This is a genomic window from Dietzia aurantiaca (genome assembly GCF_021033825.1).
Lineage (GTDB): Bacteria > Actinomycetota > Actinomycetes > Mycobacteriales > Mycobacteriaceae > Dietzia > Dietzia aurantiaca.
The window spans coordinates 1-57,671 of sequence record NZ_JAIFXZ010000017.1 but is presented as its reverse complement, the minus strand read 5'-3'; the positions used below and the strand labels follow the sequence as shown (position 1 = coordinate 57,671).

41 protein-coding genes (1 of these 41 running past the window's edge) are annotated in these 57,671 nt (G+C 71.3%); 17 read left to right on the top strand and 24 right to left on the bottom strand.

Going from position 1 to position 57,671, the window contains the following annotated elements; genetic code table 11:
• From glfT1 to K3888_RS15475, 3 genes are all read left to right on the top strand, one after another.
• A protein-coding gene (gene glfT1, locus K3888_RS15485; RefSeq protein ID WP_372459583.1) for a galactofuranosyltransferase GlfT1 crosses the window boundary here: on the top strand, positions 1-175 show its 3' portion. 758 nt of this gene lie to the left of the window's left edge; 175 of the gene's 933 nt are visible here — the last part of the coding sequence; its start codon lies off the left edge, out of view; it ends in the stop codon at positions 173-175.
• A gap of 44 nt (positions 176-219) precedes the next feature.
• Positions 220-819, top strand: coding sequence for a TIGR03086 family metal-binding protein (locus tag K3888_RS15480; RefSeq protein ID WP_230931177.1), 600 nt, complete (start codon positions 220-222; stop codon positions 817-819).
• A gap of 96 nt (positions 820-915) precedes the next feature.
• Positions 916-1,389 carry a PaaI family thioesterase gene (locus K3888_RS15475; RefSeq protein WP_230931176.1) on the top strand — a complete coding sequence of 158 codons (474 nt, stop codon included), beginning with the start codon at positions 916-918 and terminating at the stop codon, positions 1,387-1,389.
• A 31-nt stretch (positions 1,390-1,420) separates the two neighbouring features.
• On the opposite strand, the gene K3888_RS15470 is transcribed toward K3888_RS15475, so the two are convergent.
• From K3888_RS15470 to K3888_RS15455, 4 genes are all read right to left on the bottom strand, one after another.
• The gene (locus tag K3888_RS15470; protein WP_230931175.1) at positions 1,421-2,512 is read right to left on the bottom strand and encodes a hypothetical protein; all 1,092 of its coding nucleotides are present in this window, start codon (positions 2,510-2,512) and stop codon (positions 1,421-1,423) included.
• Between the two features lie 133 nt (positions 2,513-2,645).
• Positions 2,646-4,517, bottom strand: a complete 1,872-nt coding sequence (locus K3888_RS15465) for a glycosyltransferase (protein WP_230931174.1) — start codon at positions 4,515-4,517, stop codon at positions 2,646-2,648.
• 26 nt (positions 4,518-4,543) lie between these two features.
• Complete coding sequence (locus K3888_RS15460) at positions 4,544-6,643, bottom strand: DUF6541 family protein (protein ID WP_230931173.1); 2,100 nt, start codon at positions 6,641-6,643, stop codon at positions 4,544-4,546.
• Positions 6,644-6,648: 5 nt separating this feature from the next.
• A complete protein-coding gene (locus tag K3888_RS15455; RefSeq protein WP_230931172.1) occupies positions 6,649-7,170 on the bottom strand; it encodes a GtrA family protein in 522 nt (173 codons plus the stop codon).
• A 95-nt stretch (positions 7,171-7,265) separates the two neighbouring features.
• Between K3888_RS15455 and K3888_RS15450 the strand changes: the two genes are divergently transcribed.
• The 6 genes from K3888_RS15450 to K3888_RS15425 all read left to right on the top strand — a co-directional run bounded on the left by K3888_RS15450 (position 7,266) and on the right by K3888_RS15425 (position 20,046).
• Positions 7,266-8,720 carry a lipase family protein gene (locus tag K3888_RS15450; RefSeq protein ID WP_230931171.1) on the top strand — a complete coding sequence of 485 codons (1,455 nt, stop codon included), beginning with the start codon at positions 7,266-7,268 and terminating at the stop codon, positions 8,718-8,720.
• A 90-nt stretch (positions 8,721-8,810) separates the two neighbouring features.
• Positions 8,811-10,259, top strand: coding sequence for a decaprenylphosphoryl-beta-D-ribose oxidase (dprE1, locus tag K3888_RS15445; protein ID WP_308282008.1), 1,449 nt, complete (start codon positions 8,811-8,813; stop codon positions 10,257-10,259).
• Between the two features lie 259 nt (positions 10,260-10,518).
• On the top strand, positions 10,519-11,280 hold the full coding sequence (gene dprE2 / locus K3888_RS15440; protein WP_230931170.1) for a decaprenylphospho-beta-D-erythro-pentofuranosid-2-ulose 2-reductase: 762 nt from the start codon (positions 10,519-10,521) through the stop codon (positions 11,278-11,280).
• Positions 11,281-11,282: 2 nt separating this feature from the next.
• Positions 11,283-13,250, top strand: coding sequence for an arabinofuranosyltransferase (locus K3888_RS15435; protein ID WP_230931169.1), 1,968 nt, complete (start codon positions 11,283-11,285; stop codon positions 13,248-13,250).
• A gap of 6 nt (positions 13,251-13,256) precedes the next feature.
• Positions 13,257-16,625 (top strand): arabinosyltransferase domain-containing protein, encoded by a 3,369-nt coding sequence (locus K3888_RS15430; protein ID WP_230931168.1) that lies wholly within the window; start codon positions 13,257-13,259, stop codon positions 16,623-16,625.
• A 22-nt stretch (positions 16,626-16,647) separates the two neighbouring features.
• Complete coding sequence (locus K3888_RS15425) at positions 16,648-20,046, top strand: arabinosyltransferase domain-containing protein (RefSeq protein ID WP_230931167.1); 3,399 nt, start codon at positions 16,648-16,650, stop codon at positions 20,044-20,046.
• A 261-nt stretch (positions 20,047-20,307) separates the two neighbouring features.
• Here the strand turns inward: K3888_RS15425 and K3888_RS15420 are convergent, their stop codons facing one another.
• From K3888_RS15420 to K3888_RS15370, 11 genes are all read right to left on the bottom strand, one after another.
• Entirely contained in the window at positions 20,308-21,861 is a 1,554-nt protein-coding gene (locus K3888_RS15420; protein WP_230931166.1) for an acyl-CoA carboxylase subunit beta, read from the bottom strand.
• Entirely contained in the window at positions 21,858-26,873 is a 5,016-nt protein-coding gene (gene pks13 / locus K3888_RS15415) for a polyketide synthase Pks13 (RefSeq protein WP_230931165.1), read from the bottom strand. The genes K3888_RS15420 and pks13 overlap by 4 nt, the downstream gene beginning before the upstream one ends.
• Positions 26,874-26,963: 90 nt before the next feature.
• A complete protein-coding gene (fadD32, locus tag K3888_RS15410; protein ID WP_230931164.1) occupies positions 26,964-28,919 on the bottom strand; it encodes a long-chain-fatty-acid--AMP ligase FadD32 in 1,956 nt (651 codons plus the stop codon).
• 164 nt (positions 28,920-29,083) lie between these two features.
• Complete coding sequence (locus K3888_RS15405) at positions 29,084-30,049, bottom strand: cutinase family protein (protein ID WP_230931163.1); 966 nt, start codon at positions 30,047-30,049, stop codon at positions 29,084-29,086.
• A 139-nt stretch (positions 30,050-30,188) separates the two neighbouring features.
• Positions 30,189-30,680: a DUF732 domain-containing protein gene (locus K3888_RS15400; RefSeq protein WP_230931162.1), complete on the bottom strand. Its 492-nt coding sequence runs from the start codon at positions 30,678-30,680 to the stop codon at positions 30,189-30,191.
• Positions 30,677-32,620, bottom strand: a complete 1,944-nt coding sequence (locus tag K3888_RS15395) for an alpha/beta hydrolase-fold protein (protein ID WP_230931161.1) — start codon at positions 32,618-32,620, stop codon at positions 30,677-30,679. The genes K3888_RS15400 and K3888_RS15395 overlap by 4 nt, the downstream gene beginning before the upstream one ends.
• A gap of 270 nt (positions 32,621-32,890) precedes the next feature.
• Entirely contained in the window at positions 32,891-34,033 is a 1,143-nt protein-coding gene (locus K3888_RS15390) for an alpha/beta hydrolase (RefSeq protein WP_230931160.1), read from the bottom strand.
• A gap of 185 nt (positions 34,034-34,218) precedes the next feature.
• Positions 34,219-36,246 (bottom strand): arabinofuranosyltransferase AftB family protein, encoded by a 2,028-nt coding sequence (locus K3888_RS15385; RefSeq protein ID WP_230931159.1) that lies wholly within the window; start codon positions 36,244-36,246, stop codon positions 34,219-34,221.
• Between the two features lie 14 nt (positions 36,247-36,260).
• Positions 36,261-37,295, bottom strand: a complete 1,035-nt coding sequence (locus K3888_RS15380; protein ID WP_230931158.1) for a decaprenyl-phosphate phosphoribosyltransferase — start codon at positions 37,293-37,295, stop codon at positions 36,261-36,263.
• Positions 37,295-37,918, bottom strand: a complete 624-nt coding sequence (locus K3888_RS15375) for a phosphatase PAP2 family protein (protein ID WP_230931206.1) — start codon at positions 37,916-37,918, stop codon at positions 37,295-37,297. Before K3888_RS15375 ends, K3888_RS15380 begins: the two co-directional genes overlap by 1 nt.
• Before the next feature lie 25 nt (positions 37,919-37,943).
• Positions 37,944-39,944, bottom strand: coding sequence for a glycosyltransferase (locus K3888_RS15370; RefSeq protein WP_230931157.1), 2,001 nt, complete (start codon positions 39,942-39,944; stop codon positions 37,944-37,946).
• 171 nt (positions 39,945-40,115) lie between these two features.
• Between K3888_RS15370 and K3888_RS17930 the strand changes: the two genes are divergently transcribed.
• The gene (locus K3888_RS17930; RefSeq protein WP_295650703.1) at positions 40,116-40,838 is read left to right on the top strand and encodes a peptidylprolyl isomerase; all 723 of its coding nucleotides are present in this window, start codon (positions 40,116-40,118) and stop codon (positions 40,836-40,838) included.
• A gap of 118 nt (positions 40,839-40,956) precedes the next feature.
• On the opposite strand, the gene K3888_RS15360 is transcribed toward K3888_RS17930, so the two are convergent.
• Positions 40,957-42,429 carry a DUF5129 domain-containing protein gene (locus K3888_RS15360; protein ID WP_230931156.1) on the bottom strand — a complete coding sequence of 491 codons (1,473 nt, stop codon included), beginning with the start codon at positions 42,427-42,429 and terminating at the stop codon, positions 40,957-40,959.
• A gap of 79 nt (positions 42,430-42,508) precedes the next feature.
• Here K3888_RS15360 and K3888_RS15355 point away from each other — a divergent pair, with 79 nt between their 5' ends.
• Positions 42,509-43,783: a hypothetical protein gene (locus tag K3888_RS15355; protein WP_230931155.1), complete on the top strand. Its 1,275-nt coding sequence runs from the start codon at positions 42,509-42,511 to the stop codon at positions 43,781-43,783.
• A 167-nt stretch (positions 43,784-43,950) separates the two neighbouring features.
• Here K3888_RS15355 and glf read toward each other — a convergent pair whose 3' ends face one another.
• A complete protein-coding gene (gene glf, locus K3888_RS15350) occupies positions 43,951-45,150 on the bottom strand; it encodes a UDP-galactopyranose mutase (RefSeq protein WP_230931154.1) in 1,200 nt (399 codons plus the stop codon).
• A 550-nt stretch (positions 45,151-45,700) separates the two neighbouring features.
• Here glf and K3888_RS15345 point away from each other — a divergent pair.
• Positions 45,701-47,725 carry an N-acetylmuramoyl-L-alanine amidase gene (locus K3888_RS15345; RefSeq protein WP_230931153.1) on the top strand — a complete coding sequence of 675 codons (2,025 nt, stop codon included), beginning with the start codon at positions 45,701-45,703 and terminating at the stop codon, positions 47,723-47,725.
• Between the two features lie 280 nt (positions 47,726-48,005).
• Here the strand turns inward: K3888_RS15345 and K3888_RS15340 are convergent, their stop codons facing one another.
• Positions 48,006-48,896, bottom strand: a complete 891-nt coding sequence (locus K3888_RS15340) for an HAD family hydrolase (RefSeq protein ID WP_230931152.1) — start codon at positions 48,894-48,896, stop codon at positions 48,006-48,008.
• Positions 48,893-49,759, bottom strand: a complete 867-nt coding sequence (locus tag K3888_RS15335) for a lysophospholipid acyltransferase family protein (protein WP_230931151.1) — start codon at positions 49,757-49,759, stop codon at positions 48,893-48,895. Before K3888_RS15335 ends, K3888_RS15340 begins: the two co-directional genes overlap by 4 nt.
• Positions 49,760-49,826: 67 nt before the next feature.
• Between K3888_RS15335 and K3888_RS15330 the strand changes: the two genes are divergently transcribed.
• A complete protein-coding gene (locus K3888_RS15330; protein ID WP_230931150.1) occupies positions 49,827-50,342 on the top strand; it encodes a PaaI family thioesterase in 516 nt (171 codons plus the stop codon).
• 55 nt (positions 50,343-50,397) lie between these two features.
• On the opposite strand, the gene serS is transcribed toward K3888_RS15330, so the two are convergent.
• Together serS and K3888_RS15320 are read right to left on the bottom strand one after the other, a co-directional pair.
• The gene (gene serS / locus K3888_RS15325; RefSeq protein ID WP_230931149.1) at positions 50,398-51,660 is read right to left on the bottom strand and encodes a serine--tRNA ligase; all 1,263 of its coding nucleotides are present in this window, start codon (positions 51,658-51,660) and stop codon (positions 50,398-50,400) included.
• Between the two features lie 88 nt (positions 51,661-51,748).
• Positions 51,749-52,096, bottom strand: a complete 348-nt coding sequence (locus K3888_RS15320) for an ankyrin repeat domain-containing protein (RefSeq protein WP_230931205.1) — start codon at positions 52,094-52,096, stop codon at positions 51,749-51,751.
• A gap of 142 nt (positions 52,097-52,238) precedes the next feature.
• Here K3888_RS15320 and K3888_RS15315 point away from each other — a divergent pair, with 142 nt between their 5' ends.
• Positions 52,239-53,357: a septum formation family protein gene (locus tag K3888_RS15315; RefSeq protein ID WP_230931148.1), complete on the top strand. Its 1,119-nt coding sequence runs from the start codon at positions 52,239-52,241 to the stop codon at positions 53,355-53,357.
• Between the two features lie 22 nt (positions 53,358-53,379).
• Positions 53,380-53,730: a metallopeptidase family protein gene (locus K3888_RS15310; protein ID WP_230931147.1), complete on the top strand. Its 351-nt coding sequence runs from the start codon at positions 53,380-53,382 to the stop codon at positions 53,728-53,730.
• 40 nt (positions 53,731-53,770) lie between these two features.
• Here the strand turns inward: K3888_RS15310 and K3888_RS15305 are convergent, their stop codons facing one another.
• From K3888_RS15305 to K3888_RS15295, 3 genes are read right to left on the bottom strand one after another with little or no spacing between them, the layout of a single operon-like run.
• Positions 53,771-54,403 carry a histidine phosphatase family protein gene (locus tag K3888_RS15305; protein WP_230931146.1) on the bottom strand — a complete coding sequence of 211 codons (633 nt, stop codon included), beginning with the start codon at positions 54,401-54,403 and terminating at the stop codon, positions 53,771-53,773.
• Complete coding sequence (pheA, locus tag K3888_RS15300) at positions 54,400-55,332, bottom strand: prephenate dehydratase (RefSeq protein ID WP_230931145.1); 933 nt, start codon at positions 55,330-55,332, stop codon at positions 54,400-54,402. Before pheA ends, K3888_RS15305 begins: the two co-directional genes overlap by 4 nt.
• A gap of 20 nt (positions 55,333-55,352) precedes the next feature.
• Positions 55,353-55,946 (bottom strand): hypothetical protein, encoded by a 594-nt coding sequence (locus K3888_RS15295; protein WP_230931144.1) that lies wholly within the window; start codon positions 55,944-55,946, stop codon positions 55,353-55,355.
• Between the two features lie 82 nt (positions 55,947-56,028).
• Here K3888_RS15295 and K3888_RS15290 point away from each other — a divergent pair, with 82 nt between their 5' ends.
• Both K3888_RS15290 and K3888_RS15285 read left to right on the top strand, forming a co-directional pair.
• The gene (locus tag K3888_RS15290; protein WP_230931143.1) at positions 56,029-56,721 is read left to right on the top strand and encodes an APA family fibronectin-binding glycoprotein; all 693 of its coding nucleotides are present in this window, start codon (positions 56,029-56,031) and stop codon (positions 56,719-56,721) included.
• Between the two features lie 82 nt (positions 56,722-56,803).
• On the top strand, positions 56,804-57,604 hold the full coding sequence (locus tag K3888_RS15285) for a CPBP family intramembrane glutamic endopeptidase (RefSeq protein WP_230931204.1): 801 nt from the start codon (positions 56,804-56,806) through the stop codon (positions 57,602-57,604).
• Positions 57,605-57,671 lie beyond the last annotated feature (67 nt).

Sequence of the window (57,671 nt, the reverse complement as noted above, 5' to 3'; positions counted from 1 at the left end):
CACCTACCGTAACCGCGGCTACCTGCTGTCCCAGCCGGGCATGCGCAAGCTGATCCCGCAGGAGATCGTGCGATTCGGCTGGTACTTCCTCGTCTCCCGCCGCGACCCGGCCGGCTTCCGCGAGTGGTTGCGACTGCAACGCATGGGCGCGGGCGAGCACTTCGACAAGCCCTGAGCCGGCGGGATGCGGCGAGGTGGCCGGGAGCGCATGATGGGAGTATGACCGACTGGATCGCCCTGCAAGCCCGCGCCGCCGACGTCTTCGAGGAGGCCCTGGCGGGAGCCACCGACTGGGATGCCGCCACGCCGTGCAGTTCGTGGACCGCGCGCGAGGTGCTCTCCCACGTGGTGGACGAGCAACTCTGGGTTCCGGGCCTGCTCGCGGGCGGGACGGTCGACGAGGTGGCCGAGGACCTCGAGGGCCCGCTGCGCCGCCTGCGTGAGATGTCCGGCCCCGACCTCGTAGACCAGTGGCGTGGGGTGCGGGCGCCGGTGTCCGCCGCGTGGCGGGGGACGGGCGCGGACACAGAGGTCAACCTCTCCTACGGCAGCGCGCCGGCCGGGCACTATCTGGCCCAGCAGACCTTCGATCTGGCGGTCCACGCCTGGGACATCGCCGCCTCCCAGGGCCGCGACCTGCCGTGGGGCGACGATCTCGAGCAGGCGGTGCTGGAGTTCGTCCGGACCGATCTCGCCGAGAATCCCGCGCCGGACCTGTTCGACCCCCCGATTCCGGGTTTCGACGGCCCCGACGTCCCCGCGCGCCACACGGCCCTCGCGCTGACCGGTCGCGACCCCGGGCGGTGGCCGCGCGGCTGACCCCGGGCGGTGGCCGCGCGGCTGACCCCGGGCGGTGGTCCCGCGGCCGACCCCGGCCGGGCGCGAACTGACCGGTGAGTAAGTTACGATCATGGCGTGCCCAAGACGATGCTGCACCGCTACTCCGCCAGCCCCACGGCGTTCCCCGTGCTGGCGTCGCTCTACCCGCCTCTGCTCGGGTCGGGGATCCGCATCCGACACATCGCCCCGGACTGGACCAGCGGAGAGCTGACCATGCGGGTGGCCCCGTGGACCGCCAACACGAACGGCACGGCGTTCGGGGGCGCGCTCTTCGCCGCCACCGACGTGCTCTACGGCGCGCTGCTGTCCGGTCAGCTCGGTGGTGGCTATCAGGTGTGGACGAAGAGCGCGACGATCGACTTCCACCGGCCGGGCCGCGGCCGGCTGACGTGCAGGGTCGAGGTCCCGGCCACCGAGGCCGACATGATCCGCGACCAACTCTCCGTACAGCGCAGCACCAGCGTGGTGCACACCGCCCTCATCGTCGACTCCCGCGAGAAGGCCGTGGTCGAGGCCCGACACACGATGTCCGTCCGGCGCCGGGACTGATCTCCCGCGGGAAGCGCCCCGCACCCGGCGGTCACCACGGTGAGCCCCAGAGCCCGTGCGGGTCACTGGCGGCTTCCCCGTGAGCGGGCAGGCGGAGCTCGGTCGTCGGCCACCGCGCGGCCAACAAGCCTGCGGCCCTCCGGGGAACGCCCGCCGGTCCGGTTTCCGGAACCGTGCCCGGCCGCGGCAGCAGAGTCGTGACCCCTCGCGCCCGTTCACGGACGATGATCACCGTCCAGCCGGCGCCCTGGAGCCGGGACTGATGACGAGCGGAGGCCCTGTCCCTGCGCGCCCGGAGGGACTCCGCGTCCCCCGCCTGCGACGACGTGCCCCACCGCACCGATGCCGGTGCCGATACCGGCGCTGGTGAGGTGTACACAGCGCATCTCGCGACGGGATCGGCCAGCGGCAGTTCGACCAAGTTTCTGCCCAGCCGCACCTGGTGACCGTGTCCGAAGTCCCCACAATCCGCATCCGCGAGGACCATCCGCGCCCGGGATGACATGGCCGAGATCGACCGTGGATCGCAGGCCCGCACGACCTGCTCGAAGTCGCGTGCCCCTCGCCCGATCGGATGCTCGGCCGCTGCCCGCAGTTGGGCGGGCAACTCCGCCACCATCGCGCACAGTCGCTCGACTGAGACCACCGCGTCCTCGAACTCGAGGTCCACGGCAAGGTCGCGGCAGGTCCGTAGCGGCGTCGTCACCCGAACGCCGTCGACCTCGGTGATCGCGTGCCCGGGCATCGCCCCGTACCGGTACACCCGCCCCTGACGGGTCCGGCGGGTGGCCGGGAGCCAGATCTCCGGTGGCGCGTCCTCCGGCGCCGAGTCGTCGCCCCACATCAGCGCCGCGCTGCGCCCGCGCAGGACACCGTCCGGAAAGGTCTTTGCCAGCGCGCGGCTGCGGATCTCGAGACCGTCGGCCTGGTCCTCGCGCCGATACATACCATGCCAGATCCGGCGGTAATGCCTCCTGACCAGCGAGGGCGACACCTGCTGCGCCAGTTCGGCCGACGTCAACGGTCCCGGCGGCAGCATCTGCAGCTCGAGCGGCCAGGGCTCACCGACGGGATCGGACAGTGCGGGAAACGTCGACGGGGTGATCGGAGCAGACGGATTCATGCCGTCCACTGTGTACTACGCGGTGACTGCCGCCCCGCCGAAAACGGGCGTCGAGCCGGTCACCTGTGGACAGGGGACGGCCTGTGGAGAAAGTCCCGCGCACGGCCCGGCGTGACTCGTCCCGCACCTGGGCTCACAGTCCGTAGAGTCTCGCCCAGTTCTCCCGCGTGGTCAGCTCGGCCTGTGCCCGCCGCCAGCGCTCCTGCGCGACCGGGGTCTCGCGGACGAAGCGCGCGAGCAGCGAGGCCAGCCGCTTCTGGAGCTCGGAGGCACGGGCCGGATCCACCTTGCGGTGGTGCACCCCGGTCTGGGAGGCGTCGGTCACGTACACCTCGTCGAACAGCGCCACATGCCACCAGGCGGCGTCCTCGTACGGGATCGCCACGACCCCCCGACGCTGCCGGCCGAGCTTCTGCACGAGCAGCCGCTTGGCCAGCACCTGGTCCTCGCGGTCCTCGCGCGGGATACCGACCTTACGCTCCACCGTGATACCGGCCGGCAGCGCCTCTACGCCCAGCTTGGCGGTTTCCGGGTACCCCGCGCGCTCCTCGCGAATCGCCGCCAACGCACGCTGTCCACCGTCCCCGACACCGAACGCGCCGTCGGGACCATCGAGGAACGCCTCGATGCCCCGCAGCCGCGTGGCCGCCAGCCCGTACTGCATGGCCGCGATAGCGCGGAGAACGGTGCGCGCCAGGTTCTTGGCCATGTCCTTCGGGTCGATGCCCTGCCGGATCGAGGCCGTGACCAGTGAATTCCGCTGCGAGAAGAACTGGCCGAAGTCATCGCCGTCCTTCCAGTAGAAGTCGGCGTGCCATACGGCCGCGCCCTGCAGCGTGCACGTGGGCATCCCGGCCTGGCGGCATCGCAACCCGTACTCGATGTCGTCCCACTGGAAGAAGTACGGCATCGGCAGGCCGACGTTCTCCACGGCCTCACCGGGGATGAGGCAGGACCACCAGGCGTTGTACTCGGCGTCGATCCGCCGCTCCTGCAGGTTCTCCACCACCGACTCGTCGCGCAGCGCGAACTCGTCCGCGTCGAGGCCGCCCCTGAGCTCGGCCAGTTGCGTGCGTTCGGCGGAGACCAGCAGATAGTCCGGGTTGAACAGGTACATCATCTGCGCGCCTACGAGCATCGGCTCACGTGTCACCGCCGCGAAGGCGAACAGGCGCAGCACGGTCTCCGGCTCGACCCGCACGTCGTCGTCCATGAGCAACACGTCCACGGGCCCCGGGGCCTCCGGTGCGGTGGCCTCGAACATGCCGCGACTGAATCCGCCGGCCCCGCCGAGGTTCGGCTGGCGGAGGTAGTGCAGGCGGTCGCCGAATTCCTCGACCGCGTGCGCGAAGGCATCGCGGGTCTCCACCAGGTCGGTGCCCTGGTCCGTGACGTAGAGGTCGTCGATGAGGTCCGCCACGAGCGGGTCGGACGCCAGCGAGTCCACGGTGGCCGCGCAGTCGTCAGCGCGGTTGAAGGTGCAGATCGCCACCGCCGCGCGACGGACCGGCCTCGTCGTCGTCGTACTCCAGGCCACCTCCGAGACCGTCGCCTCGGCGTCGACCGCGTGGAATTCCAACCACATCGCGCCGCCGTCGGTGAACGTGTCCACCGGGACGTGCAGCACCGCCATCCCGTCGCCGTCGTGGTGGACCATGTCCACCGTGCGCACGTGGGAGCCGATGTCGGAGGCGCGCACCAGTACGTCCACCCGGCCGGTCGACTCGATCGACACCCGCACCGTCAGCTCGGTGAGATACGTCCACCGCTGCCAGTAGGAGGCCTCGAACCGGCCGAAGTAGGTGTTGGTGTCGACGACCGCGCCGGGCTCGAGCCGGAGCTCCGTGCGGGTGCGGCGCACGACGCCGCGGGTGACGCGCGAGTAGAGGTCGTCGTTGACCCATTTGCGGGGGCCCGAGAACAGGGTCCGCTGGAGGAGCAGGTCGCGGTCGGCGCTGTCGGCGCCGGTGTCGGCACCTGCGGCGGTCACGGTGGTGGCGTCCATGGGGGCGATGCGCTCCTGAAGATCGGTTATCCGGTGCCGCCCAGGTTAGTCCCCGGCCCCGCAGGGATCGCGTCGACGACCGGTGAGTCGGTGTTCGGCGGCTGTTCGGGAGGCGTCGCCGGGGGAATGCCCGGTGGTGGGAGCGACGGAGGATGATTCGCGGGCACCGGCAGCACCTCGTAGAGACGGGCGCCCTCGTTCTCCGCCGCCAGTCGCAGGTGGGGGTTGAGGTGGAGACCGATGAAGCCGCCGGGGCGGCCCGGACCGCCCACCACTCCGGTGCCCACCACCACCCACCGCACGTCCTGCCGCTGCACCTCGTAGGTGATCGACGGGTCGAAGCCGTACCGGTTGATCGAGGTGTAGAGGGTCATGCGATCGCCGCCGACCTGGGCCACCGGGTCGTCGGCCAGTGGCGCGCCGAACACCACCGGCACCCCGTGCAGGGCGTACACCCACGCGGTGCCGTCGAACGGGTCGCCCAGCACCACGCCGCCGTCATACAGGTCGCCCAGCCGGTCCAGGACGACGCGCTCCGAAGCGGTGACTGCCGGCCCGTCCCCGTAACCCCAGATCCGCACCTCTCGCACCAGAAGCGCTTGTCCGGACAGCGCGGCCAGCAGGCACACCGTCGCGATGACGACTCCGACACGCGCGGCGGTCCTGCGTGCGGGGTCCCGGGGGATCAGCGCCCGTACCCCGGCGCCGGCCAGCACCGCCGAGGGCACGGCGAGCAACGCCGCGAACCGGTACATGTCATCCCACCAGAATCCGGTCAACGCCCGCACCCAGTCGCCCTCGACCCCTGCGGCGAGCACATACAACACCCCGTAGACGACCAATGCCGTCACCACAGCTGCGAGCGATCGGCGCCATCGCGGGTGGACCACTGCTCCGACCAGACCGATGAGCACCAGTAACGTCGCCCCGGCGGACGCCGCCACGGAGGGACCGAGATCGAACACCCCGGCGACGGCGCGGGCGACCCCCATCTGCCGTGGCCACGAGAATCCCGACGCGCCGCCCGCGGCATCCGCCGACAACACGCTCAAGGTCCACGCCGCGTACGCGCCCACCGGCAGCGTCGCCAGCGCGAATCCGCCGACCACTGTCAGCCGGGACCGCACCCCGGGCGCGGCCACGACCCCGGCCACGGCCTGCGCACCCACCGGGATCGCCGCCGCCAGCGCCACCGAGGGATGCACTGACCACGCCCCCGTCATCCCGGCACCGAGCAGCAACGCGGCAACCACCGCACCGATCCCCGTCGTGCCGGGCCGCACTACCGAGAGCCTCTCTCCCAACACCAGCAGCCCCGGGATCACTGCCACACCCAGTGCGAACGGCAGCAACGGCCCCCACCCGACGACCTGGAAGGGGAATGTCCAGCACGATGCCGCGACGACTGCGGCGCCCACCGCCGCCAGCCGGGACCCACCGCACAGCCGCCCGGCCAGGAGCGCCACGCCCAGCACGAACACCACGCCCGTCACCGCCGACATCGCGTTCAGGGCGCCCGGCATCCCGTTCAGCGCCCCGGGCGTGCCGTCTCCGGGAAGATGAAGCAGGAGCGACGTGAGCGCGTGATAGGTGTCCGGATAGTAGAAATGCGGGTTGGCGGGCTGGCTCACCGGCGCGAGATCGGTCAGGCCGGCCCGCCCGGTCTCAGCGATGTACCGTGTGGCACCGCCGTGGAAGAGGGCGTCCCAGTACTGGGGGATCGCCGTGAGGCCGCGCGTCGCGATCCCGAACTGCACCGCGGGCAGGGCGGCGAGTACGACGACGACGAGATCGCCCACCCACCGCCTCGGGGAGCGGGTGACGACGTTGTCGTCGTCGTACTCGTTCCCGCCCCGCGATCGCGCCCGGCCCGCCGCCACCCGGGCGGCGATACCCACCATCCCGGCGCACAGAAGCGCCACGAGCGCCGTCGCCCCCGCCGAGGCCGGGGCCCAGGCCACGTCCGTGGCGGCCGTGACCGTGCAGCCCACCGCGACGACCGCGAGCGTCAGGGCGGGGCCCACCGCCACCGCGTCGCGCCAGGGCAGGCCGGTGGCCAGGCAGATCGCCGCGCCCGGCACCACCAACAGCGCCAGCGCGGCGACCAGCAGGATCACGGCGGTCACGCCGCTCAGCGCACCCGGAAGATCACCGTGCGCTGAACGATGAAGTTGGTCACCGTCGCCACGCCCTGCGCGATCACGTAGCCGATCGTGCTGGCCCAGAACTCGGTCCACCCCATGCTCTGGAACCAGGGCATCAGCACCATGAACAGGCCCCACTGGACGCCGAACATCACGCCGTACAGGCACATCGTCGCCACGAACCGGGCCCGCGACGGCTCTGCCTGGAACGTCCACCGCCGATTGAGCGCGTAGGCGGTGAGCGTGCCGGCGACGAACGAGAGCGCCTTGGCCCAGCCCGGACTGACGCCTACCAGCATCAACAGCTGCAGCAGGCCGTAGTCGACGATCGCCGACAGCACGCCGGTCAGGAAGAACCGGATGATCTGCGTCTTGAGGTCTGTCGGAGCGGCCGGGTCGGACTCGTGCCGCGACTCGAGCGGGTCGACGGCGCCGCGCAGCGAATCCAGGACCGAATCGCCCGTCAGGTCCGCGCCGCCCGTGCCCGTGCTGTCTGGGGAGGAACTCACCCGACCAGCGTAGGTCGGCGCGCCGGGAAGTGAACATCGACACCTCCGACGCAGGTCCGGCTCACACGCCCATGTGGTGTCGCTACCGTAGACGCATGACCCCTCGGCCCCGCCCTCTCCCCGGCCGCCTCGTCTCGACATTGGCCCTGGCCGTGGCCTGCGTGATAACCGGCTCCCCCGTCGCGGTGGCCGACACGCCCGGCACTGCGCCGACCTTCCCGCCCGGCGCCGCACCGGCCCTCTCGCCCGGCGCCACACCGACCCTCTCGCCCGGCTCGGTCGAACTCCCCGACCCACTGGCCGACTTCCGCCCCGCGCCCGAACACGAGCGCACCCCGGAGCGGTACCTGCCCAGCCCGTCGCCGGACCCCTGGTACTCGGATCCGCCCGCGGTCGACCCGGCCACCGCGCACGGCACCATCGTCGCCACCCGGCCGGTGACCGTCCCGCCGATCAACATGCGCAACTTCGGTCGGGGATGGCAGGTCCTGGTGCAGAGCGCCGACTCCCACGACCAGCCGCAGCAGATCGTCTCCACGATCCTCGAGCCGGCCACCCCCTGGGACGGGCCCGGGCCGCGGCCGCTCGTGTCGTTCAATGTCACGATCGACTCGCTCGGGCTGGAATGCATGCCCTCGCACGTGCTGCCCAACAAGTTCAACATCGAGCTGCCGCCGTTCCTGCAGATCCTCGCCGACCGCGGATACGGGCTGGTGGTGACCGACTTCCAGGGCCCCAAGGCCGCGTACGCCGCGGGGCGCGCGAACGGGCGGGCCGTCCTCGACGGGATGCGGGCCGCGCGCGCGTTCGTCCCGCCGGGTGACACCGGTCCCCTGTTCGCCGACTCGCGCATCGTGCAGGTCGGCTACTCGGGCGGCGGGATCGCCACCGGGTGGGCGGCACAGCTGCAGCCGGTGTACGCGCCCGAACTGACCGGGGTACTGGTCGGCTCCTCCGTCGGCGGGGTCCCGGCCGACTATTCCGACCTGTTCGACAGCATGGACGGCACCGTCGCCTCCGGGCTCTACCGGGCCGCCGTGCTCGGACTCGCCCGCGAGTACCCGGAGCTCTACCCGCTACTCAACGACACCGGCGACGTGGCCGCCTACCACCTCCGCGACTCGTGCGCCGCCGCCAACACCGCGATCGGGATCCTCCGCGCGCCCCTGTCGATGCTCACCGACGTCGACCCGCGCACCGACCCGACCGTGCGGCGCGTCATGGCCCGCAACCGGCTGGGCGCCGCCGACCCCGCCGACGGCGCCGATCCGCGCGAGGTCCCGACCGGCCCGGTGCAGGTGTGGCACGGCGACGCCACCGTCCCGATAGGACCCGGCCCCGGCTCCTCGACGGGCCCCGGCGACTTCTTCGTCCCCGAGTGGACCGCCCGCCGGCTCACCGACGAATGGTGCGAGGCGGGCGCCGACGTCGAGTACACGCCCGTGGCCGGCGAACACATCACCGCCGCCTACACCGCGGTGGGGCCGGCCCTCGACTGGGTGGACGCCCGCGCCCGGGGCGTGCCCTTCACCACCGGGTGCCAGGCGTAGCGGATCCGGCATCCGCGCTCGCGCCTGCGCCGTCTGCTCAGTGTCCACGTGTAGACGAGCCCGGGCCGCTGTAGCGGTAGCCTCGACTGCGTGAGCACTGCACAGAACACGACCCCGGCCCGGTCCTCCCTGGACACCGAGCTCAAGCGCCTGACCGGCTGGGGGCGCACCGCGCCCGCGATGAGCCACGTGCTCACTCCCCGGTCGGTCGACGAGATCTCGGCGGCGGTCGCGACGGTCAACGACGCCAACGCCTCGTCTCCGGGCCACCTGCGCCGAGGCGTGATCGCCCGCGGCCTCGGCCGCTCCTACGGCGACAGCGCCCAGAACTCCGGTGGCCTGGTGCTGGACATGAGCAGGTTCAACCGCATCCACGAGCTCAACGCGGAGAAGGCGATCGCGGTGGTCGACGCCGGCGTGAACCTCGACCAGCTCATGCGCGCGGCCCTGCCGTTCGGTCTGTGGGTCCCGGTGCTGCCGGGCACCCGCCAGGTGACGGTCGGTGGCGCGATCGGCCACGACATCCACGGCAAGAACCACCACTCCGCCGGGTCGTTCGGCAACCACGTCACGCGGATGGAGCTGCTCGTCGCGGACGGGCGGGTGTTGACGTTGGAGCCGGGCGGGACCGACGACGACGAGGACGGCAGTCTCTTCTGGGCGACGGTCGGCGGCAACGGCCTCACCGGCATCGTGCTCAAGGTGTGGATCGCCATGACGCGCACGGAGACGGCGTTCTTCCTCGCCGACGACGACCAGACGGGTTCGCTCGAGGAGACGATCGCGCTGCACACCGACGGTTCCGAGGACAGGTACACCTACTCCTCCGCCTGGTTCGACGCGATCAGCGCGCCCCCGAAGCTCGGCCGGGCCGCGATCTCGCGGGGCAGCCTCGCGACGCTCGCGCAGCTCGAGGAGTACGCACCCGAGCTCGCGAAGAACCCGCTGACGATGGACGCCAAACCGCTGCTGACGTTCCCGGACATCTTCCCCAACGGGCTGGCCAACAAGTGGTCCTTCAGCCTGGTGGGCGAGGCGTACTACCGCATGGGCGGGACGCGCCGGAACAAGATCAAGACGTTGCCGCAGTTCTACCACATGCTCGACCTGTTCGGAGAGTGGAACCGGGCCATGGGACCTGCGGGTTTCCTGCAGTACCAGTTCATCGTCCCGCCCGGCGCGGTCGACGGGTTCAAGGAGATCATCGGGGACATCCAGCGCTCCGGCCAGTACTCCTTCCTCAACGTGTTCAAGCTGTTCGGGCCCGGCAACCAGGCGCCGCTGTCCTTCCCGATGGAGGGCTGGAACGTGTGCGTGGACTTCCCTATCAACGACCGGCTGAACGCGTTCGTCAACCACCTCGACGCGAAGGTCATGTCGATGGGCGGGCGCCTGTACACGGCCAAGGACTCCCGCGTGCCGGCCGAGCGCTTCCACGCCATGTACCCGCAGATCGACTCGTGGATCGCGACGCGCCGGCGGATCGACCCCAACGGCGTGTTCGTCTCCGACATGGGCCGGCGCCTCGAGCTGCTCTGAACCGCCGCCCGCGCCGCCAGCCCCCAGCCCGCGCCGCCAGCCCCCAGCCCGCGCCGCATCATCGAGCAGAGAGTTCCGCACAACGCCACTCGACCGATGCGGTCCGAACCCACTTCTCGACGAGAGGATGAGGGGAAGAGGGGATGGATATGGGGATGAGGGGATGAGGGGCGCCGGGCGGTGGCCCGTGGGCAGGGGTCTTCGCGACGCCCGACACACGGGCGGGGCGGTGTCAGGGTCCGCCGGTAGACTGCCGTCCATGATCAATGCCGTCGGCGTCCCCCAGACACTGCTCCTGCTCGGGGGCACCTCCGAGATCGGCCTGGCCATCTGCGCCGAGTACCTCACCCAGGGGCCGATGCGTGTGATCCTGGCGTGCCTGCCGGGTGACCCCGGGATCGAGGACGCCAGGGCCGAGATGACGGCCGCCGGCGCGACCGCGGTCGAGGTCGTGGACTTCGACGCCGCGGCCACCGACACCCATCCGGCCGCGTTCGAGCGGATCTTCGCCGGGGGCGACGTGGATGTGGCGATCGTCGCGTTCGGCCTGCTGGGGGAGAACGAGGAACTCTGGTCGGACCAGCGCAAGGCGGTCCAGATCGCGCAGATCAACTACACCGGTGCCGTGTCGGTGGGCGTGCTGCTGGCCGAGAGGATGAAGGCGCAGGGCTACGGCCGGATCATCGCCATGAGCTCGGCCGCCGGTCTGCGCGCCCGCCGCTCGAACTTCGTCTACGGCTCCACCAAGGCCGGTCTCGACTCCTTCTACACCGGCCTCGGGTACGCGCTGGCCGAGCACGGGGTCGACGTGCTGGTCATCCGGCCCGGCCAGGTGCGCACCCGCATGTCGGCGCACGTCGACGAGGCCCCGCTGACCATCAACAAGGACGAGGTGGCCCGGATCGCGGTCAAGAACTCCGGTCGCGACAAGGGCGCGGTGTTCGCCCCGGCCGCGTTCGGCGGGGTCATGGCCGTGCTCACCCACGTGCCGCGGCCGATCTTCCGCAAGCTCCCCTTCTGAGCATGCGCCCAGCGCTCCGGGGACTCGGTCTGGCGGGGGCGGCGACCCTCCTCGCCGCCGTCGTCACCGCCGTCGTCCTCGTCGGGTTCTCGCTCGTGACGTTCCCCGCGTACGGCAACTCCAACGTTCTGCGCGCGCTGACCGTCGTGGGGCAGACCGCCGCGCTCGTGCTGGTGGTGCTGGGGATCCTCGCCGCGCGTGCGGGTGAGCGGCCGGGCGGTCGGGCCGGGCTGGTGCGTCTGGGCAAGCTCGCCGCGCCCACCGGGTCCGCGCTGCTGGTGGCCGCCACCCTCGGCATCCCGCTGGCGGCGTCGCGCCTCTACCTGCACGGCGTGAGCGTCGACCAGGAGTTCCGCACCCAGTTCCTCAGCCGGTCCACCACGTCGCTCGGCCTGCCGGACATGGCCTACGCCGACCTGCCCTCGTTCTACCCGTCCGGCTGGTTCTGGCTGGGCGGGCGCTTCGCCAACCTCGCCGGGCTCGAGGGCTGGGCGGCGTTCAAACCGTGGTCGATCCTCTCGCTGGCCGTGGCCGCCGCCCTGGTCACCGTCCTGTGGACGCGCCTGCTGCGCACCGACCTCGGCGCCGTGGTGGGACTGGTCTCCACGGCCATGATGCTCACCTACGGCAGCCCCGAGCCCTACGGCGCCGTGGTGGCACTGTTCATCCCGCCGGTGCTGATCCTGGCCTGGCACGCCGTCCACCCCACCGCGGCCCGGCCGGCCGGCGACGCCCCCGGCCCCGTCCCGCAGTCCTCCGGCATCGCGGCCACGGTCGCCACCATGGTGTTTCTCGGCGCCTCCGCCAGCATGTACACCCTGTACACGGCGCTCGCCGCCGGCACCGTCGTGCTGATGGCCGTGATCGCCACCGTGCTGGCGCTGCGCGGCCGCACCGACTACCCGGCCTGGCTGCCCGCGGCCCGGCTCGCCGTGATCGGCGTCGGCTCCCTCGCGATCGCCCTCGTCGTGTGGGCCCCCTACCTCCTGGCCTCGCTCGGCGGGGCGCCGGCCGACTCCGGCACCGCCCTGCACTACCTGCCTGATTCCGGCGCGCGGTTGCCGCTGCCCATGACCGCCGGCGGGCTGACCGGTCTCGTCTGCCTGGCCGGCCTGATCTGGATCGTCGTCCGGGCCCGGTCCTCGCGCCGCGCGCAGGCACTCGGGCTCGGCGTGGCCGCCGTCTACCTGTGGTGCCTGGCGTCGATGGCCGTCACCGTTCTCGGCACCACCATGCTCGGCTTCCGCCTCGAGCCCGTGCTCATCGGTCTGCTGATGGTGGCCGGGGTGTTCGCGATCGCCGACGTCGCCGCGCTGCTGGTGCGGGCCGCCGGACGCCAGAACGGCTCGGATCGCCCCGCCGCCGAGGCCACCGGATACCGACGGCGGGCGAGCGCCGCCGTGGGCGTGGTGTCCGCCCTGGCCGTGCTCGCGCAGGTGCAGGGCATCCCGGACCACCTACACGAGGAGATCCGGCTCGCCTACACCGACACCGACGGGTCGGGCGAGCGGGCCGACCGCTTCCCGCCCGGGCCGGAGTCCCACTACGCGGACGTCAACGCCGTGATCGCCGAGGCGTTCCCGGGCCGCGACAAGACCGACCTCGTCGTCGTCAGTACCGCGGACGCCTTCCTCGCCTACAACCCCTATCTGGCCTACCAGGCGGTGACCTCCCATTACGCCAACCCGCTGGGACGCTACGCCGACCGCAACGCGGCGATGATCGCGTGGGAGGAGGCCACCAGCGGCGAGGAGCTCCACGCCCTCATGACCGGCACGGACTGGCGCGGCCCCGACGTGATCCTGGCGCGCCCCACCGGCGACGGCTACTCACTGCGCCTGGCCGAGGACACCTACCCTAACGATCCCAACGTGCGGCGCTTCTCCGTCACCATCCCCGCCGAGGCGGTCTCCGGGCCCCACTTCGAGGTCCACGACGTGGGACCGTTCGCCGTGATCGTGGTGCGGTGATCCGGAGTGACGATTCACGAGCCGGACGAGCGGGCAGACGGTGTCGCCGACCCGCACCGCGACACCGACCCTGACCGGCCACTCGGTCTCCACCCCTACCCGGGAATGGGCCGCGACCGCCGCTGGGCGATCATCACCGGCTTCCTCGGGGCGTTCCTGGCGATCCTCGCCGGCCTGCTGCCGGTGCACCAGGACACCAGTCAGGTGCAGTGGACCGCCGGCCCCGACTACGCCTCGGTCACCTCGCCGCTCGTGTCCGGGCGGCCACTCGATCTGACCATCTCGGCGCCGTGTGGACCGCTGAGCCAGGTCCCGGAGAACACCGTCGTGTTCTCCACGCTGCCCGAGGACGCCCCCGGCCGGATCTCGGACGGGCTCGTGGTGCAGCGGTCCTCCGACGCCGCCGGGGACCCGGTCATCGAGGTGGTGGTCCGCAACCTCACGCTGCTGTCGGTGCCGCTGGCCACGCTGCGCGACGCGGACTGCGAGACCCTGCACGTGCGGGCAGAGACTGGCATCCTCGTCGCCGAGCTGACCGGCCTGGACCGCGATCCCGAGGACGCCGACGATCCCGTCCGCGCCGCCGTCCCCGGCAGCATGCGGCCGCAGGTCACCGGCGTGTTCACCGATCTGACCGCCGCCACCGCGCCCGACGGCCTCGGCGAGTCCACCGTCGAGGTGACGGTCGACTCCCGCTACTCCTCGAGCCCGACGCTGATCAAGCTGGTGCTGATGCTGATCGGGGTGGCGGCCACGATCGCCTCGGTCTGGTTCCTGCACCGCCTGGACCGCATCGACGGCCGCTCCGACCGGCGCTTCGTGCCCCGCTCGTGGCTGCGCCTCTCCGGGGTCGACGGCGTGGTGATCAGCGTCCTGACCTTCTGGCACTTCGTGGGCGCCAACACCTCCGACGACGGCTACCTGCTCACCATGGCCCGCTCCGCCGGACCGAGCGGCTACATGACCAACTACTTCCGCTGGCTCGGCTCACCCGAGTCCCCGGTCGGCTGGTACTACGAGATCCTGCGGGTCTTCGCCGAGATCTCCACCGCCAGTCCGTGGATGCGCCTACCCACGCTGCTGTGCGGCATCCTCTCGTGGCTGATCATCAGCCGCGAGGTCATCCCCCGCCTCGGCCGGTTGGCCCGCACCTGGCATCGGCCGCGCTGGACCGGCGCCGCCCTGTTCCTCGCGTTCTGGATGGCGTTCAACAACGGGCTGCGGCCCGAGCCGGTCATCGCGCTGGGTGCGCTGCTCACGTGGTCGCTGGTCGAGCGCTCCATCGCCACCCGCCGGCTCGTGCCGGGGGTCGCCGCGATCGGTGTTGCCGCGTTCTCCCTCGGCACCGGGCCCACCGGCCTGATGTGTGTGGCCGCGCTGGCCGCCGGCGCCCGCGAGTTCGTCCGCATGGCCCGCCGACGCGCGAAGATCGTGGGCTGGGCCGCGATCGTAGGACCCGTCCTGGCCGTGGGCCTGGCGCTGCTCTACACCGTCTTCGCCGACCAGACCCTGGCCGCCGTCCTCGAGGCCACCCGCATCCGCACCGAGCTCGGGCCGAGCCTGCCCTGGTACGGCGAGAAGGAACGCTGGGAAGCACTGTTCAGCGTCTCGGCCGACGGCGGCGTGGCCCGCCGCTTCCCAGTCCTGCTCATGCTCATGTGCCTGGTGCTCGTCTCGGCCGTCATGCTGCGACGCGGCGGGATCCCCGGCGCCGCCGCGGGACCGTCCCGGCGCCTCATCGGCGTGATCGCGGGCTCGCTGCTGTTCCTGGTGTTCACCCCCACCAAATGGACCCACCACTTCGGCGTCTTCGCGGGGCTGGCCGGGGCGCTGGCGGTCCTGGCCGTGATCGCCCTTCGTTCGTCGTCCGTGTCGCTCGCCCGGAGTCGGTGGCTCGTGTGGGCGGCGCTGTGCCTCGTCGTCGGACTGTCCACCGCCACCAACAACACCTGGTGGTACGTCTCCGACTACGGCATCCCCTTCGCCGACTCCTTCCCCTCCGTCGGCGGGGTCCAGGTCCAGTACCTGGCCTTCCTCGGCGGATTCGCGTGCCTGCTGGTCGCCGGGCTCATCCACATCGGGTTCCTGCCCGACGAACCCGGACGCGCCCTGTGGCGCCGGGTCACCCGCCACATCCCGTTCCTGCGCTCCCGCGCCGACACCCCCGCGGCGCGGCATCGCGACGGGCGCGGCATCGACGGCGCACCCCTGACGGTCGTGGCGTTCGCCGTCGTGATCTTCGAACTGGTCTCCGTCGTCACCGCGGTGTTCGCCCAATCCCCCGCCTACACGGTCGGCCGCGCCAACATGCGCGCGATCGCCGGGCAGCCGTGCTCGCTCGCCGACTCGGTGCTCGTCGAGGAGAACTCCAACGACGGGATCCTCACCGCGATCGGCGCCGGGCCCGAGATCTCCCTCGGCGCCGGCGTCGTCAACGGCTTCGCCCCCAACGGCCTGCCCGATTCGATCACCGTCGACAGCGCCGAGGCCTCCGGCTCGCTCGCCCAGTCCCAGCCCGACGAGCGCGATCCCGGCGACGGCGTCGACGCCGGCACCACCGGCGGCCGCGGCGCACTGACCGTCAACGGCTCCACCGTGGCACTACCGTTCGGCCTCGACCCCGAGACCACGCCGGTGCTGGGCTCCTACCGGCGCGGCCCGCAGGTCGCCGCCGAACTCACCTCGGCCTGGTACCGACTCCCCGACCGCAGCCCCAACCGTCCGCTGCTCGTGATGGCCGTCGCCGGCCGCATCGGTGCCGGCGACGTGCGCATCGAGTACGGCCGGCCGGGCCGCGTGGGCGCGGCAGGGCCCACCGACTTCGAGGTGATGGGCTCCATGACGCCCACCGACATCGGGCCGGCGCCCGCGTGGCGGAACCTGCGGATCCCGCTCGAGGAGATCCCCGAGGACGCCCAGGTCGTGCGCGTCGTCGTGGAGGACAACAACCTCGACCCGGACCGCTGGATCGCCGTCACCCCGCCCCGTAACCCGCGACTGAGCACCCTCGACGAGGTCGTGGGCCATACCGATCCCGTCCTCATCGACTGGGTCGTGGCGTTGGCGTTCCCCTGCCAGCGGCCGTTCGTCCACAACGGCGGCGTCGCCGAAATCCCCGAGTACCGGATCCTCGCCGACCGCGAATCCTCGTCCGCCGCCAACTGGTGGCAGAGCGCGGGCGGCGGCGGACCGCTGCTGTGGACCACCCAGACCGTCGAGGCCGTGACCGTCCCCACCTATCTCGACCACGACTGGTCGCGGGACTGGGGCTCCCTCCAGCGGTTCGAGCCACTCGACCCCACGGCCACCCCGGCCGAGCTGATCCGCGGCAGTGAGGTGCGGTGGGGCTGGACCACGCCCGGACCGATGAACTGATCGTCGCCTAGAATCTGTCGTCGTGTCAGACTCTTCCTCCGCAGCCGGCTCGGGCGCGTCCCCTGACTCCGACCCGGCCACTCCAGCGGCATCCGATCAGGACGTCGCCCCGGTCGCCCCGGTCGCCTCGGACTCCCGGGTCGCCAGACTCCGCGTCATCGCCATCGTCAGCGGTCTGGTGGGCACCCTGTGCTTCCTGGCCCTGCCGTTCCTGCCGGTGGCGCAGACGACCTCCTCGGTCCAGTGGCCCCAGAACGGGTCCGTCGAGTCGGTCACCGCGCCGCTCATGGCGCACACCCCGCAGGAGGTCACCGCGACCATCCCCTGCACCCTGGTCGCCGACCTCCCGGAGGACGGCGGCATCCTGCTGTCCACCGCCCCGGCCGCCGGCGAGGAGGCCGGAGAGCGCGCGATGTTCATCCGTGCCTCCGCCGATACGGTCGACGTGGTCTCCCGCAACCGGGTCATCGTCTCCGCGCCGCGCGAGCAGGTCGCCGCCGGTGAGTGCAGTGTCCTGAGCGTGGTGGCGGCCCCCACCTACGCGGAGGCGTCCTTCGAGGGGCTCGACGGCCCCACCGCGGCCGGCCGCATCGACGCCGACAACCTGCGCCCCATGGTCGTTGGTCTCTACACCGATCTGCCCCTCGACACCGCCGTGCCGGAGGAGCTCGCGGTGTCGGTCGAGGTGGATTCGCGCTTCACCACCGATCCCACCACGCTGAAGTGGGCGGCGCTCGTCCTGGGCCTGCTGTCGACGGCGGTCGCACTGTGGGCGCTGCACGGGCTCGACCAGACCGACGGCAGGCGGAGCCTGCGATTCCTGCCCCGCGGCTGGTTCCGCCCGCGTCTGCCCGACCTGGCCGTGATCGGCACGCTCGCCGTGTGGCACTTCGTCGGCGGCAACACCTCCGACGACGGCTACATCATGTCGATGGCCCGGGCCGCCGAGCCCGCTGGCTACATGGCCAACTACTACCGCTGGTACGGCGTCCCCGAGTCACCGTTCGGCTCGCCCTACTACGACCTGCTGACCCTGTTCGCACAGGTCTCCACGGCCAGCCCCTGGATGCGTCTGCCCGCGCTTCTCGCCGCGATCCTGTGCTGGCTGGTCATCAGCCGCGAGGTGCTGCCGCGCCTCGGGCGAGCCGCCCGCACCACGCCCGTCGTGGTGTGGAGTGCCGCCGCGGTGTTCCTCGCGTTCTGGATGGCGTTCAACAACGGCCTGCGCCCCGAGCCGGCGATCGCGCTGGGCGCGCTGCTGACCTGGGTCTCCGTCGAACGCTCCATCGCGACCCGCCGGATGCTGCCGTTCGCGGTGGCCGTGATCATCGCCTCGTTCTCACTGGCCACCGGGCCCACCGGGCTCATGGCCGTGGCCGCGCTCATCATGGGCCTGCGGGCCGTCGTCCACACCGTGGTGGTGCGCGGCCGCCAGGTCGGCTCCTACCTGGCGCTCGTGGCGCCCGTCCTGGCAGCCGGGACCATGGTGCTCATCTGTGTGTTCGGCGTGCAGTCGCTCGCCGCGGTCCTCGAGGCCATCCGGGTGCGCGGCGAGATCGGTCCCAACCTGGCCTGGTTCGAGGAGTTCGTCCGCTACTACTACCTGATGATCCCGACGGTGGACGGGTCACTGTCCCGCCGCCTGCCGGTACTCCTGGTGCTGCTGTGCCTGGCCGTGGTGATCGGCACGCTGCTGCGGCGCGGCAAGGTCCCCGGCGCCGCGTCCGGCCCCGTCTGGCGCCTCGTGGGCGTCGTGGTGGGCACCGCGTTCTTCATGATGTTCTCCCCCACCAAGTGGACCCACCACTTCGGCGTGTACGCCGGGATCGGTGCGGCGATCGCCGCGCTGGGAGCGCTCGCCATCTCCGCGTCGGCCGTACGCACCGCCCGCAACCGCACCCTGTTCCTCGGCGTGATCCTGGTGGTCCTCGCGTTGGCGTTCGCCGGCCCCAACGGGTGGTGGTACGTCTCGAGCTACGGCATCCCCTGGTGGGACAAGGCGCCGAGCGTCAGCGGGATCTCCGCGTCCAACGTGCTGCTCGTCCTGGCGGTGCTCACGTTCGCGTTCGCCGGCTGGCAGCACCTGCGCCGCGACTACACCGGCGAGCAGGCGCCCAGGACCACGGCGGGCCGCCGTCGGATGCGGACCTTCGCCGCCGCCCCGATCGCGGTGGTCGCAGGCCTGCTCGTGATCTTCAACGTCGCCTCGTTCGCCAAGGGGCTGCAGAAGCAGTTCCCGGCGTACTCGATCGCCGCGGGCAACGTGTCGGCGCTCGCCGGCAACCCGTGCATGCTCGCCGACCGGGTGCTCGTCGAGCCGGACGCCAACGCGGGCATGCTCGCCCCGCTCGGTGCGCCGCGGCTGCCCGACGGCTCCGTCGACCCCCGGGCCATGGCCGAGACGATCGAGGCCGGCGGCAACACCGGCTTCACCCCGAACGGCGTCGCTCCCGACCTGTCCGCCGACGCGGTGGTCTCCGACCCGGGTGCAGCCAACACCACCTCGGAACCCGGCGGCGGCCCCTCGGTCAACACCGGTGAGAGCGCCGGTACGGGCGGCGGTCGCGGCGCCGAGGGCGTCAACGGCTCCACCGTGGCGCTGCCGTTCGGCCTCGACCCGGCCACCACACCGGTCCTGGGCTCGTTCTTCGCGGGCCCGCAGCAGCAGGCCGACCTCGAAACCGGCTGGTACGAGCTGCCGACCAACCGCGAGGCGCACCCGCTGCTGGTCATCTCGGCGGCCGGCCGCATCGGGCGCTTCGACGCCGACGGCATCTACGAGTACGGCCAGGAGGTCACCGTCGAGTTCGGCCGGGACACCGGCGACGGCGTCGAGATGGTCGGCGCCCCCGTCGTCCCGTACGACATCGGCCCCGCCCCGACCTGGCGGAACCTGCGGGTGTCGATGGAGGACGTGCCCGCCGACGCCGACGTCATGCGGATCCGGGTCGACGACGACGACCTCACCCCCGACGAATGGGCGGCCATCACCCCGCCGCGTGCCCCCGAGCTCGTGACGGTCCAGGAGATGGTCGGGTCCTCCTCGCCGGTCCTGCTGGACTGGGCCGTGAGTATGCAGTTCCCCTGCCAGCGTCCGTTCTCGCACTTCGCGGGTGTGGCCGAGCTGCCGGAATTCCGGATCCTGCCGGACCGGCCTCTCGCGGTCAGCGCGACCGGTACGTGGATGTCGTACGAGGGCGGCGGCCCGCTCGGGTGGGTGGAGACCGCGCAGAGTGCCCGGACGATCCCGTCGTACCTGCGTCACGACTGGAACCGCGACTGGGGCTCCATCGAGGCCTACGCGCCGCTGGGCACCTACCAGTCCGAGCCCCCGCGGCCGGCCGATGTCACCGTGGACACGGTGGACCGCTGGGGCTGGTGGTCGCCCGAAGGCCCGATCCTGGTGACGAACCCGGAGTAGGACCGGACGGCCGGTGACGGCGGATGTGCGCAGAGCACGGCCCGCGGGTGGATCCCACCCGCGGGCCGTGTCGTTTCCCGAGCCGTGGCTGAGGGTGGCGCCCGGCGCCCGGCTCCCGGCGTCCCCGAGCAGCTCAGCCGCTCCCGGTAATGAACTCCCGAGTGCGCTTCCGCGCGGGCGGGAGTGGGAGCTGGGCGAGCAGGCGCGCGGGCAGATGCCCGAGGGCGGGCGTACGGGGAGACGACGCCCCCATCGCGGGAACTACAGCGGCGCGATGGGGTGCTTGCGTGGCGGCTCGTTGCGGATCTTGTCGCGGAGCTGCTTGAGGGCACCACGCAGGATCAGACGCGTCTCGGACGGCTGGACCACGGCGTCGATGTAGCCCCGCTCGGCAGCTGTGTACGGCGTCGCGATGAACTCGTTGTACATGTCGATGAGCTGCTGACGGAGCTTCGGACCCTCCTCCGGACCGGCCTCCTCGATCTGCCGACGCTGCAACAGATCCACCGCACCCTCGGCACCCATCACCGCGATGCGGGCGGTCGGCCACGCGAAGTTGAGATCGCCGCCGAGGTTCTTGGAGCCCATCACCGCGTACGCACCGCCGTAGGCCTTGCGCACCACGAAGGTCACCTTGGGAACCGAGGACGCCGCGACCGCGTAGCCCATCTTGGCGCCGCGGTGGATGATGCCGAGCTTCTCCTGCTGGACGCCCGGCAGGTAGCCCGGGGTGTCCACCACGTAGACGATCGGGATCGAGTAGGCGTCACACAGCATCATGTGCCGGGTGGCCTTCTCGGAGGCGTCGATGTCCAGGGCACCGGACAGGTGCAGCGGCTGGTTGGCGACCACGCCGACCGGCTCGCCGTCGACCCGGGCGAACCCGGTGATCATGTTGGGCGCGAACTGGCCGGAAGTCTCGACGAACTCGCCGTCGTCGAACATCCGGATCAGGACGTCGTGCATGTCGTACGCCGCGTTGTCCGAGTCCGGGATGATCTCGTCGAGCGCCAGATCAGACTCGGTGATCTCCGGCTCGAGACCCGGGTTGATCAGCGGGGCCTTCTCCGCGGCCGAGGACGGCAGGAAGCTGAGCAGGTTGCGCACGTACATGAACGCCTCGTGCTCGCTCACCGCTACGTGGTTGACGTTGCCGTTCTTGGCCTGCTCCAGCGCCGAGCCGAGATCCTCCATGGAGATCTCCTCGCCGGTGACCTGCTTGATCACATCGGGGCCGGTGACGAACATGTACGCCTGGTCCTTGACCGCCACCACGAAGTCGGTGGTCACGGGCGCGTAGACGGCACCGCCGGCGCACTTGCCGAGCATGATCGAGATCTGCGGTATGTACCCGGACGCCGGGTACTGACGCTTGGAGATCTCCGAGTAATAGGCCAGCGAGGTGACGGCGTCCTGGACGCGGGCGCCGCCCGAGTCGTTGATACCGATGATCGGGCACCCGACCTTGAGGGCGAAGTCCATGATGGCGCAGACCTTCTTACCGAAGCCCTCGCCCACCGAGCCGCCGAACACCGTGTTGTCGTGCGCGTACACGACCACCGGGCGGCCGTCGATGGTGCCGCGGCCGGTCACCACGCCGTCGCCGTACGGGTTGTTCGGGTCACCGGGCGCCTTGGCGAGCTGACCCATCTCCACGAAACTGCCCGCGTCCAGGAGCTCGGAGATGCGCACCCGCGGCGGGGTCAGCCCGGCGGCATCCCGCTTGGCCTTGGCCCGCTCACTGCCCGGGTCCAGGGCCTGCTCGGTCTTGACCCGCAGTTCCGCCAGCTTGTCCGCGGTGGTCTTCGCCGTCACGCGTGGGATCCCTTCAGTACTTCGGAGTCGAGCTCGGAGAGCCGACGTGCCAGATGCTTACCGACCGTACCGACCACCGGCTCGTCCACCACCGCCAGGTGGTCACCGGACAGGGGAACGATCTCGAGATCGGTGACGATCGCGGCCCAGCCGCCGTCCGGATCGACATGCGCGTAGCGGGGCTCGAGCTCGATCGCGCCGTCGTGCATGCGCTCGGCCCGGTAGATGACGAACGGCACCTCGGCACCGGTCCCGGACCAGGAGGCCAGGTCGGCGCTCTGCAGGATCCGGTTGTCGACGAAGCTCGCCCGCTGGTGCTCGATCACGCCGCCGCCCATGGCGTTGGCCTCCGAACCGAGCGCCTCCAGCAGCATGGCCAGGACGCCGTCCTCACCGTGCTCCTCCAAGAACTCACGCGGGACCTCGACGTCGAGACCGTAGGTCTTCTTGGCGAACTCCGAGTAGCGCTTCCAGCGCGCCTCGGCCTCGTCCAGCGTGTCCGGCACCGGCTCCGACGGCTGCACGGTGTCCAGCAGCACCACCAGCGCGATCTCGTCGCCCGCCGCACGCAACTGGTGCGCGACCTCGACGGCCAGCGCGCCGCCGAACGACCAGCCGCCCACGGCGATCGCGCGACCGCCGGCGAGCTCGCGGATGCGATCGAGGTAGCCGGCGGCCCGCTCGGGCAACGGCCCCTCGGTGCGCTCGACTCCGTAGACGGGCGTATCCGCGGCAAGACGCTCGACGAGTGGCTCGTACACGAACGAGGAGCCACCGGCCGCGTGGAACAGGAACAGCGGCGTGCGCTCCGCGGAGCCCTCCCGCAGCACCCGGATGTTGCCCTCGACCGCCGCCTCCGTGAACGGCCGCAGCAGGTCGGCGACGTCGGCGATCGTGGTGGCGCCGGACACCTGCCCGGCGGTGATCTCACCGCCGGAACGCTCGGACAGTCGGGCGGCGAGCGCGGCCCGGGTCGGCTCGTCGAGCGCCGGGAGGGTTCCGGTCACGCCGGGGGCTGCGGCACCGGTGACCACGGCCCACGCACCGAACGCCATGCGCTCGGTGTCATCGCGCGGGGCGATCGCGATCGCTGCGTCGGTACCGGCGCCGGCGTCGGCGTCGGCGTCGGCGTCGGCGCCTGTCTCAGTGCCGTCGCGCAGGGCGGCCACGTCCACCGCGCCCTCGCCGCGAGCCTGCTGGGCGGCCAGCTCGCCGACCTGCTCGGGGTTCTCCACCGCGAACGTCACCATGTCGGCGACATCGTTGAGCGAGGCATCCCGCATCGCCTGCAACTCCAGCGGCGGGATGGAGAACTCGTACTCGACGCGGTTCTTGATCCGCACCGCCATGAGCGAGTCGAGGCCCAGGTCGAGCAGCGGCAGCTCGCGCGGCAGGTCGTCAGGGCTGTACCCCATCGAGGAGCCGATGATGCGGGCCAGTCGGTCGGAGAGCGTCTCCCCGGAGTCCGGGCTCCAGCGACCGTCGGTCTCGTCGTCGTCCTCCCCCTCGTCCACCACCGGGGCGTCGGACTCGGTCGACACGTAGGCCAGCTCCTGCGCGGAGCCGGGCTCGATCGGCGTCCCGCCGCTCACGGCGCACTCGGCGACCAGTTGGAACGACGACGCCGGCGCGTCACCCACGTGCGCGTGCACCTGCAGCGACGCCCCACCCGGATGCGGAGTCATGGTGGTGGTCACGGCGCCCGACGCCGGCAGCAGACCGGGCCGGTTCACGGCGGTAAGCGTCGCACCCTCGACCACCGACGCCGCCGCGGCCGTCATCAGCGCGTCGACGCTCGGCACCACCTCGGCACGGACCTGCCAGGCGTGGCGGCCGTCCGGCAGCGCCACGTGCGCGCCCGGCATGCGGCCCTCGCCCGACCCGCCACCGGCGGTGACCGTCGGCCACAGGGTGCGGCGCTTCCAGCGGGTGCCCGGCACCGCGGCGTAGCGGCCGGCGCCCGTGACGTGCCCGTGGAGCATCTCCACCACCGACGGCATGTCGATCGAGTGCCCGTGGACGTACAGCTGCGCGATCGCACTCAGCAGCGTGTCCGCCTCGGACTCCTTGCGCTTGAGCGTGTACAGCAGGTTGGGCTCCATGAGCCCGGCGTCGAAGCAGGTCGCGGCGATCGACATGGCGGCGACCGGATTGGGTGCGAACTCGAGGAAGGTCACGTAGCCGGCGTCGACGGCCTTGCGCACGGCGTGGGTGAACCACACCTGGTGGCGCATGCCCTTGACCCAGTACTCCTCGGCGTGGATCGGCCCGTCGCCGGCGCGATAGAGCACCTCGCGGTCGACCGACGAGAACAGAGCAGAGGTGAGCGGGCGCGGCTCGAGGCCGGCGATCTCCGCGGCGAGCTCGCCGAGCAGCATGTCGACGTCCGAGGTGTGGCCGGCGCCGCGGACCTGGAGCTGGCGTGCGAACTTGCCCTGCTCCTCGACCCAGGCCACGAATTCGGCGACCGGCTTCGCACGCCCACCGACCGTGGTGTGCGTGGGCGCGGCGTAGACGGCCGGCTCGATGGAGGCGAACTGCGGGTTGTCGGCGATGATCTGTGCGACCTCGTCGGCCGAGTACTCGACCAGCGCCATCGCGCCGGCCTCCTCGTCCGACACCTGCTGCTCGGCATCACCCATGAGACGCGAGCGCACGCAGATCACGCGCACCGCGTCCTCGAGGTTCAGGCCGCCCGTGGCGTACGCGGCGGCGACCTCGCCCATCGAGTGGCCGATCACGGCCTCGGGCTTGGCGCCGAGCGCCTTGAGGGTGTCGATGAGCGCCACCTGGATGGCGAAGATGCCGACCTGCGCCGTCTCGACCCCGTAGGTCACCGAGTCGTCGAGGAACATCTCGGCCATGCGGTAGCCGGCCTCGAAGTCGATGAGCTCGTCCACCGCGTCCAGGCACGAGGCGAACAGCGGATTGGACAGGTACAGCTCCTTGGCCATCTTCCGATGCTGCGCACCGAATCCGGCGAACACCCACACGTCACCGGTCCCGGCGGGCGCGTCCGCGCTGAACACGCCGGGGCCGGGGTCGCCGGCGGCGAGGGCCCGGAGCCCCTCGACCAGCTCGGCCCGGGTGTGGCCGACCACGGCACCACGGGAGCGGCCGTGGTTTCGGGTCGACAGGGTGCGGGCGACGGCGCCCAGGTCGACCGAGTCGTCCTGCTTCTCGAGCCAGTCGGCGATCTGACCGGCCGCGGCCTTGCGGCGCGAGGGCAGCGAGCCGGACACCACGAGCACGGTCGCGGGCGCGCCGGCCGCGGAGGTGCCGGTGGTGGCCAACTCGTCGGCGTTGTGCGCGACGGCGTCGGCCACACTGCGGGCGACGGGGTCCTCGGCGGGCGTCTCGGCTGCGGTGTCAGCGTCGGCCGGGGCCTCCGCGTCCACGACGTTGACCGGGGTGGGCTGGTACTCGGCCACCACGACGTGCGCGTTGGTGCCGCCGAAGCCGAAGCCGGACACGCCCGCCAGGGCGCGACCGCTGTAGCGGGGCCACGGCGTCGTCTCGGTGACCACGCTGAGCCGCGCGGTGTCGAAGTCGATGTACGGGTTGGGGCCCGCGAAATTGAGGGTCGGCGGGACCGCGTCGTGGCCCATGCCCAGGATGACCTTCGCCAGACCGGCGGAACCGGCGGCCGACTCCATATGGCCGAAATTGGTCTTGGCCGAACCGAGCAGCGTGGGCTTCTCGGCATCGCGTCCACGGCCGAGGACCTGCCCGAGTGCGGTGGCCTCGATCGGGTCTCCGAGGATGGTGCCGGTGCCGTGGGCCTCGATGTAGTCGACCTCGCGCGGGTCGACGCCCGCGTCCGCGTACGCCTGGCGCAGCACGGCGACCTGGGCGTCGGGGTTGGGCGCGGTCATACCGTTGGAGCGGCCGTCGGAATTGACCGCCGAGCCCTTGATGACCGCGAGGATCTGGTCCCCGTCCCGCTCCGCCTCGGACAGGCGCTTGAGGATGAACACGCCGCCGCCCTCGGCCCGGCAGATGCCGTTCGCGTCCGAGGAGAAGGCCTTGATGCGCCCGTCCGGGCTGAGCGCGGCACCGGTCTTGGCGAAGCCCATCGTCGCGGCGGGCGCGAGCATCATGTTGACGCCGCCGGCCACAGCGAGGTCGGACTCGTGCAGGCGCAGCGAGTTGACGGCCTCGTGGATCGTGACCAGCGAGGTCGAGCAGGCCGTGTCCAGGGTCATCGAGGGGCCGCGGAAGTCGAACGTGTACGACACGCGGTTGGAGATGATCGAGTTGGAGGCGCCGGTGACCGCGTAGGGGGACGCCGCCGCGGAGTCTGCGGTGAGGAAGACCTGGTAGTCGCTCGAGGACGAGCCGATGAACACGCCGACCTCGTGACCCTTGAGGTCGCTGGCGGGCAGGTGGGCGTTCTCCAGCGCCTCCCAGGTGAGTTCGAGCGCGAGCCGCTGCTGCGGGTCGACCATCTCGGCCTCGCGGGGGCTCATGCCGAAGAACTCGGCGTCGAAGTCCCGCACCTCGGAGTCGTCGAGCCAGCCGCCCCGGTCCGGGGCCTCGGACAGGACCTGCTGGACATAGGCGTCACCCGCCCACTCCGACCAGCGCGTGGCCGGGCGCGGCGAGGTGGCGTCACGACCCTCGGCGAGGAGTTCCCAGGTGGCCTCAGGGGTGTCGGCGCCGCCCGGGAAACGGGTGGCCATACCGATGATGGCGACGTCGAACTCCATACCGGCCCCGCGCTCTCGGAACGTGTGCAGGTCGACCGGCTCGTCGGACTCCACCGGCCCGTTGATCACGTATTCGGCGAGCGTCGCGATGGTGGGGTGCTGGTAGGCGACGGTCGCGTCCAGTGGGCGGCCGAGAAGGTCCTCGAGGTCCGCCGACAGTGTCACCGCGTCGCGTGAGGACAACCCGTACTCCTCCAGCGACCGGTCGTCGGTCACCTTGGAGATGTCGAGGCCCGTGGCCCGGCAGACCCAGCCCCGCAGCCACTCGCGGAGCTCTACTACCGTCATCTCGCTCTGTGCCATCTGGGTGACTCGCCTTTCCTCGGGTGTCATCCGGGGTGTCCCGCGCCGCGGGGCACCCGTGGTGCCTTCTGCCAGCCCGGCCGCCGGACGCTATTCCGTCGGCAGGTCGGGGAAGGCGGTCTGCTGGTGTCCTCCGCGTAGAGTCCCGTCGACGTACGCGGTCTTGCATGCACGGCGCGCGATCTTGCCGCTGGACGTGCGGGGGATCGAGCCGGCGGGCACCAGGAGCACATCCTGTGCCGTGACGCCGTGCCTGGCGGAGATCGCCGAACGGACCGCGTCCGCGATGGGCCCCGGGTCCGCCTTGCCCGCGCCGGGCGCGCGCTCGCCCACCAGGACGAGTGTCTCCGAGGAGTCATCGGCCGCGATCTCCGCGCCGTTACGGGCGTCGATCGGCAGCTGGTTGGCCGGTACCGAGAACGCGGCCACGAAGCCGGGACGCAGTGCGTCGGAGACGTCCTGCGCCGTGTTCTCGAGGTCCTGCGGGTAGTGGTTGCGACCCGCGACGATCACGAGGTCCTTGACGCGGCCCGTGATGTAGAGCTGGCCGTCGACGTACGCCCCGTAGTCTCCGGTGCGCAGCCAGCGCCCGTCCGCGGGGACCGAACCGAACTCGCGGACCGTTTTACTGCCCTCGGACAGGCGCTCGGTCAGCGTGTTTCCGAAGGTGGCCCGGGACTCCTCCGGGCGATCCCAGTAGGCGCCGCCCACGTTCGTGCCGTGGAGCCAGATCTCGCCGACCCTGCCCTCGGGCAGTTCGCGGCCGGTGCCGTCGTGTTCGCCGGTCGTCTCGTCGATGTTGGCGTCGACGATCGTCGCCCACTGGCTCGGCGCGACGTACCCGCAGGCGACCTGCGGGATCGCGTCGTCGTTGCCCTCGACCTGAGCGGGGTCCAGGACCGTCATGACGCCCTTGTTGAGATCCCCCCGGTCGACGTGGATGACGATCGCCTCGTCGTCCTTACGCGGCGAGGACACGAACAGCGTCGCCTCCGCCATGCCGTAGGACGGCTTGATGGCGGTGGGGGCCAGCCCGTACGGGGAGAACGCCTCGTTGAACGCGCGCATCGACGCGGGCGTGACCGGCTCCGAACCGTTGATGATGCTGGTGACACCGGACAGATCCAGGGGCTCGCCCTCCCGCGGCAGGCCCCGGCGTGCGGCGTGCTCGAACGCGAAGTTCGGTGCCGCGGCGAACACGCCGTCGACGCCCCCCTCGCCCGCCGCCTCGGCCAGCTGCGTGACCCAGCGGCCGGGACGCTGGACGAAGGCGCGGGGGCTCATCACCGTGATGGTGGCCCCGCCCATCGCCGGCAGGATCACCGTGAGCAGTCCCATGTCGTGGAACAGCGGCAGCCAGGTGACGCCGCGCGAGGCGCGGCTCAGCCCGAGGCCGTCGAAGAGCTGCATGACGTTGGTGACGACGTTGCGGTGGGTGATCTCCACACCGGCGGGCACCCGGGTGGAGCCCGAGGTGTACTGCAGGTAGGCGATGTCGTCCGCGCCGAGATCCGGGCGGACCCATCCGGAGCCGAGCTCGTCAGGGATGGCGTCGACGGCGACGGTCCGCGGACGCTCGCGCGCGGGCAGTTCACGGAACAGCTTCCGGACGCCCGCCGCGGACTGGGTGGAGGTGAGGATGACCGTCGGCGTGCAGTCGCCCAGGACGGCGTGGAGACGATCGTGGTGACCGGGTTCGTCCGGGTCGAACAACGGCACGGCGATGAGCCCGGCGTGGATCGCGGCGAAGAACGACACGATGTAGTCGAGCCCCTGCGGGGCGAGGATCGCCACCCGATCGCCCGGCTCGGCCACCTGCTGCAACCGGGCCGCGATGGCGTAGAGGCGGTCACCCAACTGCGACCACAGCAGCTCCTGCACCTCGCCGTCGCGGGTCTTCGAGTAGTCCATGTAGCGGTAGATCAACCCGTCCTGCGCCGGATCCTGCCGGGCGGCGGAGACATTGGCCTCGACGAAGTCGACCAGAGTAGTGCGATCGGGGATGACAATCGCCCCGCTGGCGTCGTGGTACTGCTCGAACTCCACGTTGCTCCGTTCCGATCCGTGTCTGATGGTCGACGTCGCCGACCGCGGACATGCGGGTGCACTGACGACAGGCTTGGTCGATCTTACAGCGTGCCCCAGGCCACCTCCGAACTCCGAATCTACGCCCGCGGTCGGCGTGTCGAACCGCGACATGCAGGGTTCGTCTACCCGTGCGCGATCTCCGGCGCACCGTCGGTGAGCTCGCGGATGTGACCGATCGTCCATTCGGGCACCGTCGTGCCGATGATGACGTCAGGGTTCGTCGCGTACAGCGCGTGGACAGCGTTGTTGGCGACGAACTCCTGGAACCGGGCCGCGCCGTCGACCACGTTGAGCGGGGCGTTACAGATGAGGTCGCGGGAGTCGCAGATCTGGGCGGTGCGGTCCGCGAGCGCCCCGAACCCGCCCGGCCGGGTGCCGGTCATGGTGGCGCCGGCGATCAGCTGGGTGAACCCGGTGACCGGCTGCAGGGAAATCTCCATCCCCTGGCCGTTGCCCGGGTTCAGGCCGGGCGACTGGCCCTCGCCCGGCAGGCGGCGCCCGTCCGCGATGAGGACCGAGCCCAGGACCCGGTCGGCGGGGACCGGGCCGTTGCCGGTGCCGATCTCGTTCGTCAGGTCGCCGGCGATCACGGCGCCCTGGGAGAAGCCGAGGAGGATGAACGAGGTGTAGGGGCAGTGCTCGTGGGTGGCGGCCATCTCGGCGCGCGCGCGGTCCGTGCCCTCGGCACGGCTCTGGTCGTAGGTGATCTCGTCGGGCCGCTGCGGGTTCCGGAACTGGGCGACGTACGGCACAGTGTAGACCTCGAGCCGGTCGCCCGGGTACTGCTCGGACAGCGGATCGGTGATCGTCCGCAGGAGCGCCTGCGGCAGGAACGTCGGGTTGTGCGGATCGTCGGTCGGGCTGCTCTCCCACGTACCCGGCACGGCGAGGAGCTGCACATCGGCACAATCCGCCGGCTGCGCGATCTCGGGTGTCTCGGGAGGGGGCACGGGCCCGTCCGGATCGGTGGGCAGGCCACGTTGTCCGATCCACCATCCGACGCCCAGCACCACCAGGACCACCATCACGAGCGCTCCGATCGAGCATCCGAGACGGCGGCCGTACCCTCCACGGGATCCACGAGCCACGATTCGTACTCCTTCCCGGCCACCTCACAGGCGATGTCCGTCAGTGACCGATGCCCGGTTCAACGCACGGGTGGCCCCGCGGGTTCCGGAACCGGCCGAGACGTGGCGCCCCTCACGCACCGCCGCGGGGCGCCTCCGGCTACGGGCAGAGCTGGCCGGCGGAGGCGTCCACGACGATCCGGGACACCTGATCGACCTCGAGATCCGAGTAGCCGCCCGCCACGATCTGGCCCGCGACCGCGTCGGCGATGGTCGTGGTCTCCTCCGCGGCACCGCCGGTGGTCCGGATCCGGCAGATGGTGTTCCCCGCAGCGACCAGCGGGTCCTGCAGCTCCCCGGTCTCGATGCCCTCGCGGTCGAGGGTTTCCAGGTAGCCGCGTTCCCGCGCCCCCACGGCGGGGCCGTCGAACCCGGAGGCGTCCGAGGCGACGGGGGCGGGCGCCTCGGTGAACCGGCCGGAGTCCTCGGAGGCAGGCACCCTGGAGGAGGTCGGGGCGCTACCCCCGGGCGGCGGGGCCAGGGTCTCGGAGTCCGGCACACCGGACACCGTCGAATCGCCGCCACCGCAGGCGGCGAGCATGCCGCCGGTGACGATCAGGACGGCACCCAGGCCCGTCACGCGCGCCCTCACGAGATCTCCGCCCGACCGCCTGAGACGGTGATCTGGCCACCCTCGAAGTCCATCACCTGGCCGTCACGCGTGGTGCGCACCGGGCCGGTCGGATAACCGAGGCGGCCGCGCTCGTAGTCGACCGTGCCCCAGGCATCGAAGATCGGACCGCGCGGGATCACGTGGGCCCCGGTGCCACGCGACCAGTAGATGTAGCCACCCTGGAAGCGGCTGAACGCACCGCCCCGCGAGCTCAGTGCGATCTCGTCGGTCGTGGGGTAACCGAGGGCCGAGTTCTCCGCCCCGGCCTCACGGTAGGTCTTGAGGATCTCGCCCTCGACGACCTTCGGCCCGGTCTCCTCGGACCAGTAGACCGTGCCGCCCTGGAAGCCCTGGACGACGCCCGGCTTGTTGGGGTTGGCGATCTCGTCGGTGGTCGGGTAGCCGAGGTCCCCGCGCTCGGCCCCCTGCTCCTGCCACATGGCGCGGATGGCGCCCCGGACGGCGTGGGCTCCGGTGGTGGGCGACCAGTAGATGACGCCGTTCTGGAAATCCGAGTACCGGCCCTTGCCGTCGGGGGTCGTGTTCTCACCCGAGGTGGGTAGCCCGAGCGAACCGGCCGGGCCGTCCTCGGACTGGTAGGCCGCGCCGATCGCACCGAGGACCGCGTGCGCCCCGGTCTGCTGGGACCAGAACACCTGGCCGAAGCGGAAGTCCGTGGCCTTACCGCCGCGGACGTCGTACTCGTTGGTCAGGCACGGACCCAGACCCGGCTCACGCTCGGCCAGGCGGGCGATCTCGCCCTCGGCCGCGCACGGGGGCTCGACGTTCGCGATGCCCACCGCGGTCGCGTACTGCGGCCACGCCTGGGTCATCTCGAACTGCCAGTAGGGCCACGTATGGGTCCCGGAGGGCCGGAAATTGGCGGTGACGTTGACCCCGGCCTCGCGGGCGCGGTTGACGAAGGTCTGGGTGGTCATCCGCGACAACAGCTCGAGACCGTAGCCGGGGAAGTTGGTGGGGATCCCCGGGAGGCCGGACGGCTCGTCCCAGGGCCCGGTGTTGCCACTGCCCGCGGAGACGTACACGGTCTGCTCCCGCATCTTGGCGGCGTGGAGCTTGGGGTCCTGCTCCTGCCAGCGCGTCGAGCCGAGCGGACCCCACATGCTCTCGGCCGGGTAGCCACCGGCGTCCTGCATGGCGACCTTGATGGCCTCCGGCATGCCGAAGCTGGTGGTGTCGAGGAATCCCGAGTAGCTGGCCGCGAACTGGAAGTAGTCCGGGTACCGCTGGGCGAGCATCATCGCGGCCGTGCCACCCATGGACAGGCCGGCGACCCCGTGCTTGTCGCCGACACGCCATTCACGCTGCAGCAGAGGCGGGAGCTCCTGCATCAGGAAGGTCTCCCACTGGTACTGCTCGCCCTTGGCGTCTGCGACCCAGTCGGTGTAGAAGCTCGACTCGCCGCCGATCGGCAGGACGATCACCGCGTTCTTGGCGTCGAAGAACTGCGAGATCTTGGTCTCGAGGGTCCAGCCACTCGCGTCATCCCGGGCCCGCAGGCCGTCGAGGAGCAACAGCGAGGGGTAGGTGCGATCCGGCTCGGAGTTCCAGGTGGCCGGCAGCATCAACTGCACCTGCACGGCCTCGTCCATGGCCGGCGACTGCACCCACAGTGCGACCCGGTTCGCGGACTTCCACTCCACGCGGTCCAGCCGCACGCCGGTCGGCAGGTCGTCCGGCACCTGCAGGGTCGGCGCGTCCGGAGCGTTCTCCGGGTTCGGCGCGGGAGTGGCCCGCGCCGGGGCCTCCTGGCTCGGGCTCGGGCGGACCGGCGTCTCCTGGGCGCCGGCGAGGGGCGTCACGACGAGGCCGGAGCCCACCATGCCCGCCACGAGCGGTACCGCGACGAGGGACGCCCACCGGCTGCGGGGGCTCACATATGCGCTGGGGGTCGCCATGGTGTCTGTTCTCTTCCTTGCCGCGTCGACTGGAAACGGATCCCGTGAGTGAACGGCCGGCATCAGCCGGCGGCTCCGGACTCCGGGGCCCTGAGTCCATGGCGCGTCCGTGGTTTCCCCTTCCACGGCCGAGCCCGGCGGCCGGATACGACCGGGGCCCCGCACGTGAATCTACGCGCGGGGCCCCGGTGTGACGGGTGAGGACTCGCTGGGATCAGCCGAATCCGTCCATTATTCGCCGGAAGACGCCCCTCGGGACGCCGCCGACCATCAGTAGGTCGAGTACGCGTTCATCACGTCGAGGATCTGAGTGGAACGGGCGTCGATGAGGTCGTCGTTCCAATAACCCCAGCCGTGGATACCCGTGGCGCGGTAGTTGAAGACCGCCCGGTTGGACGCGGCGTTCATGGTGTTCTGGAACGCCAGGGTCGAACCGCGGGACAGCCCCTCGAGGATGACACCGTTGAACGTGTTGAACACGCCCTGCAGGCTGGAAGGCTGGTCGTACTGACCGGGGATCGCCGAGCCGGCGGTGATGTACATCGGGATGTTCCGCAGCTTGTCCGCGTTGAGCAGCGGATCGTTCCTGCCCCAGGCCGGGGAGCCCGGAAGGCCCCACATGGCGAAAGGATCACACTTGCACTGGTCGAACATTGCCAGCGGGATCATCGAGTACATCCCCGGGGCGGTTGGGTTCATGTAGCCGGAGAACACCGAGACCTGCTTGAACTGGTTCGGGTGGTTGGCGGCCAGCGTCGCGGCCGCCGAGCCGCCCATCGACAGACCGGCGATGGCGTTGTTGTTCGGGGACACGCCGAACTCCCGCTGCAGGTAGCCGGGCAGCTCCTGCGTCAGGAACGTCTCGTACTTGTACTCGAGCAGGTTGCCGCCCAGGTTGATGGGCCGCTCCCAGTCGGAGTAGAAGGAGACCTGGCCACCGACGGGCATGACCAGAGTGATGTTGTCCATGAGGAAGATGCGCTGCGCCTGGGCGTCGTGGGTCCAGGCATTCCAGTCATCCCGCGCACGCAGGCCGTCGAGCAGGTACAGGCCGGCGTTGCCCCCGCCCTGACGGGCCGGCTGGACCTGCACCTTGATGTGCCGGTTCATCGACGGCGACCAGACCTCGCACAGCTGGACCCAGGACTGGACCGCGTCGTAGACGCACCCGGCACGCAGCCGACCACGCTGACCGTCCGGATCCTCATTTCCACCGAACGGCATGGCAGCCGGGGCAGCGGCCGGGGCCGCGGCCGGCGCCTCGGCCGAACCGGCGGAGCCGAGGCTGGCCGACGAGCCCGGCTCGGTCGCCTGCGCGTTGACGAGGGCCGGGGCGCCGGCCATGAGCCCGGCGGCGGTCGCCATCGCGGTGAGCCCGGCAGCGAACCTGCGCCGGAGGGTGGAATGGGACATTCGTTGGTTCCTTTGTTCGTTCCTGGTGCCCCGGGAGGCATCGGTGACGTCCATCGGACCGACCCCACCAGGGAGGGCCGGAACTGCGACATGAATACTGTCGCGCACTATGGGACAGGTGTTACAGGTCGGGGACCATTTTGATCCCCTGCCGTTACCGTTCCGAGACAACAGCAGGCGCCACCCTACCTAGTGCCCTGATACTTCTCCACTTCCTCCGGCATGGGCAGACCACACCTCTGGACCTCGTATGCAGGGATTCTGTTCATCCGGTACTCGGCGAATGAGAATGCGTTCACGAGGTTTGACCACCGTCGCTCAGGAGTCAGCGGCGCGGAATACGACTCGATGAGCGCCTGTGTCGCAGAACACTGCAGAGCCACCTCGGCCTGGTTCACCCAGTTGACGTCGATCCACCGGGGGAAGTTCACAGGATCCTCGACCACCCCGGTGGACGCCATCACCCAGTCGTACGGGAGGAACTTGTCGTGCCCGATCCGCCCGTCCTCCATGCGGTCCGTGTGGGCGGCCAGCGGCGAGGCGAGGCCCACGGTGTCGTAGACCTTGACGTCGAGCGGCAGATTCATGCTCGTCATGCCGAGGTTGAGGAACACCACGGTCTTGATCGGGTCGTCGGGCAGCTCGAACGGCGCCAGCCCCGGCATGGGCCGGTCATACGACACCACATCCCAACGGTCCTGGAACCCCGGCACCGGCAGGAACACCGCGCCCGTCCGATTGGTCGAGACGTCCCGCACCAGCGCGCGCATCCGCGGGAAGTCGAGGTAGTCCTCCGCCAGCAGCGGGTGGCGGTGGCCGGTGCGCTGGATGTAGAACTGGCGCTCGTCCACGATCCCGGCCGCCGTGATGGACTCGGGCTCCTCGCGGAAGGGGTCCTGGGTGACCTCGACGGCCACCGCCCAGCCGACGACGACGAGCCACGCCGCCGCGACCACGGGCACCGCCACGCGGCGCACCCTCCCGTCCCGCTCCCCGCGCGGCGGCCCGATCGGCAGCGGCACCACCGAGACCGGCAGCAGGAACAGGAACAGCGATGGCAGCAGCACACGGCCGTGCATGAAGTCGCCGCCGACGCGGGTGACGTAGAGCAACATGATCAGGGCCACCGCGAGGAACGCGACGGTGACGACCGGGGTGGAGCGCACCCCGCCCCGTAGACGGTTCAACCGGCTGACGGCGTCGTCGTCGCCTTGGTCATCGCGAGCGGCGTCGTCGCCCTGATCCGCCACCGCGTCGGCGGATCCGCCCCCATTGCGGAAGTAGCGGATCCACGCTCCGGGTCGCGGATTCGTGACCGCCCAGAGCGAGACCAGGCCCGCGACCAGCACCACCGCGATCGGCACCAATAGCGCATACGGCGACAGCAGATCCCACAGGTACTCCAGACCGCGACCCCACTTGGAGCCGCCCGCGTCCTTGGCCACCGCGGTGAGCGGGTACGGCAGCGCATAATACGACATGCGCCACAGCTGGTAGAGCACGGGCACGGCGCCGGCGATCGCCACCAACCAGCCCAGGTGCCGCCACGACTGGCGCGCGGCCGCCATGAGCGCGAGGAAGACCGCCGCCGCGATGGCCATCTCCGGCCGCACCAGCGGGCCCAGGCCCGCGATGAACGCCAGCGCCGCCACGCCCGGGGCGGGCAGACCGAACCGGTACTCGCGATGCCCGGCCCGCGCCCACAGCTGCATTCCCAGCCACATGACGCCGATCCAACAGATCACCAGACCCGTCTCCAGGCCCGAGCTGGCGAAATCGCGCGCCGGGGGCAGCATCACGTAGATGAGCACGCCGAACGGCAGCAGGAGCATGGGCACGCCGGCGGGGGCTCGGCGGGTGCCGCGGTACATGACGCGGGTGCCGAGCATCGCGCACACCACCGCGGCCATGCTCAGGGTGAGCGCCAGGCCCAGGGCGACGAGCTCGAGCCGGAAACCCACGACCTCGTGGGTGAGGTAGATGAGATAGGTCCACAGCGTGGAGGTGTTGGACTCCACGCGCTCGCCGGCGTTGAACACCGGCCCGTTGCCCGCGATGAGGTTGCGGACGGTACGCAGGACGATCAGGCCGTCGTCGGCGATCCACCGCCGCTGCCAGGCGCCCGCGAAGAAGATCGCCACCACCACGGCCACGCCGGCCCAGAAGGCCGTCCCGGACCACCGGCGAGACCTGCCCGCCGCCACTTCCGTCATCGCCAGAGCCGGGGTCAGATCGCCGGGACGATGTAGACGCCGATCACCACGGCCAGCACCCACAGGGCGGCCAGGATCTGCAGGACCCGGTCGCCCAGGGCGATGTCCTCCGGCTCGCCGGCCTGGGCCGCGTCGACGTCCACGGCGTAGCGCAGGACGGCGATGGTGAACGGGACGATCGAGATCTGGAGCCAGATCGCGGCACCGGCCGGCTGGCCCGGATCCGAGCCGCGGTCGTAGGCCCACAGCGCGTAACAGAGCACCAGCACGGTGGCCGACAACGTCCACACGAAGCGCAGGTAGGTGGGCGTATAGCTCTCGAGCGCCTTGCGGATCTTGGCGCCGGTCTTCAGGTGGAGGCTCAACTCCGCGTACCGCTTGCCGGCCGCCATGAACAGCGAGCCGAAGGCCATGACCAGCAGGAACCACTGTGAGATGGCGACCTCGGCCGCCGCGCCGCCGGCCACCGCGCGCAGCAGGAAGCCGGAGGAGACGAACGCGATGTCGAGCACCGGCTGGTGCTTGAGACCGAAGCAGTACATGAGCTGCAGCACGATGTACACGGCCACGACGATCGCCAGCGCCGGGTGTGCGAAGAGCACGGAGATGACCAGCGCCGCGATGATGAGCACCACCGCCATGCCGTACGCCAGTCCGACGGGCAGGACGCCGGCGGCGATGGGACGGAACCGCTTGGTCGGGTGGGCGCGGTCGGCCTCGACGTCCATCGCGTCATTGATGAGGTACACGCTCGACGCGGCCATGCAGAAGGCCACGAACGCGATGAAGACCGAGAACAGGACCGACGAGTCGGTCAGGGTCTGCGAGCCGGCCGCCGCGGGGGCGGCGATCACGAGGACGTTCTTGACCCACTGGCGCGGACGGAGCGCCTTGATCATCCCGTCGAGGAGGTTCTTGGGCGGGGCACCCTTGGCCTCCTCCTCCGCCTCCGCGATGTCGTCGATCTCGTTGGCCGTGTGCGGCTCGGCGCCGAAGAGCTGGTGATCTCCCCCGCCCCGGGCTGCCGGGGCTCCGGTCTGATCGGTCATCAATTCTCCTCGGGATTCTCAGTGGTGCCTGGGCCCGCCTCGGCCTCGCGCAACGCCTCGGGCAACACGCGCTGGACGGCCGCAGTGGGCCATACAGCGCGGGTGAGCGCAGCGCAGCCCGCACCGACCGTGGCGCCGGCGAGCACATCAGAAGGGTAGTGGACTCCGAGCACGAGCCTGGACGCCAGCATCACCGGCACGAGTGCCGGGGCGATCGGCACGCCGCTGACCGACCCCGCGAGCAGGGCGAACGCGGTGGTCGACGTGGCATGGGAGGAGGGGAAGCTCAGCTTCGAGGGCGTTCCGACGCCCACCGCCACGCTCGGGTGGTCGGGGCGCCTGCGCCGGACGACACGCTTGAGCACGACGGAGGTGGCGTGCGCGCCGAAGGTCCCCACCCCGACCATCGCCCACCGGCCCCGGCGGGCGGGGTCGAGCACCATTCCGGCGCCGGCAATCGCCATCCAGCCCAGGGCGTGCTCACCGACATGCGAGAGCGTCACGGCGGCCTCCCGCGACCCGGGCACGGCGAGCAGTCGTCGCTGGATCCCGGAGAGGAGCCGCACCTCGCCGGTCGGCACGGGGATCTCGACCGTCGGCGTCGCCCCATGTCCGGCGGACACTCCGGCCGTGGCCGGTGTGGCGGGGTCAGGCGTCGAAGACACGGCTCCAGGCCTCCTTGGTCACGAGTTCGGCGTGCGCCCGGCGGTAGCGGCGGCGCATCTCGGGGAATCGACGGTACAACTCACGATGCAGGGCCGCGGACTCCTTGAACAGGGCTGCGGCCTTGTCCCGGTCGCGCTTGCGGTAGACGACCCCGCGGCCGTCCGCGGTGGTGACGGTGGCGCCGTCGACACGGCTGAGCGAGTACCAGCGCGCCTCGACCGGAGGGAAGTTGGCCTGCGGCACCTCGTGGTGCGCCTTGTCGTCGCGGGACAACGTGTGGGCCAGGCCCTTGGCCAGGGCGATGACCTTGCGAGCCCTGCCCTTGGGTTCGGTGTGGATGCCGGCGGGCCCGCCTGACGGGGCGGGTAGGTCGACGGCGGAGGGGACGACGACGGCGTCCGGGAACCCGGCGCGCATCGACCGGACCTTGGGCAGCGCCGTGGGCAGCAGCTCGTACAGCGCCTCGGGGCCGCGCAGGAAGTCGCGGATCGCCTCGATCTGGATGGCCACGGTCGAGTACTCGAGGCACACCAGGTGCTTGACCAGCGCCTTGAGGCTGGACTGCATGATCCCCTTGTGATCGCCGTCGTGGTAGAGCGAGGCCACCACGAGGCGGTTGCGCAGGTGGAAGTACGCCTGCCAGTCGATCGCGTCGTCCTTGTCGGACCACGCCATGTGCCAGATCGCCACACCGGGCATGGTGACGGTGGGGTGCCCGGCCCGGCGGGCGCGGAGCCCGTACTCGGCGTCGTCCCACTTGATGAACAGCGGCAGCGGCTGCCCGATCTTCTCGGCGACCACACGCGGGATGAGGCACATCCACCAGCCGTTGTAGTCCACGTCGATGCGGCGGTGCAGCGGCTTGGGGTTGTCGCGGTCCGTCAGCGGGTACGTGGAGAAGTCGTAGTCGTAGTCCGCGTGCGGGGCAGCGGTCCACATGAAGTCGTGGCCGCCGACCACCTCACCCATGGTGTGGAGGTGGCTGCGCTCCTGCAGGTTGAGCATCTGCCCGCCGACGAGCATCGGCACGGTGGAGAACCGGGCGAAGGCCAGCGCGCGCAGGATCGAGTCGGGCTCGATCTCGATGTCGTCGTCCATGTACAGGATGTAGGGCGAGTCGGTGAGGCGACGGGCCTCGTACATGATGCGGCTGTACCCACCGGAACCGCCGAGGTTGGGCTGGTCGAAGATCCGCAGCCGGTCGCCCAGCGCCTCGGCGGCCTCGGTGAAGCCCGGCTCGTCCCGCACCTTGCGGTCGCCCTGGTCGGGCATGAGCACCGCATCGATCACGGCGTCGACCTGCGGGTCGGAGGTCAGGGCCTCCAGCGCGGCCACGGCGTCGCCCGGGCGGTTGAAGGTGGGGATGCCGATCGTGACGCGCCGGTCGTTGGGCACCTGCACCGACGGGTCGGGCCGGCCGTCGGGTCCGGCGTCGGGCCGGGTCTCCGGCGCGGCGACGGCCGAGTACCAGCCACCGGCCAGCAGCTCGACGTCCGTGTCGGAGGTGAGGTCGAACCAGATCCAGCCGCCGTCCTCGAACGGGCCGAGGTCGCAGACAAACTCGACCGTGGTCACGCGGTCGGTGTCGCCGGGGCTGCCCACGACGTCGCCGGTGATCGCGATGCGCGAGCCGTCGATCTTGGAGCGGTAGAGGTCCACCCGCCCCGCGCCGCGGACGGTCAGGCGTAGGACGACGGAGTCCAGCACGGTCCACCGGCGCCAGTACGCGGCGGCGAACGCGTTGAAGTAGGTGGCGAACGAGACCTCGCTGTCCGCGCCGATGCTCAGCGTGGTGCGGCTGGACGAATGCGCGCGCCGGGCGTTGGTGGACGCCTCTTCCAGGTACAGCGACCGCACGTCCAGCGGCTCACCGGCCCGCGGCAGGATGATGCGCTGCAGGCATTCCAGGCCACGCGGGTCCGCAAGTGCTGCGACCGACCGCTCGATCTCGCCGCCTGCCTCGTGGTGGCCTCGGTGTTCCATGTACGCGCGTCCCCGTCCCGACGGCCGGGGCCGCCCTCGTCCACGTTGCATAACCCACGCCCTCGCTACTGCGGGGCGAAAGCCGGATCGATCGTACCCGGCTGGCACGATCCGCCACCTTCACCACGCGCCGAGGACCACCGGCGGGCCCGTAGGGCTTAAGTTCATTCCATGCGCATCCACACCCACGCCCGTCCTCGTCCGACCCTCCGCGCCGCACTGGGAGTGCTCGCCCTGGCCACCCCGCTGGCCCTCGCCGGCTGCAGCTCGGACGAGCCCACCCCGGCAGCCGAGTCCGGGGGTGGCGCCTCCACCGCGGCCGCCGAACCCGACAGCGGCGACGCGACCGTCGAGTGTCCGCCCGCCGAGGGCGCGGACGAGCGGGCCACGGACTTCGCCTCCGCTCCCCCGATGTGTCTGACCCCGGGTGTCGACTACTCGGCGGTCATCACCACGGACGCCGGCGCGGTCACCGTCGACCTGCTCGAGGACAAGGCCCCGGAGACGGTGAACAACTTCGTCTTCCTGGCCCGCAACAAGTTCTACGAGGGCGTCACGTTCCACCGCGTGATCCCCGGCTTCATGATCCAGGGCGGCGACCCGCAGGGCACGGGAGCGGGTGGCCCGGGTTACGAGTTCGACGACGAGCTCCCCGCGGCGGGCGAGTACGAGATCGGCTCCATGGCCATGGCCAACGCCGGCCCCGACACCAACGGCTCGCAGTTCTTCATCGTCACCGGCGACTCGGGCGTCTCGCTGCCCCCGAGCTACAGCCTGTTCGGCACCGTCACCGAGGGCATGGAGACGGTCACGTCGATCGAGTCCGACGGCAGCCCACAGGGCGCCCCGTCGACCACGCACACCATCGAGTCGGTGGAGATCGTCGAGCGCTGACGGTCCGTCGCCGCACGAGAAAAGCGTTCCGCACACGTTGTCCGAGTGGCGGTGTCCGGAACGTTCTTCTCGATGGGGCGACGGGTGGTGGGGCGGCGTGCCACGAGGGGCGGCGGGGTCAGTACCCGCTGGACCCGCCTCCGCCGGAGAACGACGCGTTCGAGTACCCGGTGTTCGTGGAGCTCGACGCCTGCGCCGCCTGCACGTCGTGGGAGTGCCAGCTCGAGGCCACGTAGAACGGCACGAAGCCGTTGTAGCCGTAGCCCGCGCGCCAGTCGCGGTCGTACAGCCGCGGCGCGTGGCGGTCGCCGGCGTCCGCGGCGGCCTCGACGTCCGACATCTCGCGCTCGCGGATGGCCTCGACGACCAGCCGGTAGTCCACGACCAACCGGGCGTAGCGGTCCATGAAGTCGGTGGCGCCGGTGTCCCGGGCCAAGTCGTCGGCTCGGGCCTCCAGCGCCCTGGCCTCGGACGACAGCCTCTCGTCCTCGGCACCCAGCGCGGCGGCGCCCATGTCCTCGCGGAGCTCGCCCAGCTGGCGGCGCCGCACGTCGGCATCGCCCTGCTCCATGCGGAAAAGCTGATCGATGTTCTTCTCCGCCGTATCCATCTGGTCGACGGTGGTGTGGGCGGTCTCGATGTCGGCGGCCGCCGCCCGGAACTCGGCGTCCGTGGACTCGGGCCGGAGGTCGCCGATCCGGCCCATGATCGCGTCCACCTCGAGGAACCGGTCCCGCACGTCGGCCCATTGCCCACGCAGCTCGTCGTCGGCCAGCGGTGACCGTAGGGAGTTGGCGCGGACGTCCAGCCCGCCGAGCTCGCCCGCGATCCGCCCGTACTCGCGAGAGACCCGGTCGTAGCGCTCCCGCGCCGTGGCGGCCTTCTTCTTGCGAGAGCCCGCCACGGCAGCACCGATGGCGCCCGCACCCACCACTCCCGCGCCGCCGAGCGCCCACGGCAGCCAGGACGGCATGCCCTCGGATTCGGGCGCGAGGACCGTGGGATCGGCGGCGGCCTTCGCCCCGGCGAGCAGTCCGACGGCGGTGTTGTCGCGCCGCATCGGGTCCTTCATCGCCTCGAGCGAGCCGTCCAGGTGCGATCCCTCGAAGAGGTCCATGGCCACGCACACGTCGTCGCCGCAGTAGATGCCGACGTCGCGCGCCTCGGCATCGTTGGACACGATCAGCGTCCCCGGCGCCCACTTCTTCCGGTCCTCTGCCAGCAGGTCCGGACGCTCGTCCTCGGCGAACTCGAGGGTCGTGTCGTTGAGATTGCTGCCCCCGTCGTCGAAGACCAGGTACTCGACGTGCCGCACCTGCGGCGGGAAGTCGATCCGCGGTGTCTCGGTGCGCAGCAGGTCGTCATCGCCGTCCGACAGCAGTCCCGCGCGGTCGGTGACGCCCACCGACACCGTCGTCGCGGGCGCGGTGTCGGAGGGTGCGGGCGCGGTCTCGGCTGGAGCCGGCGCGGGAGCGGGCGCCTGGGCCCGTGCCGCGGGGCCGCCGGCGAGGTGCCCGGCCGAGAGCAGGAACAGCGCGGCGCCGACGAGCGCCACGAGTAGTCGGAGCACTGGCGAGGTCGCTCGTGTCATGGCGGAAGCCTAACCCCCGCGGGCGATCGATCCCCCGGCCCCAGGTCCGCCCGAACTCGAACCGGGCTACCTTTGGCCCATGCTCGTCGTGGAAACCCTCATCGCCGTCACCATCGCGTTGACCACCGCGTTCGGCGGCCTCGTGGCGGATGACGTCATTAGCGCGGACGGCTCCTGCACCATCTCCGGTGTCCCGGATCTCTGGTCGCACCACTGCACGTCGTTGCCGCGCCTGGCGTGGTTCCTGGGCTCCGCCGGACTCCTGATCGCGATGATGGCGCTGCGGCACTGGATGATCAACCGCAACGGCACGCTGTACTACCTGCGCCTGCTGCCGGCCGCCTCCGCGGATCACCTTCGGGGCGCGATGGACATGGCCCGGGCGCGCAGCCTCGATTTCCGCACGGCCACCGGCTGGTTCGGCGCGGTGGGTGACGTCCTGGACCTGCGCGCCGACGTCGCGCGGGTGTCCGACGAGTTGGAACGCGCGATGAACGACGACGACGAGGCCACCGGCTACCTGTTCGCCCCCAATCTCTCGTTCCCCGCCGCGCTATCGGTGGGCTACGACGTCCTGCTGCGGGAGCGGACCTCGCTCGCCGAAGTGCCGGAGGAGCCGCGGTCGACGCGAATCCCGGGCGGGGACACCGGGATGCGGACGGTGTACTTCGACGATGGCTACGACGAGTGGTCGTCGCGCGACTGGGCCACCCACCACGAGACGCCCGACCCGGACATCACTCTGACGACCGTCGTGGAGCCACGCGTCGACCGCCACGAGGTGAAGCGGGTCTGGCTGTCGCTGCAGCTGGGGCCGACCGGGCCGGTGTCCGAGGTCGACGCGCAGTATCCACTGCGGGACACCTGCGACGTGGTGATCGTGGCGGGCCCCGTCGAGAACGTCGGCGGGGAGGTGCACCTGCGCCCGTGGGAGCTGCCCGTCGGCCGGTGGATCCCGGGGTCGAGCGGACGGAAAATAGACCCGAAGGCCTTCGCCACCCTGGTGGTCGAGCTCTCGGGCGCGATCGAGCACGTCCTCGACGACTACCCGGAGGCAACCGTGCTGCTCTGCGGCGACCTGCCACGCTCGGTGGGGTTCGCGCTGGGCTACGTCATCTCCGAGCGCAAGGACAACCAGATCATCGGTAAGCGACCGGACCTACACCTGCCGCAGCCGGGCGATTCCGCCGCCGAGCGGATCCAGGCGCACGCGGAGAACGCGGGCCTGAGTTCGCTGAGCCGCTTCTGGGCCTCGGTGACGCCGGTGCTGGTCCATCTCGGTGAGGCCCGACCGACGCTCGTGCACCCGGCTCAGCGGGCCGAGATCGTGGCCGCCCTCGCCGAGCAGCCCTAACCTCGGCGGCCCACGCATCCTCAAGAGAGTTCGGCCCACATCAGCCGAGTAGATGTGTGCCGAACCCTCTGCTCGACGTCGGCGGCGCTCGACGCCGGCGGCGCTGGGCGGCGACGGGGCTGCGCAGCCCGCTCAGCGGCGTACCGCGTCAGGCCACGGGCACCGCGTCAGTCCGCGAGCGGCGCCCCGTCGCGCAGGTGCGGCGCGAGGGTGTTCTCGAACATGGTCAGCGCGGAGGCGATGGCCATGTGCATGTCGAGGTACTGGTAGGTGCCCAGGCGGCCACCGAAGAGCACCTTGTTGGCGGCGGTCTCGGCCTTGGCCCGGTCGCGGTAGGCGGCCAGCCGCTCGCGGTCGGTGGACTCGTTGATCGGGTAGTACGGCTCGTCGTCGCGCTCGGCGAAGCGGCTGAACTCGCGCATGATCACGGTCTTGTCCGTGGGGTAGTTCTTGCGCTCCGGGTGGAAGTGGCGGAACTCGTGGATGCGGGTGAACTCGACCTCGGCGTCGTTGTAGTTCATCACCGGGGTGCCCTGGAAGTCGCCGGTGGGCAGGACCTCCATCTCGAAGTCCAGGGTGCGCCAGCCGAGCTCGCCGTCGGCGTAGTCGAAGTAGCGGTCGAGCGGGCCGGTGTAGACGACGGGCGCGTCCGGGCTCGCGGCGCGCACGGCCTCGCGGACATCGAACCAGTCGGTGTCGAGCACCACGTCGATCTTCTCGTCCGCCGCCATGTTCTCGAGCCACGCGGTGTATCCGTCGACCGGCAGCCCCTCGTAGGTGTCCGAGAAGTAGCGGTTGTCGAAGTTGTAGCGCACGGGCAGCCGGGTGATGTTGCCGGCGGGCAGGTTCTTGGGGTCGGTCTGCCACTGCTTGGCGGTGTAGCCCTTGATGAACGCCTCGTACAGCGGGCGCCCGATCAGCGAGATGGCCTTCTCCTCGAAGTTCGCGGCCTCGTCGGAGGAGAACTCGGCGGCCTGCTCGGCGATCAGCTTTCGCGCCTCGTCGGGCGAGTAGTAGCGGCCGAAGAACTGGTTGATCAGGCCCAGGCCCATCGGGAACTGGTACGCGGTGTCCTTATACATGCAGAACACGCGGTGCTGGTAGCCGGTGAAGTCGGTGAACCGGTTGACGTATTCCCACACGCGCTCGTTGGAGGTGTGGAACAGGTGGGCGCCGTACTTGTGGATCTCGATCCCGGTCTCGGGCTCCGCCTCCGAATAGGCGTTGCCGCCGATGTGGTGGCGCCGGTCGAGCACGAGGACGCGCTTACCGAGCTCGGTGGCCGCCCGCTCGGCGACCGTCAGGCCGTAGAAACCCGACCCCACCACGATGAGGTCGTAGGTGCCCCACTGCCGCTCGTCCGCCATCGTCGACTTCCCCTTCGCTGAAGACTTCTGTGCCGCGGCGGTTCTCCGCAGCCGTGTCCGTAGGCCGCGCGCCGATCGGCGCGGGTCCTTCGTTCCCAGGGTATCGGTCGGGCCGGGGGGTGGTTAATGGCGCGCCGGTGACGGGCGACCAGACCGGGGCCGGGCAGGGGGGCGGAGCAGGGTCGACGACAACGACGATGACAACGACGACGACACCGTCGGCGACCACGGAAACACCCACATCGGACGAGTTCGCCCCTCCCGCGGCGCGTCGGGGGCATCTGATCTGCCGACGACCGTCGACCGCCGGTATCCGCTCACGGCGCTGGTCGGACGTCGTCGTCGTCGTACGCCGGTTCGAAACTACACGCCTGTCATCCCAAAATTCACTTCCGTACCACTTGGTTTCACGCGTTTCTTGGCTAACATTGACCCCGTTCGTCACATCTGCCCCACTGTCCGCGGCCCGGTCGCGGCCGGCGGGGTGGGGTGGGAGAAGTGGTCAGCGGCTCCACGCCGCGGGCCGCAGACACCTGATCTGGAGAAGCCCTTGAGCACACGACGCCGCCCCATGCATTTCAGCGGTCGACGCCGGACCCTCGCCGTTGCGGTGGCGGTCGCGGCGTCCGTCGTCACCCCCCTCGCCGTATACGGGCCTGACCAGTTGGTCGAGTCCTCCGACGACATCACCACCACCGCCGGCACCGGTCTGCCCACCGGCGAGGTCCAGGTTCCGCTCGCCGAGGCGCCCGCCGCGGCCGGCGTGAACCGGGACATCGCCGGCGGTCAGTCGCCCGTCAAGGAGGTCACCTCCGAGACGCCGTTCTCGATGATGGGCGTCACCTGGAAGGGCTCCCACCCCGACGCCGTCGCCAACGTGCGTGCCCAGAACCCGGACGGCTCGTGGGGCCCCTGGTTCGAGGCCGAGTCGGTCGACGCCGAGGGCGACAGCACGACAGGCACCGGCGGCACCGAGCCCGTCTACCTGGGCCTGGACACCACGGCCGTGCAGATCGCGCTCAGCGGCGTCGACCTGTCCGACAGCTCGCTGGCGGATGCGCCGGACGCGGATGCCGAGGCGCCCGACACCCAGCCCGGCTCCCACGCCGACGCCGACGCCGATACCGACGCCGCCGAGGCCCCGGCCGACGAGGACATCGCGGCACGCACCGACACGCCGGCCGCCGAGACCGCCCCGGCGCGCGCGAGCACGCCGGCCACGCCCGCGTTCGACTCGGCACCGCCGGTGCCGACCCGCTTCGCGGACATCAAGCCGGTCGCCGAGAGCAGCGATCTCGACGCGAGCACCGTGCAGGCCGTGCTGCTCTCCCCCGACTCCACCCCGACCCCGGACCCCGACGCGTTCGCCGACGTCTCGGCCACCGGCGGGACCGGCACCGACGGAGATATCGCCGCGAAGCAGCCCTCGATCATCACCCGCTCGGGCTGGGGCGCCAATGAGTCCCAGCGCTGCCGCAACGCGACATACGACGACTCGCTCGCCGCTGCAACCGTCCACCACACGGCCGGCAGCAACAACTACTCCCGCGAAGAATCCGCAGGAGTCATGCGCGGCATCTACACCTACCACGCCCAGAGCCTGGGCTGGTGCGACGTCGGCTACAACGTGCTGGTCGACAAGTACGGGCAGGCCTTCGAGGGCCGCCACGGCGGCCTGAGCCGCAACGTCCAGGGCGCCCACGCCGGTGGCTTCAACGGCAACACGTGGGGCATCTCGATGATGGGCGACTACTCGACCCTCACCCCGCCCGACGTCACCATCCGCAAGGTGGGCGAGATCCTCGGCTGGCGACTCTCGGTGGCCGGTATCGACCCCAAGGGCTCCGACACCCACTACTCCGAGGGCACCTCGTACACCAAGTACGCCTACGGCACCTCCGTGCGACTGCCGAACATCTTCGCCCACCGCGACGTCGGCCTCACCACCTGCCCCGGCGACGCCGGCTACGCGAAGATGGGCCAGATCCGCGACATCGCGGCCTCCTACGCCAAGGGCGGCGGCGGGGGCGGAGCCGCCCCGTCCAACCCCGACTCGGGCTCGCCCGCCGGTGGGGGCGGAGGCTCGCAGGCGCCCGGCATCAACAAGGCCGGCATCCAGGAGGCCGTGACCTCCGCGCTGCGGACCGTCCTGAACGGCGGCCGGATCGACGTGCCCGCCCTGACCCGTGCCCTCACCGGCGGCATGACCCTGGCGGACATCCCGTTCGACACGGGCTCGGTCGGTGATCTGGTCGGCGGCGACTTCGCGGCGCTCGCCGCGCAGTTCGCCGGGCCGCTCGGCAAGGTGCTGTCCGGGATCCAGAAGTTCGGCGACGTCTCGCTGGTCAAGCACGAGAACGGCGCGCTGTACTCCTCCCCCGGGACCGGCACCCATCCGGTGTGGGGCGTGATCGGAGACGCGTGGGCCGCCCAGGGCTTCGAGCACGGGCCGCTCGGACTGCCGGTGTCCAGCGAGGCGGATCGCGAGGACGGGACCGTCGCCCAGCGCTTCACCGGCGGCACCCTGGTCTACGACCCGGCCACCAAGGAGATCTCGGTCGAGCCGAACCCGTAGGACCCCTCAGACTCGCGGACCGGCTCCCACCAGGTGTGCCCGCCTCCCCACCACGGGGCGGCGGGCACACCGGGGAAGTGGTGGGGACCGGTCCGTGCTCTATTTCGTCGACCCGCTCGGCCGCCGGCCACACCTCCCCGGCATCCGCGCCAGCGCCTGCCGGCATCCGATCCCGCGCCTGAACTCCCGCCCCTCGAAGTGAACTCCCGCCCGCGCGTCGGCGGGAGCGGCAGTTCATCGAGGCGCGCGGCTGCGCGCCGGGTACGCGGGAGCGGGTGTCTCAGACCCACCAGCGGCGCAGAACGTGCGCCAGGCCGGCGTCATCGTTGCTCAGCGTCACCTCGTCCGCGACCGCGTGGACCGACGCGATCGCGTTGCCCATGGCCACCCCGTGATCGGCCCACCGCAGCATCTCCACGTCGTTGGGCATGTCGCCGAACGCCACGGTCACCGGGACGATCCGCTCGGTGGCGCCGCCACCGGTCCCTCCCCCGCCGGCCCGCGTGAGCGCGGACGCCGAACGCGCCGAGGCCGGGACCGCCACCTCGCCTGAGGTGAGCGCGGTGAGGCCGCTGGCCTTGGTGACCCCGCGGGGGGCGAACTCGATGAGCCCGTCGGTCGTCGAGAAGGTCATGTCCGCGAGGTGCTCGACGGCCCCCTCCAGCGCGGCGGCCATGTCGGCGCTCGGCATCCCCGGAACCCGGGCGAGGAGCTTGAGCACCGGCTCGGACAGAACCTCGTCGTGCCCCACCTCGAGGTGCTCGAGACTGATCCACGCGTGCTCGTAGTCAGGACTCGCGACGAAGTCCGCGTCGGCCGCGTCGCGTCCGAGCCGTTCGGCCGCGATGCCGCTACCCGGCAGGCGCTCCCGGAGGATCCCGTCGAGCTCGGCGAGAGCGTCCGGCTGCAGGAGCGTGGTGGCCAGGAACTCGCCACTGTCGGTGTCCATGATCACCGCCCCGTTGGCGCAGACCGCCAACGGCGCCACCGGGAGCTGGTCGACGATCTGGGACATCCAGCGCGGTGGCCGGCCCGTGGCCAGGATGAACGACGCGCCGTCGGCCACGATGTCCTCGACGACCGCCCGGTTGGCGGCCGGAACGAGATGGTCAGTACCGATGAGGGTGCCGTCGACATCCGAGGCGACGAGCAGAGGTCTTGAGGAGGTCACGGAACGTTCGGGCCGCCCGTCACAGGGTCGCCGTCGTCGGTCTCCCGGGGTTCCCCGGACGGCGGCGCCGCACCGCCCGCCGGCGACCCACCGCCCTGCGCGGCGTCCTTCTCCGCGTGGCGCCGCAGTCGCTCGGCGTGCTCGGCCTCATCCTGCACCGACGCCTCCTCGAGCGTCGGCGCCGATCCCCCGAGGCGCGCCGGGACCCAGCTCGCCCCGGCCGGGTAGGGGCCGTACCGCTCGGCGTACTCGTCCTGCAGCCGCTCGAGGGTGGCCTGCATCTGCGCGCGGACCTGCGCGGTGCACTCGGCGGCGGGCTCGTAGGCCTCGATCGGCTCGCTGACCTCCATCATGACGGGCACCCGGGGCCGCAACAGCTTCTTGGGCAGGCCCTTGGTCCACACGCGCTGTGAGCCCCAGATGGTCACCGCGAGGATCGGCACGCCGGCCTCGAGCGCCATGCGCACCGCGCCGGACTTGAAGTCCTTGATCTCGAAGCTGCGGCTGATGGTGGCCTCGGGGAACACGCCCACCAGCTCGCCGGCGCGCAGCCGCCTGACCGCCTCGTCGAACGAGTGCTTGCCGGCCGCCCGGTCGACGGGGATGTGCCGCAGTTCGCGCATGATCGGGCCCGCGACCGAATGGTCGAACACCTCGGCCTTGGCCATGTAGCGGATGAAGCGCTTGTGCTCACGCGCCGGGATACCGGCGTAGACGAAGTCGAAGTACCCGGTGTGGTTGATCACCACCACCGCACCGCCCTTTTCGGGGAAGTGATGCTCCCCGCGCATGGTGATGTCCAGACCCTGGACCTTGAACATCGTGCGGGCGAACCCGATGATCCCCGTATAGAGCAGCTCCACGCCCCACAGCGTAGCGGCCCACGCCGCGCTCGGCCCGCCGTGTCGGTGGCCGTGTAGGTTCGGCGGCGTGGACCACGCCCCCTTCGACTCGGTCGATCCCGAGTCGCACAGCCGCCGATACTCCTGGGCCGCAGCGCCCGCCGATCCGTCGGAGCGCGTGCACGCCGGTCTGGCGGCGCTCGAGGAGATCATCCGCGGCGAGCGCCACCTCTCCCCCGGCGCACACACCCTCGGGGTGCGCCTCACCGCCGCCGCGGAGGGCTCGGTGACCATGACCGCCACGCCCGCCGAGTGGGCGCTCAACAACGGTGGCACCGTCCACGGCGGGATCGTCTCGGGTTGGGTCGACTCCGCGCTCGGCTACGCCACGGCCACCGTCGTCGAGCCGGGCGTCGGCTACAACACGCTCGACCTCACCGTCCGCTACATCCGTGCACTGCGCCTCGAGCGCACGCCCGCGACGATCAGCGCCGAGGTCGAGCACGTGGGCCGGTCGACGTGCGTTGTGCAGGCCAAGGTCACCGACACCGACGGCCGCACCTGTGCCAGCGCGAGCGGCGTGATGATGCTGTTCCGCCCCTGACGGCCGTCCGCGCGGACCGCGGCCCCGGGCAGAGCGCCCGAGCGGATGCCGGGTGTCAGCGGAGGGGTTCGAGCACGTCCTTGCCGACGAACGGGCGCAGCGCCTCGGGGACCACGACCGAGCCGTCGGCCTGCTGGTGGTTCTCGAGGATCGCCACGAGCCAGCGCGTGGTCGCGAGCGTCCCGTTGAGGGTGGCCGCGGTCTGCGGCTTACCGCTGGAGTCGCGGTAGCGCACCCCGAGGCGGCGGGCCTGGAAGGTGGTGCAGTTCGAGGTGGACGTGAGCTCCCGGTAGGCGTCCTGCGTCGGGACCCAGGCCTCACAGTCGTACTTGCGCGCGGCCGAGGAGCCCAGGTCGCCGCCGGCGATGTCGATCACCCGGAACGGCAGGCCCATCGCCTGCAGCATCTCCTTCTCGAAACCCAGCAGGCGCTGGTGCTCGGCGTGGGCATCCTCCGGCTTGCACCAGGAGAACATCTCGACCTTGTCGAACTGGTGGACACGGATGATGCCGCGCGTGTCCTTGCCGTGGCTGCCGGCCTCGCGACGGAAACAGGACGACCAGCCGCAGTAGCGCTTGGGACCGTCGGACAGGTCGAGGATCTCGCCCTGGTGGTAGCCGGCCAGCGCGACCTCGGAGGTGCCGACCAGGTACAGGTCGTCGGCCTCGAGCTTGTAGACCTCGTCGGCGTGGGCGCCCAGGAAGCCGGTGCCCTGCATGATCTCCGGGCGCACGAGCACCGGCGGGATCATCAGGGTGAACCCGTTGGCGGTGGCCTTCTGCGCGGCGAGCTGCAGCATGCCCAGCTGCAGGAGCGCGCCGTAGCCGGTGAGGAAGTAGAAGCGGGCGCCGGAGACCTTGGCGCCGCGCTCCATGTCGAGCAGACCCAGGCTCTCGCCCAACTCGAGGTGATCCCTGGGCTCGAAGTCGAAGGTGGGGATCTCACCGATCCGCTCGATCTCCACGAAGTCGTCCTCACCGCCGGCGGGCGTGCCCTCCTCGACGACGTTGGACAGCAGCCGCTGGATCCGGTCGACCTCGGCGGCGGCGGCCTTCTCCGACTCCTCCGCGTCCTTGACGGCCTGCTTCAGCGCGCCGGCGGCCTCCAGCAGCGCCGGGCGCTCCTCGGCCGAGGCCTGGCCGACCTTCTTGCCGTGGGCCTTCTGCTCTCCACGCGCGGTGTCGGCGGCCGCGATGGACGTCCGGCGGGACTCGTCGGCGGACAGCAGTTGGTCGACCAGCGTCGGGTCCTCGCCACGGGTCCGCTGGGAGTCGCGGACGAGGTCGGGGTTCTCGCGGAGCAGCTTGAGATCGATCACGGGCCCCAGCCTAGCGGCCCCGTCCCACCCGACGACCCGGGCTCCACCTCACATTCCACCCCGCGCGGGGCGACTCGAGGCCGGTGGCTCAGACGCCGAAGAGCTCGAGGAAGGCGTCCTTCTCGAACATGCGCGCCGTGTCGATGGCGGTGGGGACGCCGCCGTTCGGGTCGGCACCGGCCTCGAAGAGGATGCGGACGACCTCGCCGTAGCCCTTGAACACCGCGCCGGCCAGCGGGGTCTGCCCGCGATCATTGGCCCGGTCCACCTCTGCGCCGCGCTCGACGAGAGCCCGGACGGTCTCCGGGTGCCCGTTGTAGGCAGCCAGCATGAGCAGCGCGTCACCACGCTCGTTGGTCAGGTCCGGGGTCACGCCCGCGTCGACGTAGGCGGCGAGCCGCTCGGTCTCACCGTCTCTGGCCAGCTGGAACAGCATCTGGGCGAACTCGAGGACCTCCGGGTCCACGCCTTCGCGCGGCGAACGCGCACCGCTGTCGGTCCCGTCCTGCTGCTCGTGGTCGTGTCCGCTCATGTCCGGGATCCTATCGCCACGGCGGGATTACGGCATCATAGGAGCGATGACCCCCACCTCCCGATCCTCTGATCAAGGTCGGTCCCTGCTCCGTTCGCGGGGCGCGGTCATGGCCTCACTCGTCGCGATCCTCTCCGGCGCGGCGGTCACGGGCGCGCTCATGGTCTCGGCCATCAACGACCCGAGCTCCGACCGCGCCGGTCGTATCGCCGCGGTCGTGCCGCAGGTCGACCCGCGCACGCTGTCCGGCCCCGCCTATGCGGGTGCCACGGCGGGCACCTGTCTGACCTGGTCCGTGGACGCCGCCGACCAGGTGTCGTCGTTCGACACGGTCGACTGCGCGCAGCCGCACCGGTTCGAGGTCGCCGCCCGGATCGACCTCTCCGAGGTTCCCGGGTTCGGCGACGACCAGCCGCTGCCGGACTCCGCCGACCTGGCCCCCGTCGGGACCGACCGCTGCCTGCCCCTCGTCACCGAGTACGCGGGCGGCCGCGAGGTCGATCCGGAGGGCCGCTTCACCGGGCTGGTCGTCCCGCCCTCGCAGGAGGGGTGGGACAAGGGCGACCACAGCGTGCTGTGCGGCGTCGCCGCGTCCGAGCTCGACGGGCGTTCGGCGCTGTCGACCGGGCTGTTCGCCGAGGCGGATCAACACCGCCGGTGGGAGCCCGGCACGTGCCTGGGGTTCACCGCCGAGGGGCTGCCCGGCGCGCCGATCCCCTGCGCAGAGGACCATTCGATCGAGATCGTGTCCGACCTCGATGTCTCCGGGATCTTCCCGGAGGGCCCCACCCCGCCGGAGCCGTCGGTGCAGTCCGAACTCACCGCGCAGGCATGCCTGGACGCCGGCATCGCCTACTTCGGGGACGGCGAGGCGCTGCGCCGCAGCACCCTCATCTCGACGCTGGTCAACCCGATCTCCGAGGTGTCCTGGCTCACCGGTAGCCGCACGGTCAACTGCGGGCTGATGAGATCGGCGGATCCGGGGCCGTTCGCGGTGCTGCGGGGCTCGGCGACGCAGGGCGTGCTGGTCGACGGTCAGACGCCGGTCGCGCCCACCACCACGATCATCCCGCCGCCGGGCCAGCAGCCGGGCGGCGAGGCCGGGGCCACGACGGGCGGCGACCAGAGCACGATCTCGGTGCCCGTCCCCGGCGGGAACCCGTGACGCCAGACGCGGACGGGGCATCGTGAGCATCAGGGTCGATGAAGCCCGGTTCGAGCACCTGGTCGACGACGCGCTGGACTCCGTGCCGGACGCGTTGTTCCGGGCCATGGACAACGTCGTGGTGCTCATCGCCGACCGCAATCCTGACGAGCCGGGCCTGTTGGGCCTCTACGAGGGCGTGGCGTTGACCGAGCGCGACACCACCTATTCGGGATTCCTGCCCGACACCATCACGATCTACCGCGACGCGCTGTGCGACTTCTGCTCCACCGAGGATCAACTGGTCCACGAGGTCGCGGTGACGGTGATCCACGAGATCGCCCACCACTTCGGCATCGGCGACGAGACCCTGCACGAGCTCGGCTGGGGCTGAGCACGGCCGCGACCTGCACGCCGGCGGTCCCCGCCCCGGGTCAGAACGCGGGCCGCCCCAGGTGGTCGCCCCACCGCTCGCACGACCAGCCACCGCCGTCCGGGGCGAGCTCGATGACCCCGCAGTTGGCGATGTGGTTGTCCAGGGCCCACTGCGAGGGCGCGGCGCCGGCGAACACGGCCATCATCCGCATGACCGCACCGTGCACCACCAGGACCACGTCGATCCCGTTGTCGAGGTACGACTCGCGCAGTTCGGCGACCAACGGCATCGTCCGGTCCTGCACGTCGAGGGCGCTCTCCCCGTCGGGCAGGCTAGCGGTAAGGTCACCGGCCTCGAGCCAGTCACGCATGAGCCGGTTGTAGGCGAGCATCGCCTCGACACCGGTCTGCATCTCGTACCGGCCGGCCTGCACCTCGTAGACGCCGGGCACGGCCTGCGTCGGCAAGCCCATTTCGGTGGCGACGAGCCCGGCGGTCTCGCGGGCCCGGGCCGCCTCGGAACTCATCACGACGGTCGGGGAGATCCCGGAGCCGGCCAGCTCCTGCCCCACCAGCGCCGCCTGTTCGCGACCGAGCTCGGTCAGCGGCGCCCCCGGCAGTGCGGTGTCGAGCGCCCCGGCGACGTTGGACGGTGTCTGCCCGTGACGGACCAGGTGCAGGCGGGCGCTCATCCGGCGCCCTCGCCGCGGCGGAGCCCCTCGAGCCAGGCCGTCTCGTCGGCGCGGTCTGGCGGCGGCGAGCCGGCCTCCGCGAGATCGGCGACGGGCCACGAGCCCAGGTAACGCAGGCTCTCGGTCCGGTGCCGCAGGGCGACGAGCGCCTCGGCGACCATCGGGTCGTCGATGTGGCCCACGAGGTCCACGTGGAACAGGTAGGTGAACCGCTCGACGCGCGTGGGTCTCGAGCCGATGCGGGTGAGGTCGATGTCGCGGATCGACAGCTCGGTCAGCGCCTGCACCAGCGAGTTGGGCTGATGGGGCAGTCCGAAGATCACGCAGGTCCGGTCGTGGCCGGTGCGCGGGGTGGGCGGCGCGGGCCGGCCGACCAGGACGAAGCGGGTGCGGGCGCCGCCGACGTCGGCGATGTTCTCGGCGAGCGGGACGAGCCCGTTGATCTCCCCGGCGCGGGCGGGTGCGGCGGTCGCGTCGGCGCTCCCGGCGGCGACCTCCTCGGCGCCGGCCGCGGTGGAGGAGGTGGTCTCGATACGCGCGTTCGGCAGATTCTCCCCGACCCAGCGTCGAACCTGCGCGGCGGCCACGGGGTGGGTGCGCAGGACCGTCACGTCCTCCGCGGTGGTGCTGGGGCGGACGAGGATGGAGAAGACCACGTCGATCTGGGTCTCGGCGAAGATCTGCAGTCGGTCCCCCACCGCGAGGGCGTCGCTGGTGGGGTTGACGGTGCCGTCGACCGAGTTCTCGAACGGGACACACGCGTAATCGACGTCGCCGGCGCGGACCAGGGCCAGCGCCTCATCCGGGCTGCCGGCCGGCACGGCCCGGGCGTCGGCGAGGAGGTCCGCTATCCGGGCGTCGGCACGGAATCGGTGCAGGGCGGCATCGGTGAACGTGCCGGGGGGGCCGAGGTAGGCGACGGTGACCACGACGACAAGCCTAGCCAGCGTCAGTCGCCGTCCACCGGGCTGAGGGCGGACTCGATGGTCGCGAGCTGATCGTGCGGCACGAGCACGCACGTCACGACATCCCGGATCGCCTCCCGGGCCGATCGGGACAGGCCCACGATCCGGGCCGGGTCCGGCTCGGCGATCGCGGCCCGGATGTCTGCTCCGGTCATCGCGGCGACCGCACCGGACAGCAGAGCCCACACCTGCGAGGCGTCAGCGCAGCGGGGCACCAGGCCCGAGCCGAACCCCACGCCGGCGTGGGAGGCCACCGCGAGCAGGTCCGCGAGGTGCGCGGCACTCTGGACCTGATCGGGGCCGGAGGCCGGTGCGGCCGGGTCGGCGGGCGCCGCCGTACCGGCGATCGCGGCGAGCCCCGGAGCCACGTCGACGACGGCCGGGGTCCCCCCGGCCAACACCTCCATGACCTCGTCGAGGGCCGGCTGCCCGGTCACCGGATCCGGCGCCACCACCACCGGCGCCGTGACCGACCACCGGCCCAGCACCTCCACGATCGAGGCCTCGTCCACCACGAGATCGTCCAGCAGGTCGGGCCGTGAGGGGCCACGGCCGAGCAGTTCAAGCGACACCGTCATGGATTTAAGGTCTACACCGTGCGCCCCCGCCGCGTCCGCACAGCCCGACCTGGTGCCCCTGGCGTTGCTACGCTCTCCAGCGATGGGTTCCGACGACTCCACCGGCCCGGAATTCGCGGCCGACTACACCCCGGCCCCGGATGACGCCCCGGACGCCTCGCACCTCACCCCGGAGGAGAATCGGGGGCCCCGCACGATCCACGTCGCGTTGGGGCTGCTCGCCCTGCTCATCGTGGTCGCGGTGGCCACGGCCCCCGAGTCGGTGCTGCCCCGCGACTCGACCCTGCACGGCGACTATCACCTCGACCAGGCATCGGGTCTGGAGATCGTGGTCCCGGTGGGGTGGCGGGCCCGCGCCGACGCCGAGTTCGGCTCACTCGAGCTCGTGCCGGTCGGGTCGGGACGGGCCGTGGACACCCGCATCTTCGCCGGCGCCCTCGAGCCCGGTATCGCCGCCGCGGCGATCGCCGACAACGAAGGCGCCGCCACCGCTCTCGCCGAGACCATCCAGCAGTACGTCCTGGGCGTCACCGGCGTCCGGGACGACCGGCGCACCGCCACCGTGGAGAACGAGGCGGGATCCGGGGCCTCCGTGTCGTACGTGGTGGTCCCCGACGACCCGGCCAGGCTCGACGCCGGGGGGCTGGTCTACACCGCGGTGTTCGGCGACTCCGACCAGCGGTGGTGGGTGGCGTACGTGACCACCGAGCAGCAGTCCTCCCCGGGCGCCCGCTGGATGGGGCGCATCGTCGAGCACGTGCGACTCCAGGACTGAGCGGGGCACCGTCGTGAACGTGCAAGTCAGCACCAGCGAAGCCTCGGATCCCGCCCCCGGGCCCGGTGGGCTGCGACGGGCCCTGTCCCTCCGCGGGACGTTCGCCCGGTACTCGGCGCGATTCGACCCGGTCAGCGACCCGCGTGTCCGGCGGCTGCTGATCGCCGAGGTCGTCGTCGTCCTCCTCGTCACCTTCGGCCTGTCCGGCCTCTACGCCGTGCTCGACCTGGTCTCCGCGATGCTCGCGCCCACCGACCTGGCGGACCAGACCGCGGCGCTCAACGTCTCCCGTTCCACACAGTCCTGGCTCGACCTCGCCTACCAGGCGCTCGGGGTGCTGCGGTTGACCGCGTGGGCCCTGCTGCCGCTGGTGCTGCTGGCGCACACCGGGATCGGTGCGCGGGCCGTGGGGCTCGTCCGCGACCGGCCCTGGCGGCAGGTCGGGTGGGGGCTCGCGCTGACGGCGGTGATCGGGATCCCCGGCCTGGCGCTGTACCTGGGCGCGGTCGCGGCCGGTGTCAACCTGCAGGTCTCCGCGTCCGGGCTGACGGAGACGTGGTGGCGGCCGATCGTGCTGGTGCTCGCCGCGGCCGGCAACGGGGCGGCCGAGGAGATCCTCGTGGTGGGCTACCTGCTCGTGCGGCTGCGCCAGATCGGGGTGTCGCCCGCGGTCGCACTGATCGGGACCGCGGTGCTGCGCGGCTCGTACCACCTGTACCAGGGCTTCGGCGGCGGGCTCGGTAACCTGGCGATGGGGATCGTGTTCGCGCTGTGGTGGATGCGCACGCGCCGACTGTGGCCGCTGATCCTGGCACACACGCTGCTCGACGTGTTCGCGTTCCTGGGATACGCGCTGCTCGCGCCGCATGTGGCGTGGCTCTGACCCGTTCCGGGGCGACCGGCGGCGAGAGGGCGTTTCGGCTGTGATGCTCGACTCGACGGCGCGGCGC

What these genes read in the sequence shown, in the direction of transcription:
- K3888_RS15480 (WP_230931177.1), top strand. Translation starts at nt 220, where the DNA reads ATGACCGACTGGATCGCCCTGCAAGCCCGCGCCGCCGACGTCTTCGAG.
- K3888_RS15470 (WP_230931175.1), bottom strand. Translation starts at nt 2,512, where the DNA reads ATGAATCCGTCTGCTCCGATCACCCCGTCGACGTTTCCCGCACTGTCC.
- K3888_RS15465 (WP_230931174.1), bottom strand. Translation starts at nt 4,517, where the DNA reads ATGGACGCCACCACCGTGACCGCCGCAGGTGCCGACACCGGCGCCGAC.
- K3888_RS15450 (WP_230931171.1), top strand. Translation starts at nt 7,266, where the DNA reads ATGACCCCTCGGCCCCGCCCTCTCCCCGGCCGCCTCGTCTCGACATTG.
- dprE2 (WP_230931170.1), top strand. Translation starts at nt 10,519, where the DNA reads ATGATCAATGCCGTCGGCGTCCCCCAGACACTGCTCCTGCTCGGGGGC.
- K3888_RS15435 (WP_230931169.1), top strand. Translation starts at nt 11,283, where the DNA reads ATGCGCCCAGCGCTCCGGGGACTCGGTCTGGCGGGGGCGGCGACCCTC.
- pks13 (WP_230931165.1), bottom strand. Translation starts at nt 26,873, where the DNA reads ATGGCACAGAGCGAGATGACGGTAGTAGAGCTCCGCGAGTGGCTGCGG.
- K3888_RS15395 (WP_230931161.1), bottom strand. Translation starts at nt 32,620, where the DNA reads ATGGCGACCCCCAGCGCATATGTGAGCCCCCGCAGCCGGTGGGCGTCC.
- K3888_RS15390 (WP_230931160.1), bottom strand. Translation starts at nt 34,033, where the DNA reads ATGTCCCATTCCACCCTCCGGCGCAGGTTCGCTGCCGGGCTCACCGCG.
- K3888_RS15385 (WP_230931159.1), bottom strand. Translation starts at nt 36,246, where the DNA reads ATGACGGAAGTGGCGGCGGGCAGGTCTCGCCGGTGGTCCGGGACGGCC.
- K3888_RS15380 (WP_230931158.1), bottom strand. Translation starts at nt 37,295, where the DNA reads ATGACCGATCAGACCGGAGCCCCGGCAGCCCGGGGCGGGGGAGATCAC.
- K3888_RS15370 (WP_230931157.1), bottom strand. Translation starts at nt 39,944, where the DNA reads ATGGAACACCGAGGCCACCACGAGGCAGGCGGCGAGATCGAGCGGTCG.
- K3888_RS17930 (WP_295650703.1), top strand. Translation starts at nt 40,116, where the DNA reads ATGCGCATCCACACCCACGCCCGTCCTCGTCCGACCCTCCGCGCCGCA.
- K3888_RS15360 (WP_230931156.1), bottom strand. Translation starts at nt 42,429, where the DNA reads ATGACACGAGCGACCTCGCCAGTGCTCCGACTACTCGTGGCGCTCGTC.
- K3888_RS15355 (WP_230931155.1), top strand. Translation starts at nt 42,509, where the DNA reads ATGCTCGTCGTGGAAACCCTCATCGCCGTCACCATCGCGTTGACCACC.
- glf (WP_230931154.1), bottom strand. Translation starts at nt 45,150, where the DNA reads ATGGCGGACGAGCGGCAGTGGGGCACCTACGACCTCATCGTGGTGGGG.
- K3888_RS15320 (WP_230931205.1), bottom strand. Translation starts at nt 52,096, where the DNA reads ATGCTGTTCCAGCTGGCCAGAGACGGTGAGACCGAGCGGCTCGCCGCC.
- K3888_RS15315 (WP_230931148.1), top strand. Translation starts at nt 52,239, where the DNA reads ATGACCCCCACCTCCCGATCCTCTGATCAAGGTCGGTCCCTGCTCCGT.
- K3888_RS15305 (WP_230931146.1), bottom strand. Translation starts at nt 54,403, where the DNA reads ATGAGCGCCCGCCTGCACCTGGTCCGTCACGGGCAGACACCGTCCAAC.
- K3888_RS15295 (WP_230931144.1), bottom strand. Translation starts at nt 55,946, where the DNA reads ATGACGGTGTCGCTTGAACTGCTCGGCCGTGGCCCCTCACGGCCCGAC.
- K3888_RS15290 (WP_230931143.1), top strand. Translation starts at nt 56,029, where the DNA reads ATGGGTTCCGACGACTCCACCGGCCCGGAATTCGCGGCCGACTACACC.